Here is a 55,681-nt window from a genome sequence, read left to right as displayed (position 1 = left end):
TTCTGCAGGCCACCGATGTGGTGCAGGAACAGATCGCTCATGGTCCCGTCTTCATTGGAGAAGACGTTCTTGCCTGTTTCCTTGTCGATAATGCTCTGGTGCAGGTGCATGGCGCTGCCCGGCTCGCCGGTCATGGGCTTGGCCATGAACGTGGCGGCCACGTCGTGCTTGAGCGCGGCCTCGCGCATGGTGCGTTTGAACACCAGGATCTGGTCGGCCAGGGACAGCGCATCGCCGTGACGGAAATTGATTTCCATCTGCGCGGTGCCGTCCTCGTGGATCAGTGTGTCGAGGTCCAGCTCCTGCAATTCGCACCAGTCATAGACGTCTTCGAACAGCGGGTCGAATTCGTTGGCCGCTTCGATCGAGAACGACTGGCGACCGGTTTCCGGCCGACCGGAGCGGCCGATCGGTGGTTGCAGCGGAAAGTCCGGGTCGTCGCTGCGCTTGGTCAGGTAGAACTCCATCTCCGGCGCGACAATCGGCTGCCAGCCCTTGTCCGCGTAGAGCTTGAGCACCTTCTTCAATACGTTGCGGGGCGACAGCTCGATGGGGTTGCCCTGCTTGTCGTAGGAGTCATGGATCACTTGAGCGGTGGGCTCGATGGCCCAGGGCACCAGGAAGACTGCGTTTTCGTCCGGGCGGCACATCATGTCGATGTCGGCAGGGTCGAGCAGTTCGTAATAGATGTCGTCTTCGACATAGTCGCCCGTTACGGTCTGGAGCAGGACGCTCTCGGGCAGGCGCATGCCTTTTTCGGCAATGAACTTGTTGGTCGGCGAAATCTTGCCCCGGGTGATGCCGGTCAGGTCGCCAATCATGCATTCGACTTCTGTGATCTTGTGGTCTTTCAACCAATCGGTGAGCTGGTCGAGGTTGTTACTCATAAATGCCTCTAGGCGTGAGTTTCCTGGCTGCTATTAGTAGTCAGGCGTTGTTTGACGCATCGGCGTCGCGTTGTGTTGCCCTTGCTCGGCAGGCATCGCCAAATGCCTGGAAAATCGCAAGATAGTTCGGATTAGAGCCTACCGCCCATTCCGGGTGCCATTGCACACCTAAAGCAAAAGCCTTGCCTTGTACAACCGAGACGGCTTCGATCAGGCCATCCGGCGCCAGCGCTTCAACCCGCAGCCCCGGTGCCAGGCGCTCGATGCCCTGGCTGTGAATCGAGTTGACCTCAATGTTCGGCGGCAGGCCCAGGGCCGCGAGGACCCCGCCTGGCTGGACATGCACGGCATGGGCCGGGCCGTATTGAATGTCCACCGGCTGGGTGTCGTCTTCACGATGATCGATGAAGGTTCCGACTTCATGAACTTTCTGATGCAGGCTACCGCCAAAGGCTACGTTCATCTCCTGGAAACCCCGACAGATGCCCAGCACCGGAACGCCCGCATCGACGGCAGCGCGTATCAGTGGAAGGGTAATGGCATCCCGTGCAGGATCATGGGCAGTGCCTGGCGCGCTGGCCGGGCCTTGATAGTGAAAAGGTTCTACATTGGAAGGAGAGCCGGTAAAAAGAATACCGTCCAGGGCGTCCAGAATATCGGACGGTGCGAACAGATCCGCCAGGGAGGGAATCAGCACTGGCAAACCCTTGGCGGCTGTTGCGACAGCCCGGGCATATTTGTCGCCAGTGGTGTGATACGCATGCAAACCGATCTGCCTGGAGCAGGTGGTGACGCCGATTAACGGCAGGCGAGACATGAAGCACCCCGGTATTATTGCTGTTATGGGTTTGAATCGAGCTTAGCCTTGTTCATTTTTTTACACAACACCCCCGTAAAAAATACAACACGGCACGCTCAAGCCTGCGGGCGCGAAGGCCCTCAAAGGAAAAAAAACGCCCCAAACTGCCTCAAAAATGCCCCTCGGGTGCTTTTTTAGGGCACAAAAGGCCCAGCTTGACTTCGGCATGCCGTTCGGGTTGACTGGCTTTCGAAGAGATCAATGATTGATATTTTTAACAACAAAGGTGTTGCATCATGTCGGTACCCCCGCGTGCCGTTCAGCTTAACGAAGCGAACGCGTTCCTTAAGGAACATCCTGAGGTTCTGTACGTTGACCTTCTGATTGCGGATATGAATGGTGTGGTGCGCGGCAAGCGCATCGAACGCACCAGCCTCCACAAGGTTTACGAGAAAGGCATCAACCTGCCGGCCTCTCTATTTGCCCTGGATATCAACGGCTCGACGGTGGAAAGCACCGGCCTGGGCCTGGACATCGGCGATGCGGACCGCATCTGCTATCCCATCCCCGGCACCCTGAGCAATGAACCCTGGCAGAAGCGCCCGACCGCGCAACTGCTGATGACCATGCACGAACTCGAAGGCGACCCGTTCTTCGCCGACCCTCGGGAAGTCTTGCGCCAGGTCGTGACCAAGTTCGACGAATTGGGCCTGACCATTTGCGCGGCATTCGAGCTGGAGTTCTACCTGATCGACCAGGAGAACGTGAACGGCCGTCCGCAACCACCCCGCTCACCGATCTCCGGCAAACGCCCGCATTCGACCCAGGTCTACCTGATCGATGACCTGGACGAATACGTCGATTGCCTCCAGGACATCCTCGAAGGGGCCAAGGAGCAAGGCATTCCCGCCGACGCCATCGTCAAGGAAAGCGCCCCGGCGCAGTTCGAAGTGAACCTGCACCACGTGGCCGACCCGATCAAGGCCTGCGACTACGCGGTACTGCTCAAGCGCCTGATCAAGAACATTGCCTACGACCATGAAATGGACACCACCTTCATGGCCAAGCCGTATCCGGGCCAGGCGGGCAACGGCCTGCATGTCCACATCTCGATCCTGGACAAAGACGGCAAGAATATCTTTGCCAGCGAGGATCCCGAGCAGAACGCCGCGCTGCGTCACGCGATCGGCGGTGTGCTCGAGACCCTGCCCGCGCAGATGGCTTTCCTCTGCCCGAACGTCAACTCCTATCGTCGTTTCGGCGCGCAGTTCTACGTGCCGAACTCGCCGTCCTGGGGCCTGGACAACCGCACCGTGGCCTTGCGCGTGCCGACCGGCTCAGCCGATGCCGTGCGCCTGGAACACCGGGTTGCCGGCGCCGACGCCAACCCGTACCTGCTGATGGCCTCCGTGCTGGCGGGCGTTCACCACGGCCTGGTCAACAAGATCGAGCCCGGCGCGCCGGTCGAAGGCAACAGCTACGAGCAGAACGAGCAAAGCCTGCCGAACAACCTGCGCGATGCCTTGCGCGAACTGGACGACAGCGAAGTCATGGCCAAGTACATCGACCCGAAATACATCGATATCTTCGTGGCCTGCAAGGAAAGTGAGCTGGAAGAGTTCGAACATTCCATCTCCGACCTTGAATACAACTGGTACCTGCATACCGTGTAAGCGGTTGCGGTAAAAAAGAAACGCCGCAGGCCTTATGGCCTGCGGCGTTTTTTTATGTCTGGGCGGGTGGCCGCCTTCGGCCGATCGCGAGCAAGCTCGCTCCCACAGGGATTTTCAGCGCACATGATTCAAGGGGCACCGCACACTCAATGTGGGGGCGAGCTTGCTCGCGATGACGGCCCGGCAGACAACACAAGACCCGACTCGTACAATGCCCGGCAGCCCCGCAGGAGACATTCATGACGCGCATCGCCACCCCTCGCAAACCTCGCGCCCGCAGCCAGGCCCGGATCGACTCGATCCTCGATGCCGCCCGTACGCTGCTTGCCGCCGAAGGCGTGGCCAGCCTGTCGATCTACAGCGTCGCCGAACGCGCGGGGATCCCGCCCTCCTCCGTCTACCACTTCTTTGCCAGCGTCCCGGCACTGCTCGAAGCCCTGACCGCCGACGTTCACGCCGCCTTTCGCGCCTGCCTGCAAGCACCGATCGACCATGGCGCGCTGAACCATTGGCACGACCTGTCGCGGCTGGTGGAACAACGGATGCTAGTGATCTACAGCGAGGACGCCGCCGCTCGGCAACTGATCCTGGCCCAGCATGGCCTCACCGAAGTCACCCAGGCTGACCGCCAGCACGACCTGGAACTGGGCGCGTTGATGCACACCGTGTTCGCCCGGCATTTCGAGCTGCCGACGCTCCCCTCCGACGTCGACGTATTCGCCCTGGCCATGGAACTGGGCGACCGCGTCTACGCCCGCTCGGTCCAGCAACACGGCCAGATCACTCCGCGAATGGCTGAAGAAGGGATGCGTGTGTTTGACGCGTACCTGGGGCTGTATCTGCCACCGTATCTGCCCAAGCGCCCTGATTGATCGTGCCCACGCTCCGCGTGGGAACGATAAGCCCCGAAGGGCTCACGCCGTCCGGGGCCCGGGGTAAAACACGGATCACAACTTGGCGATCGACACCTCGGTGGATTTGACGAAGGCAATCACTTCGCTGCCGATCGCCAACTCCAACTCCTTGACCGAACGCGTGGTGATGACCGACGTGACGATGCCCGAAGCGGTCTGCACGTCGATTTCCGACAGCACGTCGCCCTCGACGATTTCCTTGATGGTGCCTTTGAACTGGTTGCGTACGTTGATGGCTTTGATGGTCATGGTGCCGATTCCTGTCTGGATGAAGTTATTGCGCCCAACGCAACTGCGTGGGCAAGGGTGAAACGGGTTCGGGTTCCGGCGGTTGGCCGGGCAAGGACAGCACACGGCTGAGAACTTCGGTTTCCAAGCTCGCCAGGCGATGCGAGCCGCGAGCACGGGGGCGTGGCAGGTCGATGGCCAGGTCGAGACCGATCTGGCCGTCCTCGATCAGGATGACCCGATCGGCAATCGCCACTGCTTCGCTGACGTCATGGGTCACCAGCAGCACGGTAAAGCCGTGTTGCTGCCACAGACGCTCGATCAGTTGCTGCATTTCTATCCGGGTCAAGGCATCGAGCGCGCCCAAGGGCTCGTCCAGCAACAGCAGGCGCGGTTGATGGATCAGCGCGCGAGCCAACGCCACCCGTTGCTTCTGGCCGCCGGACAACGCCGCCGGCCATTCATGGGCACGATCCGCCAGGCCTACGGCATCGAGCGCCTGCAAGGCTTGTGGCCGCCAGTTGCCCTTCAGGCCAAGGCCGACGTTGTCGATGATCTTCTTCCAAGGCAGCAGACGCGCTTCCTGGAACATCAGCCGAGTGTCTTCTCGCGCGGCGCTCAGCGCTGCCGAGCCGGCCAGCAACTGGCCGCCCGAGGGCTGATCCAACCCGGCCAACAAACGCAGCAAGGTGCTTTTACCACAGCCACTGCGCCCCACTACCGCGACGAACTGCCCAGCCGGGATATGCAGGTCGATGTCACGCAATACCTGTCGCGAGCCAAACGTCTTCTGAAGATTGCGCACCGCCAGCGGAATGCCTCGCAGCAGGCGCGGTGGTTGTTGGGCGGTCATGCGACACCTCCCTTGTTCACTTGGTAGGCCGGATGCCAACGCAGCCAGACCCGTTCAAGGCCACGGGCGGCGAGGTCAGCCAGCTTGCCAAGCACGGCGTACAGAAGAATCGCCAGCACCACCACATCGGTTTGCAAGAATTCCCGGGCATTCATCGCCAGGTAACCGATGCCGGAACTGGCCGAGATGGTTTCCGCCACGATCAGCGTCAACCACATGAAGCCCAGGGCAAAACGCACACCCACGAGGATCGAAGGCAAGGCACCCGGCAGGATCACCTGGCGAAACAGGCTGAAACCGGACAAGCCGTAGCTGCGGGACATTTCCACCAGCGCCGGGTCGACGTTACGGATCCCGTGGTAAGTGTTGAGGTAGATGGGAAACAGCGTGCCCAGCGCCACCAGGAAAATCTTCGCCGACTCGTCGATGCCGAACCACAGGATCACCAGCGGAATCAATGCCAGGTGCGGCACGTTCCGCACCATCTGCACAGAGCTGTCCAGCAGCCGCTCGCCCCACTTCGACAGGCCGGTGATAAAGCCCAGCGCGAGGCCGATGCCGCCGCCGATCAGGAAGCCGACCGCCGCGCGCCAACCGCTGATGGCCAGGTGAGTCCAGACCTCGCCGCTGCGCACCAGGCTCACGCCAGCCTCGATCACTGCCACTGGCGCCGGCAGGATCCGCGTGGAGAGCCAGCCGGCCGATACCGACAATTGCCACACCGCCAATAACAGCAGCGGCACCGCCCACGGCGCCAGGTTGTGGATAACTTTCTTCATGGCCGCCTCAACTCTGGGACGCGGCTTTGGGCAGAATGTCGTTGGCGACCATCTCACCGAACGGGCTCACGTAGCCCTGGCTTTTTGGCAATTGCGGGCGCTCCACGTCCAGGTGCGGAAACAGCAGCTCCGCCACCCGATACGACTCTTCCAGGTGTGGATAACCCGAGAAGATGAACGTGTCGATGCCCAAGTCGGCGTACTCCTTCACCCGCGCGGCCACGGTCGGGCCATCGCCCACCAGCGCCGTCCCGGCACCGCCGCGAACCAGGCCGACACCGGCCCACAGATTGGGGCTCACCTCCAGTTTGTCGCGGCGACCGCCGTGCAGCGCGGCCATCCGCTGCTGACCCACCGAGTCGAAGCGCGCGAGGGAGGCCTGGGCGCGAGCGATGGTTTCGTCGTCCAAATGGGAGATCAAGCGGTCGGCCGCTTGCCAGGCCTCGGCGTTGGTTTCCCGTACGATCACATGCAGGCGAATGCCGAAGCGCACAGTGCGTCCTTGCTTTGCGGCCTTGGCCCGCACCTGTTGGATTTTTTCGGCGACGGCTGCGGGCGGTTCGCCCCAGGTCAGCACCATTTCCACCTGCTCGGCGGCCAGGTCCTGGGCAGCTTCCGACGAGCCACCGAAGTACAGCGGCGGGCGCGGTTGCTGGATCGGCGGATAGAGCAGCTTGGCGCCCTTCACGCTGATGTGTTCGCCGTCGTAATCCACTGTCTCGCCTTCCAGCACCCGGCGCCAGATCCGGGTGAATTCCACCGAGGCCTGGTAGCGCTGTTCGTGATCGAGGAACAGCCCGTCGCCGGCCAGTTCGTCCGGGTCGCCGCCAGTGACCAGGTTGAACAGCGCGCGTCCTCCCGAGAGTCGATCCAACGTCGCGGCCTGACGCGCCGCCACCGTCGGGGAAATGATCCCGGGCCGCAGGGCTACCAGGAATTTCAAGCGCTGGGTCACCGGAATCAGGGAAGCGGCCACCAGCCAGGAGTCTTCGCAGGAACGCCCGGTAGGAATCAGCACGCCGCCGAAACCCAGTCGATCGGCCGCCTGGGCAATTTGTTGCAAGTAACCATGATCGACGGCGCGGGCGCCTTCAGCGGTGCCAAGGTAATGGCCGTCGCCGTGGGTGGGCAGGAACCAGAAAATATTAAGGCTCATGGAGTGGTCTCCTAAGGGATCGAATTACTGCGCGTTCGCAACGGCCGCCGGCGGCGTCCAGATCACGTCCTTGATGCTCAAGGGCTTGGGAATCAATTTGAGCTGGTAGAAGCTGTCGGCGATTTTCTGCTGCGCCGCGACGACTTCCGGCGTGAGGAACAACGCCCCGTAGCCTTGGCGCTTGACCGAGGTAAGCGTGATATCGGCAGGCAAGCCGAGCAGCGGCGAGACCTGCCGCGTCACGTCTTCAGGATTGGCCCTGGACCACTCCCCTACCGCCCGCACCTCTTCCACCAGAGCCGTAATCACCTGGGGATTTTTCTGCGCATAGGGTTTGGTGGCGAGGTAGAACTGGTGGTTGTCGACGATGCCTTTGCCGTCACGCAGGGTGCGCGCCTGCAATTGCTGCTCAGCGGCGGCCTGGTACGGATCCCAGATCACCCAGGCGTCCACGCTGCCTCGTTCGAACGCCGCGCGGGCATCGGCCGGTGGCAGGAAAACCGTCTGGACGTCGGTGTATTGCAGGCCCGCATCTTCCAGCGCCCGTACCAGCAGGTAATGGACGTTGGAGCCTTTGTTCAGCGCGATTTTCTTGCCCTTGAGATCCTGCACCGATTGGATCGGCGAGCCCTTGGGCACCAGGATCGCTTCACTGTTGGGCGCCGGCGGTTCATAGGCCACATAGAGCAGGTCCGCGCCGGCTGCCTGGGCAAACACCGGCGGGGTTTCGCCGGTCACGCCAAAATCGATGGAGCCGACGTTCAAGCCTTCAAGCAGTTGCGGGCCGCCAGGAAACTCGGTCCATTGAACGTCCACGCCTTGGGCGGCGAGGCGTTTTTCCAGGGTGCCCTTGGCCTTGAGCAGCACCAGGGTGCCGTACTTTTGATAACCGATCCGCAAGGTTTCGGCTTGAGCGTAGGTGATGACGCCGAAGGACACAGCCGCAGCAAACAGAGCGACCAGCCCGCGACGCAAAATGACAGTGCGCATGGCGCCTCTCCTTTTTGCTATGGGGTTTTGGCTGCACCTGCTGGGCCGTTGGCGGCTGAGTAAGGTGGAGTTGAATCAGGGATGTAGCGCGTCAAATGCTCCAGCGAGCACTCAACAGACGTTCGTTCAGTACGCTGGGGTCCAACGGTTTGGGCCGACGGGCCATGGCGCTGTAGAACTGCTCCAGCGCTTCATCCAGGCGCTGTTGCAAGGCAGGCGTCAACCGCGCTTGAGCGCTGCCTTCGCCGTAGGCTATCTGGTTGTCTTCAGCGAAGATCCCATGGAGCATCTCCTGGGCCTTGAGCGCCGACAGCACCGGCTTGAGGGCATAATCCACCGCCAGCATGTGGGCGATGCTGCCACCTGTCGCCATGGGCAACACCACCTTATGGGCCAGGGCCCGTTCCGGCAGCAGATCAAGGACGGTCTTCAACGCACCGGAAAAAGACGCCTTGTATACCGGCGTGGCGATCAACAGGCCATCGGCGTTTTCGATCTGTGCCAGCAGGTCTACCACCTTGGGACTGTCGAAGCGGGCATGGAGCAGATCCTCGGCCGGGAAGTCCCGTACCTGATAACTCACCACTTCCACACCTTGATGTTGCAACCAACGTTGCGAGCGCTCCAACAGCACACCTGAACGTGAGCGCTGGCTGGGACTGCCGCCGAGCGAGACAACCAACATGCCAACCATTCCTTAAGAGTCGTGCGCGATTCGCGGTGGGCGATCTCGCTGTATGGACCAAACCATAACAGCGCCAGCATATATCTTTAAATCATATTTATTCATTTGGTTATTCTTTTAGGAGATATATATCCATTTTTTCTCGGCGCAATAAAAAAGGCCGTCGAAACGGCCAAAACCCTTGGTGCACAGTGTTCTCATCTATCCTGTGGGAGCGAGCTTGCTCGCGATAGCGTCGGATCTGGCGGCATCCATGTCGGCTGATATACCGCCATCGCGAGCAAGCTCGCTCCCACAGATCAGTTCAGGTGTTGCGTCAACGGTTAGGCTGCGGTGTCAGGCGCAAGTACGGCTTCACGGCACGGTAGCCCTTGGGGAAGCGCTGCTTGAGTTCTTCTTCATCCTTGAGCGACGGCACGATCACCACTTCGTCACCGTCCTGCCAGTTGGCGGGCGTGGCGACTTTGTAGTTGTCGGTCAGTTGCAGGGAGTCGATGACCCGGAGGATCTCATTGAAGTTGCGTCCGGTGCTGGCCGGGTAGGTGATGGTCAGACGAACTTTTTTGTTCGGGTCGATCACGAACAATGAGCGCACGGTCAAGGTATCGCTGGCGTTGGGATGGATCAGGTCGTACAGGTCGGACACCTTGCGGTCGGCATCGGCCAGGATCGGGAAATTGACCACGGCGTTCTGGGTTTCGTTGATGTCGTCGATCCACTTGTGGTGCGAGTCCACCGGGTCCACCGACAGGGCGATGGCCTTGACGCCGCGTTTGGCGAACTCGTCCTTGAGCTTGGCAGTGAGACCCAACTCGGTGGTGCACACCGGGGTGAAGTCCGCCGGATGGGAGAACAACACGCCCCAGCTGTCGCCGAGCCATTCGTGGAAGCGAATCTTGCCGGCGCTGGAATCCTGTTCGAAATCGGGGGCGATGTCGCCGAGTCTGAGGCTCATGATGCGGCTCCTGAATGTTTTTGGAGCCCAACTGTGCACCGCTTTTCGTTGCTTTAAAAAGAATGAATACCCATTTATCTAGATCATTAAGAAATATAAAAAACTGTTCACTGGTGCCGCAGCGCATAGCGGCCCAAGATCATTCCCGAGGTTTCGAGAAGGCCTCGAGTGCTGAAAAGAGGAGAAGGTTCGGGAAAGGCTACAGGGGTGGGCCGGACCCGAAACGCAAAAGCCCCGCCGGGCGTGATGCCGGGCGGGGCTTTTTTGTTTTGTAGGTACATTTCGGAAATTGTTGACGCGATCTCCGGACGAGCGGCTAGGATAGGCAGCATGAACGCTCATGCCTTGTTGACTCACTTGCAAAATCATCTGCCTGACCTGTTGGCTGTTTACCTGTTCGGCAGCCACGCCCAGGAGACCGCCGGGCCTGACAGTGATGTGGATTTGGCTGTGCTGTTGTCAGGCAAGGTCGACCCAGTGTCGTTGTGGCAACTTTCAGGCGATTTGGCGGACATCGCTGGCAACCCGGTGGATCTGATTGATCTACGGGCGGCCTCCACCGTCATGCAGCACCAGATCGTGACCCGAGGCCGAAGACTCTGGGCCAAGGACGTACAGGCGGGGTTGTTCGAATGCTTCATTCTCAGCGAGAAGACTGCTCTCGATGAGGCTCGAGCGCGATTGCTCAAGGATATCCAGGAAGAAGGCAGGGTGTATGGTCGATGATGTACTGATCAATAAAGCAGCAAGCATCGAGCGTTGCGTTGCCAGGGTGCGGGAGGAATACGAGAAGGACCCCGCTACCTTTGCTACGGATTTCACTCGCCAGGACTCGGCCGTCCTGAACATTCAGCGTGCCTGTGAAGCCGCGCTGGACATGGGACAGCATCTGATTCGGCGTGAACGATTGGGGGTCCCGCAAAGCGCCCGCGATACGTTCGAGTTGCTTTTCCAAGGCGGTTGGCTCGAAGAAGGTCTGGTGAAAAACCTGAAGAACATGGTGGGGTTCAGGAATATCGCCGTGCATGACTACCAAGCCCTGCAATTGCCGATCATGGTCGCGATCATTACCGGCCATCTGGATGATTTCCTGGCGTTCAGCGCATTCATCCTGCGTAAGGACGCGATGGAACCCAGGGGATAAGGCGATAGCCGGCTCGTTGAGCCAAAAACGCAAAAGCCCCGCCGGGCGCGATGCCGGGCGGGGCTTTTTTACTTCGCTACGTCTTACATGAAGCTGTAAGTGTAGTTGAAGATTACGCGGGTCTGATCCTGGTCGTCGCCGACACCGCCGCTGCGGTAGCTACCGTGACGCACAGTAGTACCGAAGCCTTTCAACGCGCCTTGCTGGATCACGTAATCCACACGCATGTCGCGTTCCCACTCGGAGTAATCGCTTGTGCCGCTAGCGGTCTTGACGTCGTCGCCACGCAGGTAGGCAACCGAGGCTTTCAGGCCTGGAACGCCCATGGAAGCGAAGTCGTAGGAGTACTGGCCGAAGGTGGTGTTCTCACCGGCACGGACAAAACCGTTGATCATGCTGTCGGTGAACAGGTAGAAGCTCGCACCACCAGCACCTTCAGGACGGTTGTTGCCGTCAACCACGTTGCCCTGGTTCAGGTAGACGAAGCCACCGTCATCGCCGACTTGTTGATGACCCAACAGGAAGGCACTGCCGCCCAGGGTGTAAGTGAACATGGCGCTCCAGGTCTTGTTATCGACCTCGCCCGGGTTCTTGGCATAGCCACCGTTGTTGTTGAAGCGATAGCCCAGGTCGCCGTTGCGGCCATCCGAACTGCTGTCGAAGTAACGCAGGTCAGTCTTGAAGGATTGGCCTTCGCTGATCGGGAAAACATGAACCGCGCCCAGGAAGTGTTGCTTGTAGTAATCCTGCAGGTTCGCGTAGTAGTACTGCAGCGTCAGGTCTTTGGTGACCTTCCAATCAGCACCCGCGTAACGGAACTGGTTACTGTCCTGGGTACCGCCCGCCACGGCAAGGCCAGTGCTGTTGCTCGATGCACGGCCAGTAGCCTGCTCCAGCTGACCAGCGTTGAGCGTGACGTTGTCGATTTCCTTGGAGGTGATGGTGCCACCCTCGAAGGTCTGCGGCAGCAGGCGGCTGTCGTTGGCCACCAGGATCGGCAGGCTAGGCGCCAAGGCACCGCCCAGGTGAGCTTCGGTCTTGGAGAAAAGAGCCTTTACGTTACCGGACAAACGGCTCCACTCGTGGACCGCCGCACCATCGGTATCGGCTGGCATATAGGAACCAGCGTTACGACCCTTGCCGCCATCGAGGCGGACACCCACCAGAGCCTGGGCGTCGATACCGAAGCCAACGACACCTTGAGTGAAGCCAGACTTGTAGTCGAACTTAAGGCCAGTGCCCGTTTCGCGCAGGTCTTCACTGCCCGTCTCGTGGTTGTCGTTGTTGAAATACAGCGTACGGGAACTGACCGACGCCTTGCTGTCTTCGATAAAACCGGCGGCGCCTGCCTGCTGCGCCAATACCCCAAAGGCCACTGCCATGGCCAAGGTAGACTTCTTCATGCTTCGCTCCTCTCGTTTTCTAATTCTTGTGTGTCTTTGGTTCCGAATCGAACGCCCGGAATCCGCGGATGCGCGATTAGCGCCAGACCGTGACTGGCAAGTCAACCGTAACCCTTTCGGCCTACGACCATGGTCTAACCCCGCGACACCGGCCCGGAGAATAAAGGATTATTTATAAATCCAAAAAGAATTGTTTCGGCAGTTTTCAGCGTTTTTTGACATATAAGTGCCATCACTGCGTCATCAAGCCGTGAAACGTCTTATCGGCGGCGCAAAGGATTACTGAATGGTGTTTTGTCGCCAGCTTTGGAGACCCGCAAAAGTCTGGCGCAGAGATGTGTTTGCGCGCCTCCTGCGCCTTCGATCCTGTCAACAACCGCTAGCGTGTGCCGCGATCTTGACGGGATCCAGACTAGCTGCTCATTGTCTGAAATCAAGAAGACCGCGGTAACGCCAGTTTTCCGAATGGCTGCCTACAGGGTTTTTTCGAAGATTTTCGAATTGCGCTGGTAGTTGTAAAGCGAAGCCCGGGCCGCAGGCAGGCGCTCGACGCTGCTGGGTTCGAAGCCCCGCTCACGAAACCAATGGGCCGTGCGCGTCGTCAATACGAACAACGTCTTGAGCCCCTGGGCACGGGCCCGGGTTTCGATCCGTTCCAGCAATTCATCGCCCCGGCCACCGTGGCGATACTCCGGATTCACCGCCAGACAGGCCAGTTCACCGGCATCCGAATCGGCGATCTGGTAGAGCGCCGCGCAAGCGATGATCATTCCTTCGCGCTCTACCACGCTGAACTGTTCGATCTCACGCTCCAACACCTCACGGGAACGGCGCACCAGGATGCCCTGTTCTTCCAGAGGACTGATGAGGTCGAGCAATCCGCCGACGTCTTCGATGGCCGCTTCGCGCACCACCTCGAACTGCTCCTGGGCCACCAGTGTGCCGCTGCCATCGCGAGTGAACAATTCTGCCAGCAGCGCGCCGTTTTCGGCATAGCTGACGATATGGCTGCGGGCAACACCGCCGCGGCAGGCCTGGGCCGCCGCATCCAGCAGTTCGGCTTGGTAGTCGCTGCCCAAGCGCTGCATATGGGCCGGGACCTGTTGCGGGCGCAGCTCACGGACCAGTCGGCCATCTTCGCCAATCAGGCCTTGCTCGGCGCCGAACAGCAGCAGCTTGTCCGCCGCCAGGTCGATGGCGGCCCGAGTGGCGACGTCTTCGCAGGCGAGGTTGAAGATCTCCCCGGTGGGCGAATAGCCCAACGGCGACAGCAGCACGATGGAACGCTCGTCCAGCAGGCGATTGATGCCCTTGCGATCGACCCGGCGCACTTCGCCGGTGTGGTGATAATCCACGCCCTCGAGCACGCCGATCGGCCGGGCGGTGACCAGGTTCCCACTGGCGACCCGCAACCGCGAACCCTGCATCGGCGATGACGCCATGTCCATGGACAGGCGTGCCTCGATGGCGATGCGCAACTGGCCGACCGCGTCGATCACGCATTCCAGCGTCGCGGCATCGGTGATGCGCATGCCGTGATGGTAATGGGGCGTCAGGCCCCGTGCGGCCAGGCGGGTTTCAATCTGCGGGCGAGAACCATGGACCAGCACCAGGCGCACGCCGAGGCTGTGCAGCAGCACCAGGTCATGGACGATGTTGCCGAAGTTGGGGTGCTCGACCCCGTCGCCAGGCAGCATGACGATGAAGGTGCAATCGCGGTGGGCATTGATGTAAGGCGAAGCGTGACGAAGCCAATTGACGTATTCGGGCATGAACCTGGACCTGTAATAAATAACAGCCGAAAAAAGACGAAACAGAACGCACAGCGGGCTGGTGGTTATCGTCGGAACAGGCTTGGCGACACGCGCGCTCTCCTCATGTAATGGATACGGGCCCGCACGCGGGCAATTTAATCGGCCGTGGTCGGCGTCAGGCAGTAATGACCGATCAACTGACGGAGCAATTGCACGGTAGGTTGCAAACGTGACATTTCAAGGTACTCGCCCGGCTGATGAGCGCAGGCGATATCGCCAGGGCCCAACACCAGGGTTTCGCAGCCAAGGCGCTGAAGATAAGGCGCTTCGGTGCCGAACGCCACTGCTTCGGCGCGATAACCGGTCAGCCGCTCGGCTACGCGCACCAATGCGCAGTCTTCGGGCTGTTCGAACGGAGGGACTTCAGGGAACAACGGAGCGTAGTCGATCTTGACCTTATGCCGCTCGGCGATGGGGTCGAGCTTCTGCCGGATCGCCGCCCGCAGCACTTCAGGGTCCATGCCCGGAAGGGGGCGCAAGTCGAACTCCATGGAACATTGCGCACAAATTCGATTGGGATTGTCGCCGCCGTGGATGCAGCCGAAATTCAGCGTCGGTTGCGGCACGGTGAATTGTGGATTACGGAATTCACGCTGCCATTGCAGGCGCAAACCGCGCAGTTCGCCCATGGCGTCGTGCATGGCCTCGAGGGCGCTGTGGCCCAGGCTTGGGTCGGATGAATGGCCGCTGCGCCCGAGGATGTCGATGCGCTCCATCATCACGCCCTTGTGCAGGCGAATCGGTCGCAGGCCGGTGGGCTCGCCGATCACCGCAGCGCGGCCCAACGGACGACCGGCATCCGCCAGGGCCCGGGCGCCGGCCATGGAGCTCTCTTCATCGCAGGTGGCGAGGATCAGCAACGGTTGCTTGAACGGTTGGTCCAGCAGCGGCCTGACCGCCTCGATGGCCAGGGCGAAGAAGCCTTTCATGTCGCAACTGCCCAGGCCCACCCAACGCCCATCGACTTCGGTGAGCTTCAGCGGATCGGTCTGCCATAACGCGCCGTCGAACGGCACCGTGTCACTGTGGCCGGCCAGTACCAGCCCGCCAGGGCCCGTGCCGAAACTGGCCAAAAGGTTGAACTTGCCGGGGCTGACCTGTTGGATGTCGCAGCGAAACCCAAGCTCGGAGAGCCAGCCCGCCAGCAGTTCGATGACGGTGCCGTTGGACTGATCCAGCGCGGGCTGGGTGCAGCTGACCGACGGTGCAGCGATCAGGGCAGCGAATTGGTCTTTCATGGACGGCAAAGGCATCGCTGGCTCCGGACTTGCAAATTGAAGTCCATCATAGAGCCATCGAGCGCAAGGATGGAACCGTTCGGCGCGTAGGCTCGACGAGTCCTGTACACTGCACGGCCTTGGCAGCCACACCTTCCCCCGGCTGCGCACCCGATCCCTGGATTTTCCGGCCATGCAGAAAGAAACCGAAATCAAACTCCGCGTCAGCCGCGAGACCCTGGCAGCGTTGCGTGAGCATCCGCTGTTGAAAAAACGCAACAAGAGTGGCTGGGAACGCCACGAACTGATGAACCAGTACTTCGACACACCAGAACGCGACCTGGCTCGGGCCAAGGTCGCCCTGCGCCTGCGCCGTGATGGCGAAGCAGTGATCCAGACCCTCAAGACGCGGGGCCAGAGCATCGCTGGCCTGTCCGAGCGCAACGAATACGATTGGCACCTGCCCAAGGCCAAGCTCGACCTGAAGAAACTCGACGGCGAATGCTGGCCCGAGGCGCTGGCTGACCTGGACAAAAAAACCCTCAAAGCGATCTTCACCACCGACTTCGTTCGCGAACGCGCCGAAATCGCCTGGGGCCGTGGCAAGAGCAAAGTGGTCATCGAAGCCGCCCTGGACCTGGGCCACGTCGTGGTGGGCAAGCAGAAGGAAGAAATCTGCGAGCTGGAACTTGAACTGCGCGAAGGCGAACCCGCCGCCTTGCTGGAACTGGCCGCCGAACTGGCCGTGACCCTGCCCTTGATGCCGTGCGACATCAGCAAGGCCGAACGCGGCTATCGCCTGCATGATGCGAGCAGTTATGCCCTGAGCCTTCCGGCCCCGCAATTGACCGCTGAAACGCCGCTGGACGACGCCTTCGCCGCACTGAGCTGGCACCTCCTAGGGAGCAGCCAGCGCCTGGCCGAGCAGTACCGTTTCAACGGCCATTGGCGCCTGCTGCAAGACTGGGTGGAAAATCTCGCCGAACTGCGTGCCCTGCTCAGCAGCCTCGGCCAGGCCGCGCCGCGCCAGTCGACCCACGACCTGCGGGTGGCCCTGGACGCGCTGCTGGAGGACTGGCGTCCACTGGTTCAGGCCGGCATCGAAGACGAAGACGTGCGCAAGGCCGCGCCGGAGCAATTCCTCGAGGAGCTGCAGGACCCGCGTTGGGGCCTCTTCTCTCTCCAAGCGTCACGCTGGCTGCTGGCCCGCAGTTGGGCCGCCGACCGCAACACCCGGGGCAATCGCCAGGGCGCGGCGCAACTGGGCAGTTGGCTGCCACGGCTGCTGGGCGAAGAAGCTTCGTCGCTGCAACTGCAACGCTACCAACAGCAGCCGGAAGACCTCGCCGAACAACTGCCGCGCATCGAACGCATCCAGGCCTGGCTGCATCACGCCCGCCAGGTGCTGGAAATCCCTGAAATGGACCGACTCTACGGTGAGCTGAACAAGCTGGCGCAGCTGGCCAACGAACCGATCACCGACGAACTCCTGGACGCGCGCAAGCAACAGGCGATCGCGGTGTATCAGAATCGGGCCTGGAAGACTTTGTTGCGCCTGTAAGATCGCCATCGTCGGATCGCCGCCCGGAGCAAGCTCGCTCCCACAGGGGTCCAGCGTTGCACACAGATCTTGTGGCCGCTGAAGATCAACTGTGGGAGCGAGCTTGCTCGCGATGAGGCCAGCCCAAACATCGCAAAAACAAGCTCAGCGCCCCACCGGCAAACTCGTCGTCGACTTGATCTCCGACAGCGCCACGATCGAATTCACTTCCTGGATCCCCGGCACCATCGACAGCTTCTCGAAAAAGAAGCGCTCGTAGGCCTCGATGTCCGCCGTGACAATGCGCAGCAAGAAATCCACCGACCCCATCAGCACGTAGCATTCCAAGACCTCAGGGAAGCCGCGGATCGCCTCGGTGAACTCGGTAAAATTCGAGCGACCGTGGGCGTTGAGCTTGATTTCGGCGAAGATCTGCGTGTTCAGGCCGATTTTCTTACGATCCAGCAACGTCACCTGCCCGCGAATGATCCCTTCTTCCTTCATCCGCTGAATCCGCCGCCAGCATGGCGATTGGGACAAACCTACCCGTTCGGCGATCTGCGCGCTGGAGAGTGAAGCGTCTTCCTGCAACAAGGCCAATATCTTGCGATCAAACCCGTCCAGCTCGCTTTGCATAAAAAATCCCCGATAAGGCCATCACATGATTTATCCAATTCACCAAGTTGGCGAATAAGCCTATTTTAGATAAGAAATACCCCCAATCCCATGCAAAGATTTCTCTCCAATCTCAGGAGAAATGCCATGCCCTCTTTGCAAGCCCCCGGCACCGCCGCGCTCCGCGCCGACGTCTGGCACACCGCCAATCCCTATTGTCGCGCCCGCTTTCATTTGCTCGGGGAAGCCGAGGCGGACCTGCCCTGCCGGGTGCTCAACCTGTTCGCCTTGCAGGGCCTTGTTCTGGAAACCGCACGCATCGAACGTCTCGACGAATTGCTCTCGATGGAATGCCTCCTGACCGGGCTGAGCTGGCACCGCGCCCAAGTCATCGCTGAAAAATTGCGTAACCTGATAAGCGTCTGTTCAGTCGACTTGCAAGACGCTGATATCGCGCGGGCCGAGCCGGTGCTGGCGGCCGGTTGAGGGCCTCCAGGCAAGAATTGGAAACGCATTGGTCGGGTAGTGGCCCAACGGTCCGCAGGGTCGGGACTATTCTTTTGCAGAACGAGCCACGACGCCGAAGCGTCTGTATCGCGGCTTTGCTGCAATTGTCCAATAGGAACCCGAACGCCCATGTCCACCAAACACGCCACTCAGGACCGCTGGCTGGACCTCAACGACCTGCTGCGCCAACTGGTTGCCCAAGGCATCATCAGCCAGGACTCTGCCGAGACTGCGCTCAATGCCCGCCGGCGCCATAACGCCAACAGCCAGCTGCATCCACTGGAGTTCATCGCCAACCAGCATCTCGACGACCTCAGCCGTCCCGGCAAGCGCCTGGACCTGGAAAACCTGACGTTGTGGCTGGCCCAGCAGGCCGACCAGCCCTACATGCGCATCGACCCATTGAAGATCAACGTCGCGGCCGTTACGCCGCTGATGTCCTACGCCTTTGCGCAACGCCACAAGATTCTCGCGGTAGCGGTGGACCGGGACGCCGTGACGGTCGCCAGCGCCCAGCCCTATGTCAGCAGCTGGGAAGCGGACCTGACCCACGTACTGAAGTTGCCGGTCAAGCGCGTGGTGGCCAACCCTGTGGACATCCAGCGCCTGAGCGTGGAGTTCTATCGACTGGCCAAGTCGGTCAGCGGCGCGACCACGGTCGACCAGCAACCCAGCAATCTGACCAACTTCGAACAACTGCTCAACCTGGGCGCCAGCGATCAGGAGCCGGATGCCAACGACGCGCATATCGTCAATATCGTCGACTGGCTGTTCCAATACGCCTTCCAGCAACGGGCCAGCGATATCCATATCGAACCGCGCCGCGAGCAAGGCACCGTGCGCTTCCGCATCGACGGCGTGCTGCACACCGTCTATCAATTTCCGCCACAGGTGACGATGGCCATCATCAGCCGGCTCAAGAGCCTGGGCCGGATGAACGTTGCCGAAAAGCGCAAGCCCCAGGACGGCCGCGTGAAGACCAAGACCCCGGACGGCGGCGAGGTGGAGTTGCGACTGTCGACCTTGCCGACCGCGTTCGGCGAGAAAATGGTCATGCGGATCTTCGACCCGGAAGTGCTGCTCAAGGATTTCGACCAGCTCGGCTTCTCTGTCGACGACCTGCGCCGCTGGCAGGACATGACTCGCCAGCCCAACGGCATCATCCTGGTCACGGGCCCCACCGGGTCTGGCAAGACCACGACCCTGTACACCACGCTGAAGAAACTGGCGACGCCTGAAGTGAATCTCTGCACCATCGAAGATCCGATTGAAATGGTCGAGGCGTCCTTCAACCAGATGCAGGTCCAGCACAACATCGAGCTGTCGTTTGCCGCGGGGGTACGCGCATTGATGCGGCAAGACCCGGACATCATCATGATCGGCGAGATCCGCGACCTCGAAACCGCTGAAATGGCGATCCAGGCAGCGCTCACCGGGCACCTCGTGCTCTCGACCCTGCACACCAACGATGCACCGAGCGCCATCAGCCGGCTGCTGGAACTCGGCGTGCCGCATTACCTGATCAAAGCGACGGTGCTCGGCGTCATGGCCCAGCGCCTGGTGCGAACATTGTGCCCGCATTGCAAGGCTCCCCTGACCCTGGATGAAGACGACTGGCAAACCCTGACGCGTCCCTGGCAGGCGCCGTTGCCCAGCAATGCCCAGCAGGCCGTGGGTTGTTCGGAATGCCGTGACACCGGTTATCGCGGTCGCGCCGGGGTGTACGAGATCATGCAACTGAGCGACAGCGTCAGAGCCTTGATCCATCCCGACACCGACCTGCTTGCCGTGCGCCGCCAGGCGTTCAAGGAAGGCATGCGAAGCCTGCGGCTTTCAGGCGCGCAAAAGGTGGCGGCGGGCTTGACCACGGTCGAGGAAGTATTACGGGTGACACCACAGAGCGAGCAGAAGTAGGCACGGTCCGGCTCAGGGACCGGAAACGTCCCACAGACATACCGGAACGGACCGTAGCGAAGATAATGGCCGCTTGCCCTACACTCAGGGTTAGCAGGTCCATTCAATTCGTACAGGGAACCGTCATGCAGATCGGCAGCGTGCTTCTACTCTTCATCGGCCTCGTGGTCGCCATCCTGTTCATGGGGTTCAAGGTGGTGCCCCAGGGTTATCAATGGACGGTCGAGCGGTTCGGTCGCTATACCAATACGCTCAAGCCTGGCCTGAACATCATCATTCCCGTGATGGACCGCATCGGGCGCAAGATCAACGTCATGGAAAGCGTGCTGGACATCCCGCCCCAGGAAGTCATCACCGCCGACAACGCTACAGTGCAGATCGACGCCGTGTGCTTCTTCCAGGTGGTCAATACCGCCCAGGCCGCCTACGAGGTCAACAACCTCGAACACGCCATCCGCAACCTGTTGCAGACCAACATCCGCACGGTGCTGGGCTCCATGGAACTGGACGCCATGTTGAGCCAGCGCGACGGTATCAACGAGAAGTTGCTGCGCACGGTCGACGAAGCCACGGCGCCATGGGGCATCAAGATCACGCGGATCGAGATCAAGGACATCAGCCCGCCGGCCGACCTGATGGCCGCCATGTCGGGGCAGATGAAAGCCGAACGTATCAAGCGTGCACAGATCCTGGAAGCCGAGGGGCTGCGAGCGTCGGCGATTCTTACCGCCGAAGGCAAGAAACAGGCCCAGATCCTCGAAGCCGAGGGCAGCCGCCAGGCCGCGTTCCTTGAATCCGAGGCACGTGAACGCCAGGCGCAAGCCGAAGCCCTTGCCACCCAGGTGGTGTCCCAGGCAATCGCCGACGGTAACGTACAGGCCGTGAACTACTTCGTTGCGCAAAAATACATCGATGCGCTGGGGCAGTTGGCCTCGGCCAACAACAGCAAGGTGATTCTGATGCCGCTGGAAGCCAGCCAGGTCATCGGTGCGGTGGGCGGCATTGGCGAAATCGTCAAGGCCACCTTCGACAACAAGAAAGCCTGAGGCGCGTATGTGGCTGTTCCTGCAGCAATTGTCTTATTGGGACTGGCTGGCGCTGGGCGTCATCCTGTTGATACTGGAAGTGTTCGGCGCGGGCGGATACCTACTGTGGATTGGCATGGCCGCCGCAGCGGTCGGCGTGCTGACGTTCGTCCTGCCGCAATTGGTGTGGGAGATCCAGTTCCTGCTGTTCGGCCTGTTCGCTATCGCGACAGCCCTGTATTGGTGGCGACGCCAGCGCAGCGCCATCCGCCAAAGCGACCAGCCGCACCTGAACCTGCGCGGGCAGGAGCTGATCGGCAAGGTGTTCCAGGTCCACGAGGCGATTGTCGATGGGCGCGGCAAGATCAGGGTGGCCGACGGCGTCTGGTTGGCGAAGGGTCCCGACCTGTCCATTGGCACGCGGGTCAGGGTGGTGGCACAGGAAGGTACGGTATTGACAGTGGAAAGGGCTGACTGACGTGCCATGGAACTGAACCGGGGCAACCGTAATCCAACGTCATAGTTAACCCTGTGGAGTCACCTATCATGCGTCTCAAACTTGCTGTCGCGACCCTGGCCTTGCTTTCTCTCCCTGTGGGCTCGGCAATGGCCGACACGTTTTGGCGTAACGTCATTTCGTCCGGCGCAACCACCGGTTCCACCTACCTGACCTTCAAGGATAACAAGCTGATCGTCGCCGCCCAGGACGACGCCGGCAGCTTCGTCGCCAGTGACGGCGGCATTCGTGGCCCTTACCTGGAAGCGGCCATGCAGAAAGTCCGTGCCGACAACCCTGGCCTGCAAGCCACCGACATGGAACTGGCCAACGCGATCCTGGCGAAGAACGCCATCGCCCAGGAGTGATTCCCGCCCCATGAAAAATGCCGCTCGATCGAGCGGCATTTTTTTTATGGGCAAACAACTGCTGAGCTTCTTTCCTACATCGAACCGGCCAACAACCCCGCCGCTACGATGAAAGTTCACCTGCCCGCGGAGGAAGGCTCTGATACAAACGTGCGAGGCTGGCACCGCAAACTCTATCGATTCGAACATTCCCCACAATGCGAACCGATACTCATGAACAAGCCATGCCTTTCGTTGCTGCTGATCACCGCCACACTTAGCACCACGTCACATGCCGAGGGCCTATACGGCTCGATAAAAATCCTGAGCGTGCAGCAAGATCTTTCCGATGCCCTCCTTACCAGTCCCAGGGTCAACAATCGTGTTGTCAGCCCGACCAGCAACAAAGACGTTGGCGGATCTGTAGCGGTTGGCTATGGATTCGAAGGCAACTGGCGGCTGGAAACCGAGTATTCACTCAAACAGAATTCGGAGTTCAAGAGTCATTGGGCGCCGTTCGATGCCAACGTCAACAATATGCAAGTTTCGTCCAGCCGCTTGATGATCAACGGGTACAAAAACTTCCCGCTTAACCAACATTTTTCGCTGTACGCCATGGCTGGCCTGGGTGTGGCGTTTATCGATTCCGAGGGTTACCAGTCCAACCCTTCGCGACGATTCGCAAACAACAGCCAGAACAACTTCGCCTATGCACTGGGCGTAGGGGCGGATATCAAGCTCAGCCAGCAACTCACCCTTGGCACTGGTTATCGCTACGTTGACATGGGCGATATCGAAACCGGTTACAACACCTTTGCCAATCGCATCAACGCTCGGGACGAACAGCTCAAGGGCAAATTGCGCGAACAGAACCTCTACGTCGAGGCACGGATGGCGTTCTGATCTGAGACACAAATCAGAACTGCGGTGCACTCTCATAAAAAATGCCGCTCAGTTGAGCGGCATTTTTGGCCCGGTGAGCTCTAGCCAGGTCCGGGTTATTCGCCGATTGCAGCTTTGTAGCCGGCCGCATCAAGCAACTTGTCCAGCTCGGCCTCGTCGCTTGGCTTGAGCTTGAAAATCCAGGCGCCGTACGGATCAGAGTTCAGCAGCTCTGGTGAACCACCCAGCTCTTCGTTGATTGCAATCACTTCTCCCGAAACAGGGGCATAGATATCGGAAGCGGCCTTGACCGATTCCACCACGCCGGCTTGATCGCCTGCAGCAAAAACTTTACCGACTTCAGTCAGCTCGACAAACACCACGTCGCCCAACGCTTCCTGTGCATGGTCACTGATGCCCACGGTGACGGTACCGTCGGCTTCCAGGCGTGCCCACTCGTGGCTTTCGGCAAAACGCAGTTCGGCAGGGATATCGCTCATAATTCTGTGTCCTCAAGAAAAAGTGTCAGCGGCCGGCGGCCCGCCGTAAAAAATCAGATCAGGGTTTTGCCATGGCGGACGAAGGTCGGCTTGACCACTCGTACCGGGTACCACTTGCCACGAATTTCCACCTCGGCACGGTCGGCGGTAGCCATCGGAACGCGTGCCAGGGCAATCGACTTGCTAAGCGTAGGAGAAAAACTACCACTGGTGATCTCTCCTTCGCCAACATTGGCGATACGGACCACTTGGTGAGCGCGCAATACACCGCGCTCTTCCAGCACCAACCCCACCAGTTTGTGCTGCACGCCGGCGGCAAGTTCAGCCTCCAGCGCAGCGCGACCGATGAACTGACGGCTCGCCGGTTCCCAGGCAATGCTCCAGGCCATGTTCGAGGCCAACGGTGAAATATCCTGGTGGATGTCCTGGCCGTAGAGGTTCATGCCGGCTTCCAGGCGCAAGGTATCGCGGGCGCCGAGTCCGATGGGAGGAATACCGGCACCCACCAGGTCGTTGAAGAAACTCGGGGCCTCACGGGCCGGCAGGACAATTTCCAGGCCGTCTTCTCCGGTATAGCCGGTACGGGCAATGAACCAATCACCGTCGGCGCGACCTTCGAAGGGCTTGAGTTGCTGGATCAACTGGCCGCGTGGTTGCGTAACCAGCTCGGCAATCTTGTGCCGGGCCTGGGGGCCTTGGATAGCCAGCATCGCCAGTTCGGCACGCTCGTGCAGCTGCACTGCGTAATCGCCGAGTTGCGCTTGCATCCAGGCCAGGTCCTGGTCGCGTGTCGAGGCGTTGAACACCAACCGGTAACCGTCCTCGACACGATAGATGATCATGTCGTCGACAATGCCGCCGCGCTCGTTGAGCATCGCGCTGTACAACGCGCGACCAGTGTCCTGCAAGCGATCGACGTCGTTGGCCAGCAGGCGCTGCAGCCAGGCTTTGGCCTGGGGGCCGGCTACATCGATCACGGTCATGTGGGATACATCGAACACACCGCAGTCGCGACGCACCTGATGGTGCTCTTCAACTTGCGATCCATAGTGCAAGGGCATATCCCAACCGCCAAAATCGACCATTTTCGCGCCGAGGGCGAGATGAAGGTCATACAGAGGCGTACGCTGTCCCATGGGTTTCTCCTTCCGGGCTTGGCGAAGGTGCGGATGGGTACTGCCACAGCCCGAACGCCTGAAAAAAGAATTTTCCGACGCTCCTAGCTACCCGGTCCGACAGACGGACCGCACCGAATGCCGCGCATTGTATCCGCATGATCCAAGGCTGGCACCTAGGCGTGTGCTCTATTCACTCAGAACGCGTCGATGGGCCGAACGCCGTATCAATCCGATGACTGGCAGCAGCCCCACCAGCACCAGGCTCAGCGCCGGTAGGGCGGCCCGCGCCCACTCCCCTTCGCTGGTCATTTCAAAGATCCGTACCGCCAGCGTGTCCCAGCCAAACGGGCGCATCAGCAAAGTCGCCGGCATTTCCTTGAGCACATCGACGAATACCAGCAGCGCGGCGCTCAGGGTGCCAGGGAGCAGCAACGGCAGATACACTTTGAAAAACAGTCGCGGCCCACTCACCCCGAGACTTCGTGCGGCTTCGGGCAACGACGGGCGAATACGCGCCAGGCTGCTTTCCAACGGGCCGTAGGCCACGGCCAGGAAACGCACCAGGTACGCCAGCAACAGCGCCGACAAACTGCCCAGCAGCAACGGCTTGCCCGCGCCTCCGAGCAGTGTCGACAGCGGGATGACCAGCTCGCGATCCAGATAACTGAACGCAAGCATGATCGATACCGCCAGCACCGAACCGGGCAAGGCGTAGCCCAGGTTCGCCAGACCGACACCGGCGCGGATCGACCGGGTCGGCGCCAGACGTCGAGCGAAGGCAAGCAGCAAGGCGACGCAAACCGTGACAAGTGCCGCGAGTCCGCCCAGGTAGAGGGTATGGAGAATCAACCCGGCGTAACGCTCATCCAGGTCGAAACGACCGCGCTGCCAAAACCAGACCACCAATTGCATGAGCGGAATGACAAACGCACAGGCGAAAACCAGCAGGCACCAGCCGCTGGCCGCCACCGCCTTGAGTCCTCGCAGGTGGTATAGCGCCTGGGCTCGCGGTCGCTCGTTGCCGGCCCGCTGGGCGCCCCGGGCGCGGCGTTCGCCGTAGAGGACCACCATTACCGTCAACAACAGGAGACTGGCCAGCTGGGCTGCGCTGGAAAGGCTGAAAAACCCGTACCAGGTCTTGTAGATGGCCGTGGTGAAGGTGTCGAAGTTGAACACTGATACCGCACCGAAGTCCGCCAGGGTTTCCATCAGCGCCAGCGCCACGCCGGCGCCGATTGCCGGCCTGGCCATCGGCAGCGCCACACGCCAGAACGCCTGCCAAGGCGATTGCCCGAGCACCCGCGCCGCTTCCATCAGGCCCTTGCCTTGCGCCAGGAAAGCGCTTCGCGCCAGCAGGTAGACATAGGGGTAGAACACCAGGACCAGCACCAGGATCACACCGCCAGTGGAACGCACCCGAGGCAGGCGCAGGCCACTGCCAAACCATTCGCGCAGCAACGTTTGCACCGGACCGGCAAAGTCCAGCAGGCCTACGAAGACAAATGCCAATACATAGGCAGGCACCGCGAACGGCAGCATCAGCGCCCAGTCGAGCCATCGACGGCCGGGAAATTCGCAAAGGCTCGTGAGCCAGGCCAGGCTCACGCCCAGCAGCGTCACCCCGACACCCACACCAAAGATCAGCGTGAGGGTGTTACCCAACAGGCGTGGCATCTGGGTGTCCCACAAATGGGACCAGATTTGTAGATCAATGCTCTGCCAGGACAGCAGCAGCACGCTCAAGGGCAACAAGACTAGCGCAGCGACGGCGAAGACCAGGGGATACCAGCGGCGTTGGGCGGGGTGGGTCAAGGAAAGTTCTCGTTCGCGTCATTACTGACAAAGGGCTCATGTGGCAAGGGAGCTTGCTCCCGCTGGGCTACGAAGTAGCCCTAACGATCCGGATCATGCCCCGTCAGATAGACCCGGTCGATAGTTGGGGAGGGCTTTGCCCTGGAGCGCCAGCCCGATCCCGCGGGAGCAAGCTCCCTCGCCACACTTCATCGATGGACTGAGCGATCCCGTCTCAATTCCAGCCAGCACGGTCCATCATGCGGATGGCTTCGGCCTGGCGCTTACCGGCCACTTCCACTGGCAAGGTATCGGCCTTGAACTTGCCCCAGGCAGCGACTTCCTTGGAGGGTGCCACTTTTGGATTCGCCGGAAACTCCTGGTTCACGTCAGCAAAGATACTTTGCGCTTCAGGCGTGGTCATCCATTCCACCAGCTTCTTCGCGGCTTCCGGGTGCGGTGCGTGCTTGGTCAGGCCGATGCCCGAGAGGTTGATGTGCACGCCCCGATCGGCCTGGTTCGGCCAGAACAACTTGACCTTCAGGTCCGGCTTCTGCTGGTGCAGGCGACCGTAGTAATAGGTGTTGACGATGCCGACATCACACTGGCCGGCATTGATCGCTTCAAGCAGCGCAGTGTCGTCGGAGAACACGTCGGTGGAGAGGTTCTTGACCCAACCCTTGAGGATTTCCTCGGTTTTTTCCGCGCCGTGGGTTTCGATCAGCGTCGCGGTCAGGGACTGGTTGTAGACTTTCTTCGACGTCCGCAGGCACAGGCGGCCTTCCCACTCCTTGCCCGCCAGCGCCTCATAAGTGGTCAACTCACCCGGTTTGACCCGGTCAGTGGAATAGGCGATTGTCCGCGCCCGCAGGCTCAGGCCAGTCCAGGCATGGGAGGACGCGCGATATTGAGGCGGGATGTTGGCGTCGATGACCGTCGAGGTGAAGGGCTGCAGGATCCCCATCTGCTCGGCCTGCCAGAGGTTCCCGGCGTCCACGGTGAGCAACAGGTCGGCGGTGGCGTTTTCACCTTCGGCCTTGATCCGCTGCATCAACGGCGCTTCCTTGTCGGTAATGAACTTCACCGCTACGCCGGTCTTCTTGGTATACGCGTCGAAAACCGGTTTGATCAATTCATCGATGCGCGAGGAATAGACCACCACCTCATCGGCGGCCTGGGCCGTGGTAGTGCCAATCAGGGCCAAGGCGAGGGCGGACAGCAGGCGTTTTGTGGCCGACATGGTGGCGATCTCTCGATTGTGAACGAAGCGCAAATGATAAGGACTCACATTTAGCACCACAATCGAACAGTGGGCAGACACGTTTCCAAATGTTGCAACGGTGGGGTCGAGGTAGCGGTTCCGGCCTCATCGCGAGCAGGCTCGCTCCCACATTGACTCGCTTTCACATAACCCTGTGGGAGCGAGCCTGCTCGCGATGAGGTCATGAGCCCCGACACACCTCTCAGGCCCTGGCCAGCTCCGGCAAATCCCCGGTCAACCCCAGCGCCTCGCGCACGAACAACGCCTTGGCTTCAGGCAGGCGGTCCACCAACTTCAGACCGGCGTTGCGCAACCAGCGAACCGGCAACGGATCAGCCTGGAACAACCGCTCGAAACCTTCCATCGCCGCCATCAACGCCAGGTTGTGGGGCATGCGGCGGCGCTCGTAGCGGCTCAATACCTTCATGTCAGCCAAACGTTCGCCACGCCCGGCCGCTTGCAGCAGCACTTCGGCCAGCACGGCGGCATCCAGCAAGCCCAGGTTCACGCCCTGCCCGGCCAGCGGATGGATGGTGTGGGCCGCATCACCGATCAGTGCCAGCCCTTCGGCCACATAGCGCTTGGCATGGCGCTGGCGCAGTGGCACGCACAAGCGCGGGTCGGCGCTCAGTACCGTGCCGAGCTGGCCTTCGAAGGCACGCTCCAGCTCGTTGCAAAACGCAGTGTCATCAAGAGCCATCAAGCGCTGCGCTTCATCGGGAGTGGTGGACCAGACGATCGAACACCAGTCTTCCTGACCCTCGCGGGCCAGTGGCAGAAACGCCAGCGGGCCGTTGTCGGTGAAACGCTGCCAAGCCGTCGTCCGATGAGGACGGGCGCTACGCACGCTGGTGACAATAGCGTGGTGCAGGTAATCCCACTCCCGCGTGGCCACCCCGGTCAGGCGACGCACGGCTGAATTCGCGCCGTCGGCGGCAATCACCAGCGGCGCGCGCAAGGTACGGCCGTCGGCCAGCGTCAGCAGCCAGTCATCACCTGAGCGGCGCATCTGCTCCAGGCGCGCGTTGGCAAGCAGGCCTAAATCACAATCGTGCAGTCGGTCCAGCAGCGCGTCCTGGACGACGCGGTTTTCAACGATATGCCCCAGCACGTCGGCATGCAGACTGGCGGCGGAAAAGTGAATCTGCCCAGTGCCGCTGCCATCCCAGACGTGCATGTCGGTGTATGGGCTGGCCCGTCGGCCGGTGATCCCGTCCCAGACACCCAGGCGTTCGAGGATCCGTTGGCTGGCTGCCGACAGAGCACTGACCCGTGGCTCGAATGCGGCCTGGGCATCAAAGGGCTTGACGCTCATCGGGCTGCCGTCGAGCAGCAGCACTTGCAGGCCACTGCCCTGCAACGCCAGCGCCAGGGCGCTGCCGACCATGCCGGCACCGACAATCAACAGATCTGCACGCAATTCCATGCTTTAAGCCTGTGTTGCTGGCGACATCAGCCGCCGGTGAAAGGAATGATCGGTATCAAGCATCAGGGCGTGTTCCCAAACCCATGGCCTGACGGGCGAACCAGCGCTTGGCGGGCGGCAGCAGGTCCAGGCCCAGCAGGCCGAGATTACGGCCCAGGGACACCAGCGGCAGATCGCTGCTGAACAGCCGCGTCACCCGGTCGGAGAAGCCCACGGTCAAGGCCTGATCCATCCGCTGACGCTCGCGATAGGCTTGCAATACGGTGAAGTCGCCGGGCGTGCTGTCGCTCTCAAGCAAGGTATCGGCCAAGGCCTGGGCGTCACGCAGGGACAGGTTGAAGCCTTGCCCGGCAATCGGATGCAAGCTGTGGGCAGCATTGCCCAGGATGGCCAGGTGCGGACGCACCTGTTCCTCGGCTTCCACCAGCGCCAATGGATAAAGATGACGCGCGCCTACTTGCTTCAGCGTGCCCAGGCGATAGCCGAACACATTCTGCAATTCACTGAGGAAGCTGCGCTCGTCAAGGGCCGCGAGTCGTTGCGCATCCATGCCCTGGCGAGTCCAGACCAATGCACAGCGATTTTCCGGCAGCGGCAACAACGCCATCGGGCCGTCATCGGTGAAGCGCTCGAAAGCCATGCCGTTGTGCGCTTCGCTGGGCGTGATGTTGGCAATCAAGGCGCTCTGGTCGTAGGGACGATTGCGCACCCCGACCCCCATCTGCTCCCGCAGGCCGGAGCGACCGCCGTCGGCCAATACCGCGAGGTTGCATTCCACAACAGTTTCGTCGTCCAGCGTCAGGCGATAGCCCGCGATTTGCGGCTCCATCCGAGCGACCTGCGCGGGGCAGCGCCAACTGACGACATCCTTGTCCAAGCCTTGCCACAGGCATTGGCCGAGCCAGGCATTCTCCACGACGTAGCCAAGGGCCGGCACGCCCTCCTCCATTGCCGACAACCGCGCCGTCGAAAACCGCCCGCGGTCGGACACGTGGATCTGCTTGATCGGCTCGGCCCGGCGGGAAACTTCCTGCCACAGGCCCAAGCGTTGATAAATTTGCCGCGCGCCGAACGAAAGCGCCGACGAGCGCGCATCGTAGCTCGGCTGCCAGGCGTCACCGGGAGCGAAGGGCTCGATCAGCATGATCTTCCAACCCCGTGCCTTGGCACCGGCTTGCAGCGCCAGCGCCAGGCTCGCGCCGACCAGGCCGCCACCGATGATTGCAACGTTGACCCGGTTCATGCCGCTTGAGTCCGTGCGGCGGCCATCAAGGCCTCGATTTCGGCGACCGTCTTCGGTACGCCGCGGGTCAGGATTTCACAACCGGTCTTGGTCACTACCACGTCATCCTCGATGCGCACGCCAATGCCGCGCCATTTCTTCGCTACGCCGCGATTGTCCGGGGCAATGTAGATGCCCGGCTCGACGGTCAAAGTCATTCCGACCTCCAGCACTCGCCACTCGCCACCCACGCGGTATTCGCCCACATCGTGTACATCCATTCCCAGCCAGTGGCCGGCGCGGTGCATGTAGAACGCCCGGTGGGCTTCGCTTGCGATCAGTTCGTCCACTTCGCCTTCCAGCAGCCCCAGGCGGACCAGCCCCTCGGTAATTACCCTGACGGTCGCCTCGTGGGCCTGGTTCCAATGTTTGTTCGGCGCGATTTGCGCAAATGCGGCTTCCTGGGCCGCCAGCACCACTTCGTAGATCGCCTTCTGCTCGGCAGAAAACTTCCCGCTGACCGGCCAGGTGCGGGTGATATCGCTGGCATAACAATCGATTTCGCACCCGGCATCGATCAACACCAGGTCGCCATCCTTGAGCACGGCATCATTTTGCTGGTAATGCAAAATGCAGCTGTTGCGCCCCGCCGCGACGATGGAACCGTACGCCGGCATCTTTGCCCCGCCCTTGCGAAACTCATAATCGAGCTCGGCTTCCAGGCTGTACTCATACAGCCCAGGCCGCGCCGCCTGCATCGCCCGGATATGTGCCTGGGCGGAGATCCGCGCCGCTTCGCGCATCACCTTCACTTCCGCCGCCGATTTATACAGGCGCATGTCGTGCAGCAGATGATCCAGGGCAACGAATTCGTTCGGCGGCTGGGCACCGAGGTGGGCCTTGGAGCGGATCACGTTGATCCACTCCATCAGGTGCCGGTCGAACTCCGGGTTGCTGCCCATGGCCGAGTACACCCGGTCGCGGCCTTCGATCAGCCCCGGCAGGATGTCGTCGATGTCGGTGATGGGGAACGCGTCGTCGGCGCCATAGTCACGGATCGCTCCCTCCTGGCCGGCACGCAGGCCATCCCACATTTCCCGCTCGGCATTGCGCTCGCGGCAGAAGAGGATGTATTCGCCATGGGCCCGGCCGGGCATCAACACGATGACGGCCTGCGGCTCGGGAAAGCCGCTCAGGTATTGGAAATCACTGTCCTGGCGATAGACATGCTCGACGTCGCGGTTGCGGATCGCAACGGCGGCGGCGGGCAGGATTGCGATACTGTTGGGCTCCATCTGCGCCATCAGGGCCTTGCGGCGACGGCTGTATTCCGACTTCGGGATATGAATCATGGGCAGACGGTGTTCCCTTTCAAGCGATCAGTGCAAGGACGGTTTGGCGGCCGGTTCAGCGGTCTTCTTGGTCTCGGTGAACAGGAGCAGAGGCGCGACCCGCAGGTACTCCATCACTTCCATATAGTCGCTTTCGCCGTCGTCGGACTCTTCCAGGGCATCCTGTACCTGGGAAATCGCCGCCAGGTCTTGCAGGACTTCCTTCGCTTCATCGCTCAGGGCGTATTCGCGGCGGGTCAGGCCGAAACCGGCGAGAAAGCCCTGGCACCACTGGCCCAGCGCAGCGGCGCGCTCGCTCAGCGGCGCATCGTCAGTCGGCAGCAGCAGGACGACGGTCATGTCATCGCTGGTCAGCTCGCCCTTGACCATTTCCTGCAGGCCGATGAGCGCATTACGCACGTTGTCCGCCGGCTCGCCTTCGAGCAGCTCGGCGGCGTCGGCCAACCAGCCGTCGGCCTCGAAGCCGGCGCCGGCGCAGCTGCGGCCAAGCAACAGGCCGTGGAGTTCGGCGGGCGAGACAGGATGACCGCTGGTGCTCAGCAGGGTGGCGAACGCTTGATACGGGGAATTCTGAATGGGCATGGGCAGCTAGGCGCCAGACGGCGCTATGTCTAGAATGGAGGCCTTGTATCCTACATCGACAGACTCGCCAAGACCATTAAAGGCTGTGCGACCTTTATCCCCCATCAGACACAATCTTCAGTGGACACAATGGAAGACACCGACCTGCAAGCGCTGATGGCCAGACTCGAGCTGCTAATTGAACGGGTCGAGCAACTTAAGAGCCAAAACGGACTCCTATTAGCTCAGGAAAAAACCTGGCGCGAGGAACGCGCGCACCTCATTGAAAAAAACGAAATCGCCCGGCGTAAGGTCGAATCGATGATTTCGCGCCTCAAGGCCCTGGAGCAAGACTCATGAGTTCAAGCAATAGCGTTACCGTGCAGATCCTCGATAAAGAATATTCGATCATCTGCCCCCAGGAAGAGCGTAGCAACCTGGTGAGTGCCGCCCGTTACCTGGACGGCAAGATGCGCGAGATCCGCAGCAGCGGCAAAGTCATCGGCGCCGATCGCATCGCCGTGATGGCTGCCTTGAACATCACCCACGACCTGCTGCACCGCCAGGATACGCCGGACGTACAGGTCAGCGGCTCGACCCGCGAACAAGTCCGCGACCTGCTGGATCGAGTGGATTTGGTACTGGCCACCGATCCGGACGTCAGCAAGGGCTGATTCGCGAGGCTGCCTGGGGTATACTTGCGTCACTCCCTGGGGTGCTTGCCAGTTGGTGATGTCCCTGAGCCGATACGCACAACCACGGGGGTTGCACGTTGGGGCCGGTGTGCATGTCCGCTTGACGGAAAGCCTTAACGCCTCCTGCAACTTCCACCTTGAACTTTCGGGTTCAAGGGCTAAGCCGACAGCGGTTCATCCGGGGAGCCTGATTCTCGAAACAATGCCAGTCATCATGACTGGCATTGTCGTTTCTGGCGTTTGGCATTTCTGGCGCCGTTGTTTGCGGTTACGCTGTTTCGATGCCACCGCCTCGGAAACCTCGATATGACCGAACCTGCGTTGCCGACCCGCCCGCAACTTCGCCGCCTGCTGCGCCAGGCGCGTCGCTCCCTGACCCCGGCCCAGCAACGGGACGCCGCCCAAGGCCTCTACAGGCAACTGGCCCAGCACCCGCTGTTTCGCCGCGCGCGACACATCGCCCTGTACCTGCCCAACGACGGCGAGATCGATCCACGCCTGCTACTGCGCGCGGCCCAGCGTCGGGGCAAGGCGACGTACCTGCCGGTGCTCAGCCCATGGCCGCAGACGAAAATGGTTTTCCAGCGAATCCATCCCGGCGAGAAGATGCAGCCCAATCGCTTTCGCATCCCGGAACCACGCAAGAATATAGCCCGGCAACGCAAGGTCTGGACGTTGGACCTGGTGCTGTTGCCGCTGGTCGGGTTTGACGATGCCGGGGGTCGGCTGGGCATGGGCGGGGGATTCTACGATCGCAGCCTGGCGTATCTGTCGCGCCGCAAACAATGGCGCAAGCCGACCTTGCTGGGGCTGGCCCACGAATGCCAACGGGTCGAGCGATTGGTACAGGCAAGCTGGGACGTGCCGCTGCAAGGAACAGTCAGCGACAGGCGTTGGTACATCGCATGATAGGCGCCACCGGAATCAGCGGCGCCTGAAAGAAAGCGCTCAGCGCTTGAGCGATGGGGCAGGCTGGGCGATGTTCATCGGAACATCGTTCTTGCTGCTCCACAAGCTCTGGGCGTAACCCGTGGTCACGACACCCAGGCCGAACAGAATGACCAGTATCCACAACAAATCCGGTTTGCGTTTCATCGATTGCCCCCCTCAAGGCATATCACACACGATGACAGCAGCGGTTTTCTTATTGGCCGTGCAGCAGCGTCAAGCTTGGAAGGCCGGCATTTTGCGATAACCCGGACCCACACGCAAACTCTGGCGTCAACCGACTGTCGGTTTGTCATAAAATCGCTGAACTATTTTTAACTATATCGCCCAGGAGTAGAAATCATGGCTTATTGGCTGATGAAATCCGAGCCCGACGAATTGTCCATCCAGGGCTTGGAAAAGCTCGGCCAAGCTCGCTGGGACGGAGTTCGCAACTATCAGGCACGCAATTTCCTGCGCGCCATGGCAGAAGGCGATTTATTTTTTTTCTATCACTCCAGCTGCCCGGAGCCTGGCATCGCGGGCACCGGAAAAATCATCAAGGCCGCCTACCCCGATCCCACGGCGCTGGAGCCTGACAGCCACTACTTCGACGCCAAGGCCAGCCCGGAGAAAAACCCCTGGACCGCGATCGACGTGGCCCATGTCGAAACGTTTCGCCACGTCCTGAAGCTCGACCACCTCAAGCAACAGACCGCCCTGGCAGAAATGCCGCTGGTGCAGAAAGGCTCGCGACTGTCAGTGATGCCGGTGACGGCGGAGCAATGGGCGGCGGTGATTGCTCTGAAGCCTTGAGTGATTCGCTGTCCGGTAGGCCACCATCGCGAGCAAGCCCGCTCCCACAGGGAATCTCGGTTGCTCACTGTTCATTGGAGATCCTGTGGGAGCGAGCCTGCTCGCGAAAGGGCCCGCCTGGTTACCACAAGACTTATTGAATGATCAGGTTGTTGAACAACAGATCCTCAACCATCGGCTTGCCGGTCTCGTCGTTCATCACTTGCTGGGTCTGCTTCAACGCTTCCTGACGCAGCTTTTCCTTGGCTTCAAGGTTGTTCATGGTCTCGGTCGTCTGCTGAGCGAACAGCGCCACCAACTGGTTGCGAATCAACGGCTCGTTCGCTTTCACCGCCGCAGCGGCAGCATCGCCGGTCACGCGCAAGGCGACGTCAGCCTTGTAGACCTTCAGCTTGGTCGTACCATCCAGCCCATAGTTGCCCACGAACGGCGGGCTCAACGTGATGTAACTGACCTTGGGTGCCTCGCCTTCCTTGCTCTCTTCGGCCATCGCCGCCACAGGCAGCGACAGGGCCAGCATCAACATCATCCACGCTTTCACATTCCACTCCTCATCCGGTTTGCGGCCCAGCATACCGACCCGCCGTCCAAGCACAAGCTTATGGCTGGCTATCAGGGCGGGGCATGCTCGTTGACCCGTTGACTCTCACACCTACACTTATCGGCCATCACTCCCAAAGGAATAGCCCTGATGAAAGCCGTGCTGTGCAAAGAATTCGGTCCCGCCGAATCGCTGGTGCTGGAAGACGTCGCCAGCCCTGTCGCAAAGAAGAATGAAGTGTTGCTGGATGTGCACGCCGCCGGGGTGAATTTTCCTGACACGCTGATCATCGAGGGCAAATATCAGTTCAAGCCGCCCTTCCCGTTTTCCCCGGGTGGCGAAGCGGCCGGGGTCATCAGCGAAGTAGGGGAAAAGGTCAGCCACCTGAAAGTCGGTGATCGGGTCATGGCCCTGACCGGCTGGGGCAGCTTCGCCGAGCAAGTAGCGGTACCGGGCTACAACGTGCTGCCGATTCCCTCCGCCATGGATTTCAACACCGCGGCCGCGTTCAGCATGACCTACGGCACGTCAATGCACGCCCTCAAGCAGCGCGCCAACCTGAAGCCCGGAGAAACCCTGCTGGTGCTCGGTGCCTCCGGCGGGGTCGGCCTGGCGGCGGTGGAAATCGGCAAGGCCATGGGTGCGCGAGTCATCGCGGCCGCCAGCAGCGCGGAAAAACTCGCCGTGGCAAAGGCCGCCGGTGCTGACGAGTTGATCAACTACAACGAAACCAGCCTGAAGGACGAAATCAAGCGCCTCACCGACGGCCAGGGCGCCGATGTCATCTACGACCCGGTGGGCGGCGACCTGTTCGACCAGGCCGTGCGCGCCATCGCCTGGAACGGCCGGTTGTTGGTGGTTGGCTTTGCCAGCGGGCGCATTCCCGAATTGCCGGTGAACCTGGCCTTGCTCAAGGGCGCCTCGGTGGTCGGTGTGTTCTGGGGCTCCTTCGCCCAGCGCCAGCCCCAGGACAACGCCGCCAACTTCCAGCAGCTGTTCGGCTGGTTCGCCGAAGGCAAGCTCAAGCCGCTGGTGTCGCAGGTCTACCCGCTGGACGATGCCGCCCAGGCGATCAATGACTTGGGGCAGCGCAAGGCGGTCGGCAAGGTGGTGGTGCAGGTTCGCTGATTGGCTGCGATTCTCTTTCTTCTGTACCGGGTCGAAGCCCTACGACCCGGCTTCGCCATTCCCGCAACGCCCTTCATTTATATCTGAGCGACATGTTCATAAAAGAACATGCCAAATCCAGCATTTCCACTGTTTTGCTGATTCGAACCAATGCTATTTTCGGTAACGAAACTGTAACATTCGCATCCGCAGTCAAAACAAGAATTCTGGAGCACTTGAATGTTTGCTTTCTTTCGACCCGCCGCACATCAGGCAACCCTGCCTGAAGAAAAAATAGACAGCACCTACCGACGCCTTCGCTGGCAGATCTTCGCGGGGATTTTCATCGGCTATGCCGGTTACTACCTGCTGCGCAAGAACTTCTCCCTGGCCATGCCCTACCTCATCGACGAGGGCTACACCCGTGGTCAACTCGGCCTGGCCATGTCGGCCATCGCGATTGCCTATGGCTTGTCGAAGTTCTTGATGGGCCTGGTGTCCGACCGCTCGAACCCCCGCTATTTCCTGCCATTCGGCTTGCTGGTATCAGCCGGCGTGATGTTCATTTTCGGTTTTGCGCCCTGGGCGACGTCCAGCGTGACGATCATGTTCATCCTGCTGTTCATCAACGGCTGGGCACAAGGCATGGGCTGGCCGCCGAGCGGACGGACCATGGTGCACTGGTGGTCGCAGAAGGAACGCGGCGGCGTGGTGTCGGTGTGGAACGTGGCGCACAACGTCGGCGGCGGCCTTATCGGCCCGTTGTTCCTGCTGGGCATGGGCTGGTTCAATGACTGGCATGCGGCATTTTATGTGCCCGCTACCGTAGCACTTGCCGTAGCGGTGTTTGCCTTCGCGACCATGCGCGACACCCCGCAATCGGTGGGCCTGCCGCCGATCGAGAAGTACAAGGACGATTATCCGGAAGGCTACGACGACAGCCACGAAAAGGAATTCAGCGCCAAGGAAATTTTCGTCAAGTACGTGCTGCGCAACAAGATGCTCTGGTACATCGCCATGGCTAACGTCTTCGTCTACCTGCTGCGCTACGGGGTGCTGGACTGGGCGCCGACCTACCTGAAGGAAGCCAAGGGCTTCACGGTGGACAAGAGCTCCTGGGCCTATTTCTTCTACGAGTGGGCCGGTATTCCCGGCACGCTGCTGTGTGGCTGGATGTCGGACAAGATCTTCCGTGGCAATCGTGGCCTGACCGGCATGGTATTCATGGCCCTGGTGACCGTGGCCACCCTGGTGTACTGGCTGAACCCGGCCGGCAACCCGACCGTCGATATGATTGCCCTGGTATCCATCGGCTTCCTGATCTATGGCCCAGTCATGCTGATCGGCTTGCAGGCATTGGAACTGGCGCCGAAAAAAGCCGCCGGCACCGCCGCCGGTTTCACCGGCCTGTTCGGGTACCTGGGTGGTTCGGTCGCGGCCAGCGCCGCCATGGGCTATACCGTCGACCATTTCGGCTGGGACGGCGGTTTTGTACTGCTGGTCGGCGCTTGTCTGCTGGCGATGGCGTTCCTTGCGCCAACCTTGTGGCACAAGCAGATCGCCAGTCAGAGCCGCGAAGCGGTCGCCTGATCCCACATTGATTGGCAGCGCTTGAGCCGCGCCTCCAGGTTCCGGTCTGGCATGGCGTGGCTGCGCAGGGCGTGGACGGTCTGCTCGACATAATCGCGAGTGGTGCCGTAACGCCCACAGGCGCTTTCAAAGACCTGGCTCAGCACATGGTCCGGCAAGTTGCCGGCATAGCTCGGCAGGTGTCGCTCCAACACAAAACCCAAGGCTTGCACCCGGCTGCCATCCTCGAGACGGCAACTGAGCCAGTGCGGGCGATAGGACGGCACCGGCATTTCCCGCTGCCACAACGCGAACAGCGAATCCTCGAGGTTTTCCTCCGGCAGCCGGTAGGCGAAACCGCTGCACGAACCGCCGCGATCCAGTCCGAACACCAACCCTGGCAACTCCGGAGTGCCGCGATGTTCGTGGGACCACAGGTATAAACCGCGATGGTAGCCATGGACCCGACCGCGCACGCGCTCCACCGCCGTGCATTCCGGCCGCCAGATCAATGAACCGTACGCGAACAACCAGACCGGACCGCCCTGGTGGAGACTCATGGTCAATCGCATCGAGGCGAGTAGTTGTTCATGGGTCAGCTGCGCACCCAGCTCGAGTCGTGGCGGGTACAGGGCGCAGGTAATGGCGGATTCGATAGCGGTCATGGCCGTTAGCGGTTGGCTTCTCAGAAAATAAAGGGACGCCAGTGTGTTGACGTTCGTGAGGAGCGAGGCAAGTTAAATGCCAGCCCGACGCTATATACGTTATCGGTATCTGGCCGGCCAACTAAATACCGAAACGCAATATATGAAGTTATATCGAGGGCGATCAGGGCTTTTGTGGCGAGGGAGCTTGCTCCCGCTCGGTTGCGCAGCGACCGCCTCTTTTGGGACTGCTTCGCCCGAGGCGTCGGACCGGTCCAGCGGGAGCAAGCTCCCTCGCCACAACGGCACAGCTCAAGGCTCGGTTGGGTCAAGCCCTTGGCGCATACGCAAACACATCGGCGCGCATCTGGTGAGCGTCCATGCCGGCTTCCACCAGGGCGTCGAGGGTGGCATAGATCATGGCCGGCGAGCCGCTGGCGTAGACGTGCACACCAGAAAGGTCGCTGATGTCCTCACACACCGCCTCATGGAGCATCCCGCAGCGCCCTTCCCAGCCACACAAGTCGCTGACGACTTTATGCAGGAACAGGTTCGGCAGTTTTTTCCATTCGTCCCAATGCTCGATTTCGTAGAAATCTTCCGGTCGCCGTACGCCCCAATACAGATGCACCGGGTGCTTGAAGCCCGCCGCGCGGCAGTGCTCGATCAAGCTGTGCATCTGCGCCATGCCGGTCCCGGCAGCGATCAGCACGAGCGGACCGTCAGGAAGCTCGGACAGGTGGGTGTCGCCAAACGGCATCTCGATGCGCACATTGGGGTTGCGCTGCAGTTGCTCCAGGAGCTTTTGCGCACTGCTTTCGCGCACCAGCACGTGTAGTTGCAGGTCGCGCCCCGAGTGCGGCGCCGAAGCGAGGGAGAAGGCTGATTTTTCACCGTTGTCGCGCTCGATCAACAGGTATTGCCCGGCGTGGTAGCGCGGCGGTTTGCCCGCTGGCGCGCGCAAGCGTACCCGCCAGACGTCGCCGCCCACTTCAACGCATTCGCTGACCTGGCACGCCAGGTTGCGCACCGGCAGCTCGCCCGGTGCCAACACGCCATCCCACAACACCACGCAGTCCTCCAGCGGCTCGGCGATGCACGTGAAGATCTCGCCATGGTCACGCACTTCACCGGCCTGCTCCACGCGACCTTCCACCAACAATGCGCCACAGACATGGCAGTTGCCATTACGACAGCTTTGGGGGCAGTCGTAGCCCAGACGCCGCGCGCCGTCGAGAATCCGCTCGGCCGGCTGTATCTCCAGCACCGCGCCGGAAGGCTGCAAGGTTACACGCATCAATCTATTCCTAACTGATTCCAAATGGCATCGATCCGTTGGGTAACGGCTTCATCCTTGACGATAACCCGACCCCACTCGCGGGTGGTTTCACCGGGCCATTTATGCGTGGCATCGAGCCCCATCTTCGACCCGAGGCCGGATACCGGCGAGGCGAAGTCGAGGTAGTCGATCGGCGTGTTCTCGATCATCACCGTGTCGCGCTTGGGGTCCATGCGCGTCGTGATGGCCCAGATCACGTCGTTCCAATCCCGTGCGTTGATATCGTCGTCGGTGACGATAACGAACTTGGTGTACATGAACTGTCGTAAAAACGACCAGACGCCCAGCATCACTCGCTTGGCGTGCCCAGGATACGACTTCTTCATCGTCACCACGGCCATGCGATAGGAACAACCTTCGGGCGGCAAGTAGAAATCGGTGATTTCCGGAAACTGCTTCTGCAGGATCGGCACGAACACTTCGTTCAGCGCCACGCCAAGAATCGCCGGCTCATCAGGCGGACGACCGGTGTAGGTGCTGTGGTAGATCGGCTTGATCCGGTGAGTGATGCGCTCGACAGTGAACACCGGGAAGCTGTCTACCTCGTTGTAATAACCGGTGTGATCGCCGTAGGGACCTTCATCGGCCATTTCGCCGGGGTGGATCACGCCTTCAAGGATGATTTCTGCGGTGGCCGGCACTTGCAAATCGTTGCCCCGGCACTTCACCAGCTCCGTACGGTTGCCGCGCAGCAGGCCGGCAAACGCATATTCGGAGAGGCTGTCGGGCACGGGCGTGACAGCGCCGAGGATGGTCGCCGGATCGGCGCCCAACGCGACCGACACCGGGAATGGCTGGCCGGGATGCTTTTCGCACCACTCCCGATAATCCAGCGCGCCGCCCCGATGGCTCAGCCAGCGCATGATGACCTTGTTGCGGCCAATCACCTGCTGACGGTAGATACCCAGGTTCTGACGGTCCTTGTTCGGGCCTTTGGTGACGGTCAGGCCCCAGGTGATCAGCGGCCCGACGTCGCCCGGCCAGCAGGTCTGCACCGGAAGCATGGCCAGGTCGACATCGTCACCCTCGACCACCACTTCCTGGCAGACCGCGTCCTTGACCACCTTCGGCGCCATGGAAATGATCTTGCGGAAAATCGGCAGCTTGGACCAAGCGTCCTTCAGCCCTTTCGGCGGCTCGGGCTCCTTGAGGAACGCCAGCAGCTTGCCAATCTCGCGCAGCTCGCTGACCGCCTCGGCGCCCATGCCCAGGGCCACGCGCTCCGGCGTGCCAAACAGGTTGCCCAGCACCGGAATGTCATAACCCGTGGGGTTTTCAAACAGCAGCGCCGGGCCTTTTGCGCGCAGGGTGCGGTCGCAGACCTCGGTCATTTCCAGGACGGGTGACACCGGCACCTGGATGCGCTTGAGTTCGCCGCGCTGTTCCAGACCGCTGATAAAGTCGCGCAAGTCGCGATACTGCATGCAAAAGCCTCATGGTGTCCGTGGCGTTCGGGGGCCCGAGTTTAACGCCGCCCGTCCAGAATAGTGAATGCACGGACAGCAAAAAGCCGGGTTTCCCCGGCTCTTGCTGGCCTGCTCGATTTACTTGCGTTTCATCGACAGGAAGAACTCATCGTTGGTCTTGGTCGTTTTCAGCTTGTCGACCAGGAACTCGATGGCCGCGACTTCATCCATCGGATGCAGCAGCTTGCGCAGGATCCACATGCGCTGCAACTCGTCATCGGCCGTCAGCAATTCTTCGCGACGGGTACCGGAACGGTTGATGTTGATGGCCGGGAATACACGTTTCTCGGCGATGCGACGGTCCAGGGGCAGTTCCATGTTACCGGTACCCTTGAACTCTTCGTAGATCACTTCGTCCATCTTCGAGCCGGTTTCGACCAGCGCGGTGGCGATGATGGTCAGCGAGCCGCCTTCTTCGATGTTCCGCGCGGCGCCAAAGAAACGCTTCGGCTTTTCCAGGGCATGGGCATCGACACCACCGGTCAGTACCTTGCCGGAACTCGGGATGACGGTGTTGTAGGCACGGGCCAGACGGGTGATGGAGTCGAGCAGAATCACCACGTCCTTCTTGTGCTCGACCAGGCGCTTGGCCTTCTCGATCACCATTTCGGCAACCTGCACGTGACGGGTCGGCGGCTCGTCGAACGTCGAGGCAACCACTTCGCCGCGCACGGTGCGCTGCATCTCGGTCACTTCTTCCGGACGCTCATCGATCAGCAACACGATCAGGTGGACTTCAGGGTTGTTACGGGCGATGTTGGCCGCGATGTTCTGCAGCATGATCGTCTTGCCCGCCTTCGGCGGCGCCACGATCAGGCCACGCTGGCCCTTGCCGATAGGTGCGCACAGGTCGATGACACGACCGGTGAGGTCTTCGGTGGAACCGTTGCCGGCTTCCATCTTCATGCGCACGGTCGGGAACAGCGGAGTCAGGTTCTCGAAGAGAATCTTGTTCTTCGCGTTTTCCGGACGGTCGAAGTTGATGGTGTCGACCTTGAGCAGTGCGAAGTAACGCTCGCCTTCCTTAGGAGGGCGGATCTTGCCAACGATGGTGTCACCGGTGCGCAAGTTGAAGCGACGGATCTGGCTCGGCGAGACGTAGATATCGTCCGGGCCGGCGAGATAGGAAGCGTCTGCGGAGCGGAGGAAGCCGAAGCCGTCCTGGAGAATCTCCAGCACGCCATCACCGGAGATTTCCTCGCCGCTTTTCGCGTGCTTCTTGAGCAGGGAGAAAATCACGTCCTGCTTGCGCGAACGGGCCATATTTTCTATGCCCATCTGTTCGGCCAATTCGAGCAGTTCGGTAATCGGCTTTTGCTTGAGTTCAGTCAGATTCATATAGGAATGACGTAATCATTTATGGAGGGGAAAATTAAGCTTTTGGCTTAATGAGGCCGCGCCGCGGAGAAGGCGACAGGATCGCGTACTTATTCGAAAGGAGAGCGTCGGCGACGGCTTGCAGGGGGCAATGGAGAAACCAGTGCGGGGCCGAATGTAACACCTGGATTTGCGAGCGTCTAGCCCCGGATAACGAAAAAGCCCCGCGATTTGCGGGGCTTTTGGCAAGGCATTCGACGCTTAGATGTTGGCGTCGAGGAACGCGGCCAGTTGCGACTTCGACAGCGCGCCGACCTTGGTGGCTTCGACGTTGCCGTTCTTGAACAGCATCAGGGTCGGAATACCACGCACGCCATGCTTGGCCGGGGTTTCCTGGTTTTCGTCGATGTTCAGCTTGGCAACGGTCAGCTTGCCCTTGTAGGTCTCGGCAATTTCGTCCAGGACCGGAGCGATCATTTTGCAAGGACCGCACCACTCAGCCCAATAGTCGACCAGCACTGCGCCTTCGGCTTTGAGTACGTCAGCTTCGAAGCTAGCGTCGCTAACGTGTTTGATCAGATCGCTGCTCATGGAAATCTCCGGGGTAATCAGCAAAAAAACGTGGCCCATCATAGCTGCCCTTCCCAGGTTCAGGAAGCCGCAGTTGATTGAGTCTCCCTATGGTGACCGATGGGTTTACGTATGGCCCACGTCAGGAAGCGGTCGGGGCGATAAAGGAAATACCGGTGCGCAACGCAGCATTACGTACATGTTCTTGCATGGTTTTGTGCGCCGAAACCGATGCGCGACGGGCCAGGGCGCGAAGGATCTTGCGGTGTTCCTGCCACGTTTCCATCGCCCGCTCCGCCCTGATGAACGGTAGCTTCTGACTCTCAAGGAAGATATCGGCGCTGGCGGTGAGAATGCTCAACATCGCCTGGTTGCCGCTGGCCAGCAGAATGCGCCGGTGAAATTCGAAATCCAGTTGTGCCGCTGCGTCGAACTCCCCGGCCTTCAATTCGCGGCGCATGGCCTCGACGTTGTCATCCAGTGCGTCGAGTTCATCGGCGCTCAACGTCACGGCCGCCAATCCGGCCGCGAAACCTTCAAGGGCATAGCGCAGCTGGAAGATATCCACCGGCGAGGCCTGGGCGGCGAACGGCCAGCGCGCTGTCGAGTCGTCGCGCGCGACCTGCGCTGCCCCCTGGACGAAAACGCCCCTACCCGGTTGGACGCTGATCAACCCCAGGGCGCTCAACGATGACAGCGCCTCGCGCAGAGACGCCCGGCTGACCCCCAGTTGCAAGGCCAGGTCCCGTTGAGAGGGCAGCGCATCGCCCGGGCCGAAGCCTTCGTCGACGATGAGTTTGCGGATGGCTTGCAGCGCCACTTCAGGCACGGCACGAGCGATGGAATTCATGGTTTTCCAGACAACCCGGACGAATGAGCGGCTAGTTGTAAAGCTATTCGAAGCCCCCGGCAAGTCGTGCCCCAGCGGGGTTCGGCCGCCCGAAGCGACGCTCGATAACGGTGCGAAAAACCACCCAACTGTTCAGACCAGTCAGACCGACCGGTGCCTGCAAAACCGTGGCTTTGGCGGACAGACGCCCGGTTTGGCATGCCCTGTGCTGTGTCCGATCGGAGAAATCACACCATCGACCGCGGAGATTCACCATGATCCAGCGTTGCAGCGTCCTGCTCACTGCCCTGTTTGCCAGCCTGATGCTTTGCCAATTGCCCGCCCACGCCGATGGCCTGGAAGACGTGGTAAAACGCGGCACGCTCAAGGTCGCGGTGCCCCAGGATTTTCCACCGTTCGGTTCGGTCGGCCCGGACATGAAGCCGCGCGGCCTGGATATCGACACGGCGAAACTGCTGGCCGACCAGCTCAAGGTCAAACTGGAATTGACGCCGGTCAACAGCACCAACCGCATCCCTTTCCTGACCACAGGCAAGGTCGACCTGGTGATTTCCAGCCTGGGCAAGAATCCGGAGCGTGAAAAGGTCATCGATTTCTCCAGCGCCTATGCGCCCTTCTACCTCGCCGTGTTCGGCCCGCCCGATGCCGCAATCACCGGCCTGGACGACCTCAAGGGCAAGACCATCAGCGTCACCCGTGGCGCTATCGAGGACATCGAGTTGACCAAGGTCGCCCCCGAAGGCGCCACCATCAAGCGTTTCGAAGACAACAACTCGACGATCGCCGCCTACCTGGCCGGTCAGGTGGACCTGATCGCCAGCGGTAACGTGGTGATGGTCGCCATCAGCGAGCGCAACCCCAAGCGCGTCCCGGCGCTGAAAGTGAAACTCAAGGATTCTCCGGTCTACGTGGGCGTGAACAAGAACGAGCCGGCGTTGCTGGACAAGGTCAACCAGATTCTCGCCACCGCCAAGACGGACGGAAGCCTGGAAAAGAACGCGCAGACCTGGCTCAAGCAACCGCTGCCGGCCGACCTCTGATCGTCCTTTGAGAGGCTGAGCATGGCTTACCAGTTCGATTTTCTGCCGGTGGTGCAAAACACCGAGCTGCTGTTGCGCGGTGCGCTGTTCACCGTGGAACTGACAGCCATCGGCGCGTTGCTCGGGGTTGGCCTGGGCATCGTCGGCGCGGTGGTGCGGGCGTGGAATATCCGTCCGTTCGCGGCGGTCTTTGGCGTGTACGTGGAGCTGATCCGCAACACGCCGTTCCTGGTCCAACTGTTTTTCATCTTCTTCGGCTTGCCGTCCCTTGGCTTGCAGATTTCCGAGTGGCAAGCGGCGGTGCTGGCGATGGTGCTCAACCTGGGGGCGTATTCCACCGAGATCATCCGGGCCGGTATCCAGGCCATTGCACGAGGGCAACTGGAAGCCGCCGCGGCGTTGGCGATGAGCCGCTTCGAAGCGTTCCGCCACGTGGTGCTGCTGCCGGCGCTGGGCAAGGTCTGGCCGGCCTTGAGCAGCCAGATCATCATCGTGATGCTCGGCTCGGCGGTCTGTTCGCAGATCGCCACCGAAGAGCTGAGTTTCGCCGCCAACTTCATCCAATCGCGCAATTTCCGCGCCTTTGAAACCTACGCACTGACGACGCTGATCTACCTGTGCATGGCACTGCTGATCCGCCAGTTCCTGAATTGGGTCGGGCGTCGCTACATCGCCAGGAGCAGCCAATGAGCGATTTCACGTTCTGGGACGTGGTGCGCAACCTGCTCACCGGCCTGCAATGGACTCTGGCGCTTTCGCTGGTGGCGTTTATCGGCGGTGGTGTGGTCGGCTTGTTGGTGATGGTGCTGCGCATCTCCAAACGCGCCCTGCCCCGCAACATTGCGCGCACGTATATCGAGCTGTTCCAAGGCACGCCGCTGTTGATGCAGCTGTTTTTGGTGTTCTTCGGCGTGGCCCTGGCCGGGGTGGAGATTTCGCCGTGGATGGCGGCGGCGATTGCCCTGACGCTGTTCACCAGCGCTTACCTGGCGGAGATCTGGCGCGGTTGTGTCGACTCGATTGCCAACGGCCAATGGGAAGCCTCCGCGAGCCTGGCCCTCAACCCGTTGGAGCAGTTGCGCTACGTGATCCTGCCCCAGGCCCTGCGCATCGCCGTGGCGCCGACCGTGGGCTTTTCCGTGCAGGTGGTCAAGGGCACGGCCGTGACGTCGATCATCGGTTTTACCGAACTGACCAAGACCGGCGGCATGCTCGCCAACGCCACGTTCGAGCCGTTCATGGTGTATGGCCTGGTCGCCCTCGGTTATTTCCTCCTTTGCTACCCCCTGTCCCTCAGCGCGCGCTACCTGGAAAGGAGACTGCATGCCTCTGCTTAGAATTTCCGCCCTGCATAAATACTACGGCGATCACCATGTGCTCAAAGGCATCGACCTGAGTATCGAAGAAGGCCAGGTGGTGGCGATCATCGGTCGCAGCGGCTCGGGCAAATCCACCCTGCTGCGCACCCTCAATGGCCTGGAATCGATCAACGATGGCGTGATCGAAGTGGACGGCGAATACCTCGACGCGGCCCGCGCCGACCTGCGCAGCCTGCGGCAGAAAGTCGGGATGGTGTTCCAGCAGTTCAATCTGTTCCCGCACCTGACCGTCGGCGAAAACGTCATGCTCGCGCCGCAGGTTGTACAAAAAGTGCCCAAGGCCAAGGCGGTGGAACTGGCCCGCCAGATGCTCGAACGGGTCGGGCTCGGCGAAAAATTCGACGCCTTCCCCGACCGCTTGTCTGGCGGGCAGCAGCAACGGGTGGCGATCGCCCGTGCCTTGGCGATGTCGCCGAAAGTCTTGCTTTGCGATGAAATCACCTCGGCGCTGGACCCAGAGCTGGTCAACGAAGTGCTCAGCGTAGTGCGGCAACTGGCCAAGGAAGGCATGACACTGATCATGGTCACCCATGAAATGCGTTTCGCCCGGGAAGTGGGCGACAAACTGGTGTTCATGCACCAGGGCAAGGTGCGCGAGGTGGGTGATCCCAAGCTGCTGTTCGCCGATCCGCAGACGGCGGAGCTGGCGAACTTCATCGGGACGGTGGAGCCTGCCTGATTTTTGCTGCCAAAGAACACTCTGTGAACGGCTCTGGATCAAGGGTTTGGATCAGGTGCGTTGGCGTAGGCGGTCGATCGTGGCAGGATGGCAAGGTTATCGACCGAGACTCTCTGACCATGCCGCCATCCCAAGCCAAGAATCTGTCCCTGATCGCCGCTATCGACCTGGGCTCCAACAGCTTCCATATGGTCGTCGCGAAGGCCCAGAACGGGGAAATCCGCATTCTTGAGCGGCTCGGTGAAAAGGTTCAGCTGGCCGCCGGGATCGACGAAGAACGCAGGTTGAGCGAGGAGTCCATCCAACGCGGGCTCGATTGCCTCAAGCGATTCGCCCAGTTGATCAACGGCATGCCCTTGGGCGCGGTGCGGATCGTGGGCACCAACGCCCTGCGCGAGGCGCGCAACCGTGGCGAGTTCATCCATCGCGCCGAAGCGATCCTCGGCCATCCGGTGGAAGTCATTTCCGGCCGTGAAGAGGCCCGCCTGATCTACCTCGGCGTTTCCCACACCCTGGCTGACACCCCCGGCAAACGCCTGGTGGCGGACATTGGCGGTGGCAGCACCGAGTTCATCATCGGCCAGCGCTTCGAACCGCTGTTGCGCGAAAGCCTCCAGATGGGTTGCGTCAGCTACACCCAGCGTTATTTCCGCGACGGCAAGATCACCCCGGCCCGCTATGCCCAGGCGTACACCGCAGCTCGCCTGGAAATCATGAGCATCGAACATGCCTTGCACCGGTTGACCTGGGACGAAGCCATCGGCTCCTCGGGGACCATCCGCGCCATCGGCCTGGCACTCAAGGCTGGCGGCCACGGCACCGGTGAAGTCAACGCCGAGGGCCTGGCCTGGCTCAAGCGCAAGGTGTTCAAGCTCGGCGATTCGGACAAGATCGACTTCGAGGGCATCAAGCCTGATCGCCGGGCGATTTTCCCGGCGGGACTGGCGATCCTCGAGGCGATCTTCGATGCGCTCGAATTGCAGCGCATGGACCATTGCGAAGGCGCCCTGCGTGAGGGCGTGCTCTACGACTTGCTCGGGCGGCATCATCACGAAGACGTGCGCGAACGCACCCTGGGCTCGCTCATGGAGCGTTATCACGTCGACCAGGAGCAGGCGGCGCGGGTCGAGCGCAAGGCGCTGCATGCCTTCGACCAGGTGGCCGACGATTGGGACCTGAACAACGGCGTTTGGCGCGAACTGCTGGGTTGGGCCGCCAAGGTGCATGAAGTGGGCCTGGACATCGCCCACTACCATTACCACAAGCACGGCGCCTACCTGATCGAGCACTCGGACCTGGCGGGTTTCTCACGCGAAGACCAGCAAATGCTGGCGCTATTGGTACGTGGTCATCGACGCAATATTCCCAAGGACAAATTTGCCGAATTTGGCGGTGACGGCATCAAGCTGATTCGCCTGTGCGTGCTGTTGCGCTTCGCGATCCTGTTCCACCACATCCGTGGCACCCAGCAAATGCCCCAGGTTACCCTGCACGCCGACGGCGATCAGTTGGATGTGATATTCCCCGAAGGCTGGCTGGACGAGAACCAACTGACCCAGGCGGACTTTGCCCAGGAAGCCGAATGGCTGACGCGGGTGGGGATTTTGCTGAACATTCACTGAGTCCAGCAACAACACAAATCTCTTGTGGCGAGGGGATTTATCCCCGCTGGGCTGCAAAGCAGCCCCTGTAAATCCGGGCTCAGTGGATCTGACAAACCGCGCTGCAGGCTTTAGGGCTGCTGCGCAGCCCAACGGGGATAAATCCCCTCGCCACAGCAAGCTCCCTCGCCACAGGGGGAGCCGTCCCTCGCCGCAGACCTTAACTAACCGCCAACACCGGGCTGCTCAAGCGCTCCAGCAAAGTCGCCTGGGCGCTGCGCGGGTTCTGGTTGCCGGTCGGTGTGTTGCGGATGTAGCGACCGTCCGACTGCAAGCTCCAGCTGTGAGTGTTGTCGGTGAGGTAACTCTCCAGCTCTTTCTTGACCCGCAGGATCAGCTTCTTGCCCTCCACCGGGAAGCAGGTCTCGACGCGCTTGTCGAGGTTGCGCTCCATCCAGTCGGCACTGGAAAGAAACATCTGCTCTTCGCCACCATTGAGGAAATAGAACACCCGCGTGTGCTCCAGGAAACGCCCGATGATCGAGCGCACGTGGATGTTATGGGACACCCCCGGGATACCCGGGCGCAGGCAGCACATGCCACGCACCACCAGGTCGATGCGCACGCCCGACTGGCTGGCCTTGTACAACGCACGGATGACTTTCGGATCGGTCAACGAGTTGAACTTGGCGATGATGTGCGCAGGCTTGCCGTCCAGGGCGAACTGGGTTTCCCGGGCGATCATGTCGAGCATGCCCTTCTTGAGGGTGAACGGTGCATGCAGCAGCTTCTTCATCCGCAACGTCTTGCCCATGCCGATCAACTGGCTGAACAACTTGCCGACGTCTTCACACAAGGCGTCGTCGGACGTCAGCAAGCTGTAGTCGGTGTACAGGCGGGCGTTGGCCGCGTGGTAGTTGCCGGTGCCCAAGTGAGCGTAGCGCACGATCTCGCCAGCCTCGCGCCGCAGGATGAGCATCATCTTGGCGTGGGTCTTGAAGCCCACCACGCCGTAAATCACCACCGCACCGGCCGCTTGCAGACGGCTGGCCAGTTGCAGGTTGGACTCTTCATCGAAGCGCGCGCGCAATTCGATCACCGCCGTGACCTCCTTGCCGTTTCGCGCCGCGTCCACCAGGGCATCGACGATCTCGGAGTTGGCGCCACTGCGGTACAGCGTCTGGCGCACCGCCAGGACATGTGGATCCTTGGCGGCCTGGCGCAGCAAGTCGACCACCGGGGTGAACGACTCGAAGGGGTGCAACAGCAGGATGTCCTGCTTGCTGACGACACTGAAAATGTTTTCGCTGTTTTGCAGCAGTTTCGGGATCTGCGGTGTAAACGGCGAATATTGCAGCTCCGGATGGCTGTCCAGGCCGGTGATGCTGAACAGCCGCGTCAGGTTCACCGGACCATTGACCTGGTACAGCTCGGTCTCATGCAGGTTGAACTGCTTGAGCAGGTAGTCGGACAGGTGTTTCGGACAGGTATCGGCCACTTCCAGGCGCACCGCATCGCCATAGCGACGGGAGAACAACTCGCCGCGCAGGGCGCGGGCCAGGTCTTCTACATCCTCGGTGTCCACCGACAGGTCGGCGTTGCGGGTCAGGCGGAATTGGTAGCAGCCCTTCACCTTCATGCCCTGGAACAGGTCATCGGCGTGGGCGTGGATCATCGACGACAGGAACACATAGTTGTCGCCCGGGCCGCCGACGTCTTCCGGGACGCGGATGATCCGCGGCAGCAGGCGTGGCGCCGGGATGATCGCCAGGCCGGAATCACGGCCAAAGGCGTCGATGCCTTCCAGCTCGACGATGAAGTTCAGGCTCTTGTTCACCAGCAATGGGAACGGGTGAGTCGGGTCGAGGCCGATCGGGGTGATGATCGGAGCGATTTCGTCACGGAAGTAACGGCGTACCCAGGTCTTGAGCTTGGTGGTCCAGTAGCGGCGACGGATGAAGCGCACCTGGTGCTTTTCCAGCTCCGGCAACAGGATGTCGTTGAGGATCGCGTACTGGCGATCGACATGACCGTGCACCAGTTCGCTGATGCGTGCCAGGGCCTGGTGCGGTTGCAGGCCGTCGGCACCGGCCTGCTCGCGGGCGAAGGTGATCTGCTTTTTCAGCCCGGCGACGCGAATCTCGAAGAACTCGTCCAGGTTGCTGGAGAAGATCAGCAGGAATTTCAGCCGCTCCAGCAGTGGGTAGGACTCATCCAGCGCCTGTTCAAGGACGCGGATGTTGAATTGCAGTTGCGACAGCTCACGATGGATGTACAGACTGCTGTCATCCAGGTTGGGCACCGCAATCGCCGGCGCTGGGGCCGGCTCGGGCGCCGCAGCGGGGGCCGGTTCCAGCTCCGGTGGCGTTTCGGCGACTGGCTCGACCACGGGCTGAGCGTCTTTTACGGCAACTTCTGTGAGTCCTTCGGTATTCATCGTAAGTTCCTGGGAGGCTATTTCTGCTCTCGTAACAATTGGGCGGCGCGCACGGCAAAGTACGTCAGGATGCCATCAGCACCCGCGCGCTTGAAAGCGGTCAGGGATTCGAGAATCACCCCTTCGCTCAGCCAGCCGTTCTGGATCGCCGCCATGTGCATCGCATACTCGCCGCTGACCTGATAAACAAAGGTCGGCACTTTGAATTCATCCTTTACCCGACAGAGAATGTCGAGGTAAGGCATCCCAGGCTTGACCATGACCATGTCTGCCCCTTCTGACAAGTCGGCAGCCACTTCGTGCAGGGCTTCGTGGGCATTGGCCGGGTCCATCTGATAGGAGGCCTTGTTGGCCTTGCCCAGGTTCAGGGCCGAGCCGACCGCGTCGCGGAACGGGCCGTAATAGGCGCTGGCGTACTTGGCCGAGTAGGCCATGATGCGCACATTGACATGCCCGGCCACTTCCAAGGCTTCGCGAATTGCCTGGATCCGGCCGTCCATCATGTCCGACGGCGCCACCACCTGGGCACCGGCCTCGGCGTGGGACAGCGCCTGCCTGACCAGCGCATCGACGGTGATGTCGTTCTGCACATAGCCTTCTTCGTCGAGAATGCCGTCCTGCCCGTGGGTGGTGAACGGGTCCAGCGCCACGTCGGTAATCACCCCCAGCTCCGGGAAACGTGCGCGCAGGGCACGGGTCGCGCGCTGTGCGATGCCCTCGGGGTTCCACGCTTCGGCGGCATCCAGGGATTTCAGGCCCGGCGGCGTGACAGGAAACAGTGCCAACGCCGGGATACCCAGCTCGACCCACTCGGCCGCCGCTTCCAGCAACAGGTCGATAGTCAGGCGCTCCACGCCTGGCATCGAGGCCACCGCCTCACGGCGATTCTCGCCGTCCAGCACGAACACCGGCAGGATCAGGTCGTCGGTGGTCAGCACGTTTTCGCGCACGAGCCGACGAGAGAACTCATCCCGGCGATTGCGACGCAGGCGAGTGGCGGGAAACAGACGGTTGGCGGGGGTAAAGCTCACGGCAGACTCCTGAGCCCGCAAAAACGGGCGAGCGTGACAGTTATAAGCGGACATTATGACGAACACATGACAGTTGTGCTAAAGCGTGACCGGTAGTCGCAGTCATTGTCTTCTGTAGGAAATGTTCACGTCGAGACACATTTCGATACTTTCCTGAATGTGCCTGAAGGGTTAGGCTGCGCGTTCATTTCGCCAGCACCCAGACAATGCTCCAACAATTTCTCCACGACTTCGGCTACCTGGCCTTGTTCATCGGCACGTTCTTCGAAGGTGAAACCATCCTCGTGCTCGCAGGTTTCCTGGCGTTCCGTGGCTACATGGACATCAACCTGGTGGTCGTCGTGGCGTTTTGCGGCAGCTACGCCGGTGACCAGCTGTGGTATTTCCTGGGGCGCAAGCACGGTCGCAAGCTGCTGGCGCGCAAACCGCGTTGGCAGTTGATGGGTGATCGGGCGCTGGAGCACATCCGCCGGCATCCGGACATCTGGGTCCTGAGCTTCCGCTTCGTCTATGGCCTGCGCACCGTGATGCCAGTGGCGATTGGCTTGTCAGGCTATCCACCGGGCCGCTATCTGTTGCTCAACGGTATCGGTGCGGCGATCTGGGCCACGGCACTGGCTGCCGCCGCGTATCACTTTGGCGCGGTGCTCGAAGGCATGCTGGGCAGTATCAAGAAATACGAACTGTGGGTACTCGGCGCCCTGCTGTTGCTGGGCTTGGGCCTGTGGCTGCGCCGTCGCATCAAAAATGCCCGGCTGGCCAGGAAAAATCTCGAGACCGAGCGACAGGAACAAGCCAGGGCCAGCGAATCTACGCCAGGCGAGTGAGTCGGTTGCGACAGCAGTAAAGCCCGATGCCACTGACCAGGCTGTAGGTCAACAACCCCACCCAAGCCACCGGGCTCGCTGGCCACAACCCTGCCACCGGCGCCAACCCTACCAGCGGCAGGTTCGTCGCCAGCCGCAGCAACTCCAGCTTCAGCGCCCAAGGGCGATTCTCAAGGGCCACGCCCAAGGCAAACAGCCCCAACGCAATCGCCCCCCAGCCCAATACCAGGGCGGCAACCGGCAGGCTGTTTTCAAGGTTCATCAGATAGCTGCCCAAGGCGATGTAGATACAGAACTGCAGCGCCACATACCACCGCTGGCGTGCGTCCAGCGGCACTTCGAATTTGCGGAATTGGGACAGGTCAGGCTTGTTCAGCGGGTATCTGGCGGCCACATCGGCCGGGCGCCAACCGGTGGGCATGAACCAGATCCGCAGCTTGTCCCACCAGCGCTCGGCCCGCCGGGCATCAGCCCAGAGCTGCCCATAGAACTGCACGTTCGCCCACAACGGATTCCAGCTCGCCAGCGGCGTAGTCACGCCAAACACCACCGGCTCATCCTCGTCCTCTTCCTGGAAGGTGCCAAACAGACGGTCCCAAATAATGAACACGCCGCCGTAGTTGCGATCCATGTAGAGAGGGTTCTGCGCATGGTGGGCACGATGATTGGACGGCGTGACGAAGCACCATTCCAGCCAGCCGAGCTTTGGAATGTGTTGGGTGTGGACCCAGAACTGATACAGCAGGTTCAGCGCCGCGACACTGACGAACACCACCAGCGGCACGCCCAGGATCGCCAGCGGCAGATAGAAAATCCAGCTCAGCAGAAAGCCTGTGCTGGTCTGGCGCAAGGCGGTGGAGAGGTTGTAATCCTCGCTCTGGTGATGCACCGAATGAGCGGCCCAGAGGATATTGCGCTCATGGCCCATGCGGTGCAGCCAGTAGTAGCAGAAATCATAGAAGACGAAGGCAGCCACCCAGGTCCAGGCCTGATCAGCCGGCAGTTGGAAGATTGCCAGGTGCTCCAGTGCAAAGGCATAGGTGACCAAGCCGGCACCTTTGGTCAGCAGCCCGGTTGTGGTCGACAGCACGCCGGTACTCAGGCTGTTGATGGCGTCCGCCAGCCGATAATGGCTCACGCCGCGCCAACGATCGGCGAGCAACTCGACGGCGATCAACACGAAGAAAAACGGCACGGCATACAGAATGAAATTCATGATGCGACCCGGGCAGGCAAGGCAAGGAAGATAGTCGGCAGATTAGGTGTAGCTGCCCGAGACCCCTATGGCAACGAGTGACAAATTAGTAGACATTTAACGCCATGAATCTGGAGAAAAAGCCCATGAGCAAAAAAGTTGCAGTGATCCTTTCCGGCTGTGGCGTGTACGACGGCGCGGAGATTCACGAAAGCGTGATTACCTTGCTGCGTCTCGACCAGCGTGGCGCACAGGTCCAATGCTTCGCCCCCAACATTGCCCAGCTGCATGTCATCAACCATCTGACTGGCGAGGAAATGCCCGAAAGCCGCAACGTGCTGGTGGAGTCGGCGCGCATCGCCCGAGGCGATGTGAAAGACCTGCGCGAAGCCAAGGCCGAGGACTTTGACGCGCTGATCGTGCCCGGTGGTTTCGGCTCGGCGAAAAACCTGTCCAACTTCGCTGTCGAAGGGGCCGGTTGCGTCGTGCAGCCGGACGTCCTGGCGCTCACCGAGGCTTTCGCCGAAGCGGGGAAACCCGTGGGGCTGATGTGCATCTCACCGGCCCTGGCGGCGAAGATCTACGGCCCCGGCGTGACGTGCACCATCGGCACGGATGCCGATACCGCCGCTGCCGTGACCAAGATGGGCGGCACCCATGAAGAATGCCTGGTCACCGATATCGTCGAGGACACTGCGCGCAAACTCGTCAGCACACCCGCCTATATGCTGGCGAAGAACATCAGCGAGGCGGCTTCGGGGATCAACAAGCTGGTGGACCGGGTGTTGGAATTGACCCACGAGAATGACGCCTGACCCCATTTCCTCTTTCCTGTGGGAGGGGGCCAGCATCAGGACAAGCGAGCCAACCGCGTCAATATCCGATCCAGCGCATTGGCGAAACCCTGCTTGTCCCGCTCGCTGTACGCCGCCGGGCCGCCGCCCACATGGCCCTGCTCACGCAAGTCGGTAAACAGGTTGCGCACCGCCAGTCGATCGCCCATGTTCTGCGCGTCGAATTCCTTGCCCCTCGGATCGAGGGCGGCGACGCCCTTCTTGACCAGGCGGTCCGCCAGCGGCACGTCGCTGCAGATGACCAACTCACCCGGGACGGCGTGCTCCACCAGGTAGTCATCCGCCGCATCAGGACCGCTTGGCACTACGATCAGCTTGACCAGGGCCAGGCCCGGCTTTATTTGCGGCTGCCCAGCGACCAGCACCACTTCGAACTGGCGCTTCAAGGCGAACTTGACCACCAGTTCCTTCGCGGCCTTGGGGCAGGCGTCAGCGTCGATCCATACGCGCATAAGTGGTTTCCTCTATCTAAAAAGCATCGCGAGCAAGCTCGCTCCCACAGAGACAGCCTACATCCTGTGGGAGCGAGCTTGCTCGCGATTATGAGCGCAGCGAATGCGGCCGTTAAGGAAACCTGGACCCGACGCTTCTCCGCCACCCAACTGCGCCCGTACAGTACGACGATCGCCAGGATCGCCACCACCTGGGCGGTCAGCGAATAAGCATCGGCATGAATGCCCAGCCAGTCGAACTCGAAGAATGCCACCGGCCGCGTGCCGAATATCCCGGCTTCCTGCAGCGCC

General features: G+C 61.0%; 57 protein-coding genes, 1 other RNA gene and 1 pseudogene (2 of these 59 only partly in view). 25 read left to right on the top strand and 34 right to left on the bottom strand.

The genetic code is table 11. The features are described 5' to 3' along the window. Together DOCECA_RS23745 and DOCECA_RS23740 are read right to left on the bottom strand one after the other, a co-directional pair. Window positions 1–887, bottom strand: partial view of a glutamine synthetase family protein gene (locus tag DOCECA_RS23745; RefSeq protein WP_030138097.1) — the 5' portion only. The gene continues 472 nt to the left of window position 1, outside the view; the window shows 887 of its 1,359 coding nt (coding positions 1–887); the start codon lies at window positions 885–887; its stop codon lies beyond the left edge, outside the window. A 40-nt stretch (window positions 888–927) separates the two neighbouring features. Continuing rightward, entirely contained in the window at window positions 928–1,704 is a 777-nt protein-coding gene (locus DOCECA_RS23740) for a gamma-glutamyl-gamma-aminobutyrate hydrolase family protein (RefSeq protein ID WP_434608980.1), read from the bottom strand. Window positions 1,705–1,982: 278 nt separating this feature from the next. On the opposite strand from DOCECA_RS23740, the gene DOCECA_RS23735 reads away from it, so the two are divergent. Together DOCECA_RS23735 and DOCECA_RS23730 are read left to right on the top strand one after the other, a co-directional pair. Then, entirely contained in the window at window positions 1,983–3,359 is a 1,377-nt protein-coding gene (locus tag DOCECA_RS23735; RefSeq protein ID WP_420765081.1) for a glutamine synthetase family protein, read from the top strand. Window positions 3,360–3,598: 239 nt separating this feature from the next. Then, window positions 3,599–4,231 (top strand): TetR/AcrR family transcriptional regulator, encoded by a 633-nt coding sequence (locus DOCECA_RS23730; protein ID WP_434561735.1) that lies wholly within the window; start codon window positions 3,599–3,601, stop codon window positions 4,229–4,231. 75 nt (window positions 4,232–4,306) lie between these two features. Here DOCECA_RS23730 and DOCECA_RS23725 read toward each other — a convergent pair whose 3' ends face one another. The 7 genes from DOCECA_RS23725 to DOCECA_RS23695 all read right to left on the bottom strand — a co-directional run bounded on the left by DOCECA_RS23725 (window position 4,307) and on the right by DOCECA_RS23695 (window position 9,919). After that, the gene (locus DOCECA_RS23725; RefSeq protein WP_003177394.1) at window positions 4,307–4,522 is read right to left on the bottom strand and encodes a TOBE domain-containing protein; all 216 of its coding nucleotides are present in this window, start codon (window positions 4,520–4,522) and stop codon (window positions 4,307–4,309) included. Between the two features lie 25 nt (window positions 4,523–4,547). Further along, on the bottom strand, window positions 4,548–5,354 hold the full coding sequence (ssuB, locus tag DOCECA_RS23720) for an aliphatic sulfonates ABC transporter ATP-binding protein (protein WP_434675529.1): 807 nt from the start codon (window positions 5,352–5,354) through the stop codon (window positions 4,548–4,550). Then, entirely contained in the window at window positions 5,351–6,133 is a 783-nt protein-coding gene (ssuC, locus tag DOCECA_RS23715) for an aliphatic sulfonate ABC transporter permease SsuC (RefSeq protein WP_445571175.1), read from the bottom strand. The genes ssuB and ssuC overlap by 4 nt, the downstream gene beginning before the upstream one ends. 7 nt (window positions 6,134–6,140) lie before the next feature. Further along, complete coding sequence (gene ssuD / locus DOCECA_RS23710) at window positions 6,141–7,289, bottom strand: FMNH2-dependent alkanesulfonate monooxygenase (protein WP_420765085.1); 1,149 nt, start codon at window positions 7,287–7,289, stop codon at window positions 6,141–6,143. 24 nt (window positions 7,290–7,313) lie between these two features. Further along, a complete protein-coding gene (locus DOCECA_RS23705) occupies window positions 7,314–8,279 on the bottom strand; it encodes a sulfonate ABC transporter substrate-binding protein (RefSeq protein WP_445571174.1) in 966 nt (321 codons plus the stop codon). Between the two features lie 91 nt (window positions 8,280–8,370). Next, window positions 8,371–8,964: an NADPH-dependent FMN reductase gene (ssuE, locus tag DOCECA_RS23700; protein ID WP_434561727.1), complete on the bottom strand. Its 594-nt coding sequence runs from the start codon at window positions 8,962–8,964 to the stop codon at window positions 8,371–8,373. A 316-nt stretch (window positions 8,965–9,280) separates the two neighbouring features. After that, window positions 9,281–9,919 (bottom strand): peroxiredoxin, encoded by a 639-nt coding sequence (locus tag DOCECA_RS23695; RefSeq protein ID WP_434649728.1) that lies wholly within the window; start codon window positions 9,917–9,919, stop codon window positions 9,281–9,283. A gap of 330 nt (window positions 9,920–10,249) precedes the next feature. Here DOCECA_RS23695 and mntA point away from each other — a divergent pair, with 330 nt between their 5' ends. Both mntA and hepT read left to right on the top strand, forming a co-directional pair. Then, window positions 10,250–10,645 carry a type VII toxin-antitoxin system MntA family adenylyltransferase antitoxin gene (gene mntA, locus DOCECA_RS23690; protein WP_420765088.1) on the top strand — a complete coding sequence of 132 codons (396 nt, stop codon included), beginning with the start codon at window positions 10,250–10,252 and terminating at the stop codon, window positions 10,643–10,645. Beyond that, on the top strand, window positions 10,635–11,063 hold the full coding sequence (hepT, locus tag DOCECA_RS23685; protein ID WP_445571173.1) for a type VII toxin-antitoxin system HepT family RNase toxin: 429 nt from the start codon (window positions 10,635–10,637) through the stop codon (window positions 11,061–11,063). The genes mntA and hepT overlap by 11 nt, the downstream gene beginning before the upstream one ends. An 83-nt stretch (window positions 11,064–11,146) precedes the next feature. Here the strand turns inward: hepT and DOCECA_RS23680 are convergent, their stop codons facing one another. The 3 genes from DOCECA_RS23680 to argE all read right to left on the bottom strand — a co-directional run bounded on the left by DOCECA_RS23680 (window position 11,147) and on the right by argE (window position 15,533). Then, window positions 11,147–12,466 carry an OprD family outer membrane porin gene (locus tag DOCECA_RS23680; protein WP_445571172.1) on the bottom strand — a complete coding sequence of 440 codons (1,320 nt, stop codon included), beginning with the start codon at window positions 12,464–12,466 and terminating at the stop codon, window positions 11,147–11,149. Window positions 12,467–12,939: 473 nt separating this feature from the next. Next, entirely contained in the window at window positions 12,940–14,238 is a 1,299-nt protein-coding gene (gene argA, locus DOCECA_RS23675; RefSeq protein ID WP_420765091.1) for an amino-acid N-acetyltransferase, read from the bottom strand. 137 nt (window positions 14,239–14,375) lie between these two features. Next, entirely contained in the window at window positions 14,376–15,533 is a 1,158-nt protein-coding gene (gene argE, locus DOCECA_RS23670) for an acetylornithine deacetylase (RefSeq protein ID WP_445571171.1), read from the bottom strand. A gap of 157 nt (window positions 15,534–15,690) precedes the next feature. Here argE and DOCECA_RS23665 point away from each other — a divergent pair, with 157 nt between their 5' ends. Then, window positions 15,691–17,058, top strand: a complete 1,368-nt coding sequence (locus DOCECA_RS23665) for an inorganic triphosphatase (protein ID WP_434608963.1) — start codon at window positions 15,691–15,693, stop codon at window positions 17,056–17,058. Between the two features lie 144 nt (window positions 17,059–17,202). On the opposite strand, the gene DOCECA_RS23660 is transcribed toward DOCECA_RS23665, so the two are convergent. Further along, entirely contained in the window at window positions 17,203–17,673 is a 471-nt protein-coding gene (locus DOCECA_RS23660) for an Lrp/AsnC family transcriptional regulator (RefSeq protein WP_445571170.1), read from the bottom strand. Window positions 17,674–17,799: 126 nt separating this feature from the next. Here DOCECA_RS23660 and DOCECA_RS23655 point away from each other — a divergent pair, with 126 nt between their 5' ends. The 6 genes from DOCECA_RS23655 (at window position 17,800) to DOCECA_RS23630 (ending at window position 22,844) form a co-directional block, all read left to right on the top strand. Next, window positions 17,800–18,138 carry a hypothetical protein gene (locus DOCECA_RS23655; RefSeq protein ID WP_420765095.1) on the top strand — a complete coding sequence of 113 codons (339 nt, stop codon included), beginning with the start codon at window positions 17,800–17,802 and terminating at the stop codon, window positions 18,136–18,138. A gap of 150 nt (window positions 18,139–18,288) precedes the next feature. Further along, a complete protein-coding gene (locus DOCECA_RS23650; RefSeq protein ID WP_445571169.1) occupies window positions 18,289–20,073 on the top strand; it encodes a GspE/PulE family protein in 1,785 nt (594 codons plus the stop codon). 125 nt (window positions 20,074–20,198) lie between these two features. After that, window positions 20,199–21,119 (top strand): SPFH domain-containing protein, encoded by a 921-nt coding sequence (locus tag DOCECA_RS23645; protein WP_434561715.1) that lies wholly within the window; start codon window positions 20,199–20,201, stop codon window positions 21,117–21,119. Between the two features lie 7 nt (window positions 21,120–21,126). After that, window positions 21,127–21,576 (top strand): NfeD family protein, encoded by a 450-nt coding sequence (locus DOCECA_RS23640; RefSeq protein ID WP_434561713.1) that lies wholly within the window; start codon window positions 21,127–21,129, stop codon window positions 21,574–21,576. Between the two features lie 68 nt (window positions 21,577–21,644). Next, window positions 21,645–21,962, top strand: coding sequence for a DUF2388 domain-containing protein (locus DOCECA_RS23635; protein WP_186633889.1), 318 nt, complete (start codon window positions 21,645–21,647; stop codon window positions 21,960–21,962). Between the two features lie 213 nt (window positions 21,963–22,175). Next, a complete protein-coding gene (locus DOCECA_RS23630; RefSeq protein ID WP_434608952.1) occupies window positions 22,176–22,844 on the top strand; it encodes an outer membrane protein in 669 nt (222 codons plus the stop codon). 95 nt (window positions 22,845–22,939) lie between these two features. Here the strand turns inward: DOCECA_RS23630 and gcvH are convergent, their stop codons facing one another. From gcvH to DOCECA_RS23590, 8 genes are all read right to left on the bottom strand, one after another. Then, window positions 22,940–23,323, bottom strand: coding sequence for a glycine cleavage system protein GcvH (gene gcvH, locus DOCECA_RS23625; RefSeq protein ID WP_434561707.1), 384 nt, complete (start codon window positions 23,321–23,323; stop codon window positions 22,940–22,942). A gap of 53 nt (window positions 23,324–23,376) precedes the next feature. Continuing rightward, window positions 23,377–24,459 carry a glycine cleavage system aminomethyltransferase GcvT gene (gcvT, locus tag DOCECA_RS23620; protein ID WP_434608950.1) on the bottom strand — a complete coding sequence of 361 codons (1,083 nt, stop codon included), beginning with the start codon at window positions 24,457–24,459 and terminating at the stop codon, window positions 23,377–23,379. 168 nt (window positions 24,460–24,627) lie between these two features. After that, on the bottom strand, window positions 24,628–26,253 hold the full coding sequence (locus tag DOCECA_RS23615; protein WP_420765101.1) for an ABC transporter permease: 1,626 nt from the start codon (window positions 26,251–26,253) through the stop codon (window positions 24,628–24,630). Between the two features lie 214 nt (window positions 26,254–26,467). Continuing rightward, a complete protein-coding gene (locus DOCECA_RS23610; protein ID WP_434561705.1) occupies window positions 26,468–27,472 on the bottom strand; it encodes an extracellular solute-binding protein in 1,005 nt (334 codons plus the stop codon). A gap of 223 nt (window positions 27,473–27,695) precedes the next feature. Then, window positions 27,696–28,913 (bottom strand): 2-octaprenyl-3-methyl-6-methoxy-1,4-benzoquinol hydroxylase, encoded by a 1,218-nt coding sequence (locus DOCECA_RS23605; RefSeq protein WP_445572186.1) that lies wholly within the window; start codon window positions 28,911–28,913, stop codon window positions 27,696–27,698. Between the two features lie 61 nt (window positions 28,914–28,974). Next, on the bottom strand, window positions 28,975–30,162 hold the full coding sequence (gene ubiH / locus DOCECA_RS23600; protein WP_445571168.1) for a 2-octaprenyl-6-methoxyphenyl hydroxylase: 1,188 nt from the start codon (window positions 30,160–30,162) through the stop codon (window positions 28,975–28,977). Next, on the bottom strand, window positions 30,159–31,493 hold the full coding sequence (gene pepP / locus DOCECA_RS23595) for a Xaa-Pro aminopeptidase (protein ID WP_434649717.1): 1,335 nt from the start codon (window positions 31,491–31,493) through the stop codon (window positions 30,159–30,161). The genes ubiH and pepP overlap by 4 nt, the downstream gene beginning before the upstream one ends. 27 nt (window positions 31,494–31,520) lie before the next feature. Continuing rightward, window positions 31,521–32,075 carry a YecA/YgfB family protein gene (locus DOCECA_RS23590; RefSeq protein ID WP_420765105.1) on the bottom strand — a complete coding sequence of 185 codons (555 nt, stop codon included), beginning with the start codon at window positions 32,073–32,075 and terminating at the stop codon, window positions 31,521–31,523. A 129-nt stretch (window positions 32,076–32,204) separates the two neighbouring features. Between DOCECA_RS23590 and DOCECA_RS23585 the strand changes: the two genes are divergently transcribed. The 4 genes from DOCECA_RS23585 (at window position 32,205) to DOCECA_RS23570 (ending at window position 33,658) form a co-directional block, all read left to right on the top strand. Beyond that, a complete protein-coding gene (locus tag DOCECA_RS23585; protein WP_030138125.1) occupies window positions 32,205–32,414 on the top strand; it encodes a TIGR02449 family protein in 210 nt (69 codons plus the stop codon). Then, window positions 32,411–32,728 carry a cell division protein ZapA gene (locus DOCECA_RS23580; RefSeq protein ID WP_039590276.1) on the top strand — a complete coding sequence of 106 codons (318 nt, stop codon included), beginning with the start codon at window positions 32,411–32,413 and terminating at the stop codon, window positions 32,726–32,728. The genes DOCECA_RS23585 and DOCECA_RS23580 overlap by 4 nt, the downstream gene beginning before the upstream one ends. Before the next feature lie 30 nt (window positions 32,729–32,758). Continuing rightward, window positions 32,759–32,938: non-coding RNA, 6S RNA (ssrS, locus tag DOCECA_RS23575), on the top strand. A gap of 117 nt (window positions 32,939–33,055) precedes the next feature. Then, window positions 33,056–33,658, top strand: coding sequence for a 5-formyltetrahydrofolate cyclo-ligase (locus DOCECA_RS23570; protein WP_420765106.1), 603 nt, complete (start codon window positions 33,056–33,058; stop codon window positions 33,656–33,658). Between the two features lie 39 nt (window positions 33,659–33,697). Here DOCECA_RS23570 and DOCECA_RS23565 read toward each other — a convergent pair whose 3' ends face one another. Next, window positions 33,698–33,844 carry a hypothetical protein gene (locus DOCECA_RS23565; RefSeq protein WP_420765107.1) on the bottom strand — a complete coding sequence of 49 codons (147 nt, stop codon included), beginning with the start codon at window positions 33,842–33,844 and terminating at the stop codon, window positions 33,698–33,700. A gap of 195 nt (window positions 33,845–34,039) precedes the next feature. Here DOCECA_RS23565 and DOCECA_RS23560 point away from each other — a divergent pair, with 195 nt between their 5' ends. Next, window positions 34,040–34,492: an EVE domain-containing protein gene (locus tag DOCECA_RS23560; RefSeq protein WP_434649713.1), complete on the top strand. Its 453-nt coding sequence runs from the start codon at window positions 34,040–34,042 to the stop codon at window positions 34,490–34,492. A 133-nt stretch (window positions 34,493–34,625) separates the two neighbouring features. Here the strand turns inward: DOCECA_RS23560 and DOCECA_RS23555 are convergent, their stop codons facing one another. Next, window positions 34,626–35,033 carry a flagellar basal body-associated protein FliL gene (locus DOCECA_RS23555; protein WP_420765109.1) on the bottom strand — a complete coding sequence of 136 codons (408 nt, stop codon included), beginning with the start codon at window positions 35,031–35,033 and terminating at the stop codon, window positions 34,626–34,628. Between the two features lie 150 nt (window positions 35,034–35,183). On the opposite strand from DOCECA_RS23555, the gene DOCECA_RS23550 reads away from it, so the two are divergent. Both DOCECA_RS23550 and glpT read left to right on the top strand, forming a co-directional pair. After that, window positions 35,184–36,161, top strand: coding sequence for an NADPH:quinone oxidoreductase family protein (locus DOCECA_RS23550; protein ID WP_420765110.1), 978 nt, complete (start codon window positions 35,184–35,186; stop codon window positions 36,159–36,161). Window positions 36,162–36,380: 219 nt separating this feature from the next. Then, complete coding sequence (glpT, locus tag DOCECA_RS23545; protein WP_434561697.1) at window positions 36,381–37,730, top strand: glycerol-3-phosphate transporter; 1,350 nt, start codon at window positions 36,381–36,383, stop codon at window positions 37,728–37,730. Here the strand turns inward: glpT and DOCECA_RS23540 are convergent. From DOCECA_RS23540 to DOCECA_RS23515, 6 genes are all read right to left on the bottom strand, one after another. Next, entirely contained in the window at window positions 37,706–38,374 is a 669-nt protein-coding gene (locus DOCECA_RS23540) for a gamma-glutamylcyclotransferase (protein WP_420765112.1), read from the bottom strand. The two genes, glpT and DOCECA_RS23540, sit on opposite strands and share 25 nt — an antisense overlap. A 307-nt stretch (window positions 38,375–38,681) precedes the next feature. After that, complete coding sequence (locus DOCECA_RS23535) at window positions 38,682–39,650, bottom strand: CDP-6-deoxy-delta-3,4-glucoseen reductase (RefSeq protein ID WP_434561693.1); 969 nt, start codon at window positions 39,648–39,650, stop codon at window positions 38,682–38,684. Beyond that, window positions 39,650–41,116 (bottom strand): 4-hydroxy-3-polyprenylbenzoate decarboxylase, encoded by a 1,467-nt coding sequence (ubiD, locus tag DOCECA_RS23530; RefSeq protein WP_445571167.1) that lies wholly within the window; start codon window positions 41,114–41,116, stop codon window positions 39,650–39,652. Before ubiD ends, DOCECA_RS23535 begins: the two co-directional genes overlap by 1 nt. Window positions 41,117–41,236: 120 nt before the next feature. Then, on the bottom strand, window positions 41,237–42,496 hold the full coding sequence (gene rho, locus DOCECA_RS23525) for a transcription termination factor Rho (RefSeq protein ID WP_003206716.1): 1,260 nt from the start codon (window positions 42,494–42,496) through the stop codon (window positions 41,237–41,239). Window positions 42,497–42,736: 240 nt separating this feature from the next. Next, window positions 42,737–43,066: a thioredoxin TrxA gene (gene trxA / locus DOCECA_RS23520; protein WP_003206727.1), complete on the bottom strand. Its 330-nt coding sequence runs from the start codon at window positions 43,064–43,066 to the stop codon at window positions 42,737–42,739. 121 nt (window positions 43,067–43,187) lie between these two features. Continuing rightward, complete coding sequence (locus DOCECA_RS23515; protein ID WP_420765115.1) at window positions 43,188–43,895, bottom strand: FadR/GntR family transcriptional regulator; 708 nt, start codon at window positions 43,893–43,895, stop codon at window positions 43,188–43,190. Window positions 43,896–44,149: 254 nt separating this feature from the next. Here DOCECA_RS23515 and DOCECA_RS23510 point away from each other — a divergent pair, with 254 nt between their 5' ends. The 5 genes from DOCECA_RS23510 to ppx all read left to right on the top strand — a co-directional run bounded on the left by DOCECA_RS23510 (window position 44,150) and on the right by ppx (window position 48,615). Next, entirely contained in the window at window positions 44,150–44,935 is a 786-nt protein-coding gene (locus DOCECA_RS23510; protein ID WP_434561687.1) for a transporter substrate-binding domain-containing protein, read from the top strand. Window positions 44,936–44,956: 21 nt separating this feature from the next. Continuing rightward, on the top strand, window positions 44,957–45,625 hold the full coding sequence (locus DOCECA_RS23505; protein ID WP_445571166.1) for an amino acid ABC transporter permease: 669 nt from the start codon (window positions 44,957–44,959) through the stop codon (window positions 45,623–45,625). Continuing rightward, window positions 45,622–46,272, top strand: a complete 651-nt coding sequence (locus DOCECA_RS23500; protein ID WP_420765118.1) for an amino acid ABC transporter permease — start codon at window positions 45,622–45,624, stop codon at window positions 46,270–46,272. Before DOCECA_RS23505 ends, DOCECA_RS23500 begins: the two co-directional genes overlap by 4 nt. Then, a complete protein-coding gene (locus DOCECA_RS23495; protein ID WP_445571165.1) occupies window positions 46,259–46,993 on the top strand; it encodes an amino acid ABC transporter ATP-binding protein in 735 nt (244 codons plus the stop codon). Before DOCECA_RS23500 ends, DOCECA_RS23495 begins: the two co-directional genes overlap by 14 nt. A gap of 119 nt (window positions 46,994–47,112) precedes the next feature. Beyond that, the gene (gene ppx, locus DOCECA_RS23490; protein ID WP_445571164.1) at window positions 47,113–48,615 is read left to right on the top strand and encodes an exopolyphosphatase; all 1,503 of its coding nucleotides are present in this window, start codon (window positions 47,113–47,115) and stop codon (window positions 48,613–48,615) included. A gap of 199 nt (window positions 48,616–48,814) precedes the next feature. Here the strand turns inward: ppx and ppk1 are convergent, their stop codons facing one another. Next, a complete protein-coding gene (gene ppk1, locus DOCECA_RS23485; RefSeq protein ID WP_434649709.1) occupies window positions 48,815–51,031 on the bottom strand; it encodes a polyphosphate kinase 1 in 2,217 nt (738 codons plus the stop codon). A gap of 17 nt (window positions 51,032–51,048) precedes the next feature. Continuing rightward, entirely contained in the window at window positions 51,049–52,062 is a 1,014-nt protein-coding gene (gene hemB, locus DOCECA_RS23480; protein WP_420765122.1) for a porphobilinogen synthase, read from the bottom strand. A gap of 206 nt (window positions 52,063–52,268) precedes the next feature. Between hemB and DOCECA_RS23475 the strand changes: the two genes are divergently transcribed. Next, on the top strand, window positions 52,269–52,889 hold the full coding sequence (locus tag DOCECA_RS23475; RefSeq protein ID WP_420765123.1) for a DedA family protein: 621 nt from the start codon (window positions 52,269–52,271) through the stop codon (window positions 52,887–52,889). Here the strand turns inward: DOCECA_RS23475 and DOCECA_RS23470 are convergent. Then, entirely contained in the window at window positions 52,873–54,105 is a 1,233-nt protein-coding gene (locus DOCECA_RS23470; protein WP_445571163.1) for a sterol desaturase family protein, read from the bottom strand. The genes DOCECA_RS23475 and DOCECA_RS23470 overlap by 17 nt on opposite strands. 125 nt (window positions 54,106–54,230) lie before the next feature. Between DOCECA_RS23470 and elbB the strand changes: the two genes are divergently transcribed. Further along, the gene (elbB, locus tag DOCECA_RS23465) at window positions 54,231–54,899 is read left to right on the top strand and encodes an isoprenoid biosynthesis glyoxalase ElbB (RefSeq protein ID WP_434561681.1); all 669 of its coding nucleotides are present in this window, start codon (window positions 54,231–54,233) and stop codon (window positions 54,897–54,899) included. A gap of 35 nt (window positions 54,900–54,934) precedes the next feature. Here elbB and DOCECA_RS23460 read toward each other — a convergent pair whose 3' ends face one another. Together DOCECA_RS23460 and DOCECA_RS23455 are read right to left on the bottom strand one after the other, a co-directional pair. Further along, window positions 54,935–55,390: a YaiI/YqxD family protein gene (locus DOCECA_RS23460; protein WP_420765126.1), complete on the bottom strand. Its 456-nt coding sequence runs from the start codon at window positions 55,388–55,390 to the stop codon at window positions 54,935–54,937. Window positions 55,391–55,506: 116 nt separating this feature from the next. Further along, window positions 55,507–55,681 (bottom strand): annotated as a pseudogene (locus DOCECA_RS23455) (FTR1 family protein); its annotated part runs 1,721 nt beyond the window's last position; the annotation flags it as partial.

It is taken from the genome of Pseudomonas sp. E102 (assembly GCF_052660185.1).
The sequence above is the reverse complement of the archived record's forward strand: the minus strand, read 5'-3'. Positions and strand labels throughout refer to the sequence as shown.

Coding starts and splice junctions, on each gene's coding strand:
- DOCECA_RS23740 (WP_434608980.1), bottom strand. CDS start 1,704: ATGTCTCGCCTGCCGTTAATCGGCGTCACCACCTGCTCCAGGCAGATC.
- DOCECA_RS23735 (WP_420765081.1), top strand. CDS start 1,983: ATGTCGGTACCCCCGCGTGCCGTTCAGCTTAACGAAGCGAACGCGTTC.
- DOCECA_RS23730 (WP_434561735.1), top strand. CDS start 3,599: ATGACGCGCATCGCCACCCCTCGCAAACCTCGCGCCCGCAGCCAGGCC.
- DOCECA_RS23725 (WP_003177394.1), bottom strand. CDS start 4,522: ATGACCATCAAAGCCATCAACGTACGCAACCAGTTCAAAGGCACCATC.
- ssuB (WP_434675529.1), bottom strand. CDS start 5,354: ATGACCGCCCAACAACCACCGCGCCTGCTGCGAGGCATTCCGCTGGCG.
- ssuC (WP_445571175.1), bottom strand. CDS start 6,133: ATGAAGAAAGTTATCCACAACCTGGCGCCGTGGGCGGTGCCGCTGCTG.
- ssuD (WP_420765085.1), bottom strand. CDS start 7,289: ATGAGCCTTAATATTTTCTGGTTCCTGCCCACCCACGGCGACGGCCAT.
- DOCECA_RS23705 (WP_445571174.1), bottom strand. CDS start 8,279: ATGCGCACTGTCATTTTGCGTCGCGGGCTGGTCGCTCTGTTTGCTGCG.
- ssuE (WP_434561727.1), bottom strand. CDS start 8,964: ATGTTGGTTGTCTCGCTCGGCGGCAGTCCCAGCCAGCGCTCACGTTCA.
- DOCECA_RS23695 (WP_434649728.1), bottom strand. CDS start 9,919: ATGAGCCTCAGACTCGGCGACATCGCCCCCGATTTCGAACAGGATTCC.
- mntA (WP_420765088.1), top strand. CDS start 10,250: ATGAACGCTCATGCCTTGTTGACTCACTTGCAAAATCATCTGCCTGAC.
- hepT (WP_445571173.1), top strand. CDS start 10,635: ATGGTCGATGATGTACTGATCAATAAAGCAGCAAGCATCGAGCGTTGC.
- DOCECA_RS23680 (WP_445571172.1), bottom strand. CDS start 12,466: ATGAAGAAGTCTACCTTGGCCATGGCAGTGGCCTTTGGGGTATTGGCG.
- argA (WP_420765091.1), bottom strand. CDS start 14,238: ATGCCCGAATACGTCAATTGGCTTCGTCACGCTTCGCCTTACATCAAT.
- argE (WP_445571171.1), bottom strand. CDS start 15,533: ATGCCTTTGCCGTCCATGAAAGACCAATTCGCTGCCCTGATCGCTGCA.
- DOCECA_RS23665 (WP_434608963.1), top strand. CDS start 15,691: ATGCAGAAAGAAACCGAAATCAAACTCCGCGTCAGCCGCGAGACCCTG.
- DOCECA_RS23660 (WP_445571170.1), bottom strand. CDS start 17,673: ATGCAAAGCGAGCTGGACGGGTTTGATCGCAAGATATTGGCCTTGTTG.
- DOCECA_RS23655 (WP_420765095.1), top strand. CDS start 17,800: ATGCCCTCTTTGCAAGCCCCCGGCACCGCCGCGCTCCGCGCCGACGTC.
- DOCECA_RS23650 (WP_445571169.1), top strand. CDS start 18,289: ATGTCCACCAAACACGCCACTCAGGACCGCTGGCTGGACCTCAACGAC.
- DOCECA_RS23645 (WP_434561715.1), top strand. CDS start 20,199: ATGCAGATCGGCAGCGTGCTTCTACTCTTCATCGGCCTCGTGGTCGCC.
- DOCECA_RS23640 (WP_434561713.1), top strand. CDS start 21,127: ATGTGGCTGTTCCTGCAGCAATTGTCTTATTGGGACTGGCTGGCGCTG.
- DOCECA_RS23635 (WP_186633889.1), top strand. CDS start 21,645: ATGCGTCTCAAACTTGCTGTCGCGACCCTGGCCTTGCTTTCTCTCCCT.
- DOCECA_RS23630 (WP_434608952.1), top strand. CDS start 22,176: ATGAACAAGCCATGCCTTTCGTTGCTGCTGATCACCGCCACACTTAGC.
- gcvH (WP_434561707.1), bottom strand. CDS start 23,323: ATGAGCGATATCCCTGCCGAACTGCGTTTTGCCGAAAGCCACGAGTGG.
- gcvT (WP_434608950.1), bottom strand. CDS start 24,459: ATGGGACAGCGTACGCCTCTGTATGACCTTCATCTCGCCCTCGGCGCG.
- DOCECA_RS23610 (WP_434561705.1), bottom strand. CDS start 27,472: ATGTCGGCCACAAAACGCCTGCTGTCCGCCCTCGCCTTGGCCCTGATT.
- ubiH (WP_445571168.1), bottom strand. CDS start 30,162: ATGAACCGGGTCAACGTTGCAATCATCGGTGGCGGCCTGGTCGGCGCG.
- pepP (WP_434649717.1), bottom strand. CDS start 31,493: ATGATTCATATCCCGAAGTCGGAATACAGCCGTCGCCGCAAGGCCCTG.
- DOCECA_RS23590 (WP_420765105.1), bottom strand. CDS start 32,075: ATGCCCATTCAGAATTCCCCGTATCAAGCGTTCGCCACCCTGCTGAGC.
- DOCECA_RS23585 (WP_030138125.1), top strand. CDS start 32,205: ATGGAAGACACCGACCTGCAAGCGCTGATGGCCAGACTCGAGCTGCTA.
- DOCECA_RS23580 (WP_039590276.1), top strand. CDS start 32,411: ATGAGTTCAAGCAATAGCGTTACCGTGCAGATCCTCGATAAAGAATAT.
- DOCECA_RS23570 (WP_420765106.1), top strand. CDS start 33,056: ATGACCGAACCTGCGTTGCCGACCCGCCCGCAACTTCGCCGCCTGCTG.
- DOCECA_RS23565 (WP_420765107.1), bottom strand. CDS start 33,844: ATGAAACGCAAACCGGATTTGTTGTGGATACTGGTCATTCTGTTCGGC.
- DOCECA_RS23560 (WP_434649713.1), top strand. CDS start 34,040: ATGGCTTATTGGCTGATGAAATCCGAGCCCGACGAATTGTCCATCCAG.
- DOCECA_RS23550 (WP_420765110.1), top strand. CDS start 35,184: ATGAAAGCCGTGCTGTGCAAAGAATTCGGTCCCGCCGAATCGCTGGTG.
- glpT (WP_434561697.1), top strand. CDS start 36,381: ATGTTTGCTTTCTTTCGACCCGCCGCACATCAGGCAACCCTGCCTGAA.
- DOCECA_RS23540 (WP_420765112.1), bottom strand. CDS start 38,374: ATGACCGCTATCGAATCCGCCATTACCTGCGCCCTGTACCCGCCACGA.
- DOCECA_RS23535 (WP_434561693.1), bottom strand. CDS start 39,650: ATGCGTGTAACCTTGCAGCCTTCCGGCGCGGTGCTGGAGATACAGCCG.
- ubiD (WP_445571167.1), bottom strand. CDS start 41,116: ATGCAGTATCGCGACTTGCGCGACTTTATCAGCGGTCTGGAACAGCGC.
- rho (WP_003206716.1), bottom strand. CDS start 42,496: ATGAATCTGACTGAACTCAAGCAAAAGCCGATTACCGAACTGCTCGAA.
- trxA (WP_003206727.1), bottom strand. CDS start 43,066: ATGAGCAGCGATCTGATCAAACACGTTAGCGACGCTAGCTTCGAAGCT.
- DOCECA_RS23515 (WP_420765115.1), bottom strand. CDS start 43,895: ATGAATTCCATCGCTCGTGCCGTGCCTGAAGTGGCGCTGCAAGCCATC.
- DOCECA_RS23510 (WP_434561687.1), top strand. CDS start 44,150: ATGATCCAGCGTTGCAGCGTCCTGCTCACTGCCCTGTTTGCCAGCCTG.
- DOCECA_RS23505 (WP_445571166.1), top strand. CDS start 44,957: ATGGCTTACCAGTTCGATTTTCTGCCGGTGGTGCAAAACACCGAGCTG.
- DOCECA_RS23500 (WP_420765118.1), top strand. CDS start 45,622: ATGAGCGATTTCACGTTCTGGGACGTGGTGCGCAACCTGCTCACCGGC.
- DOCECA_RS23495 (WP_445571165.1), top strand. CDS start 46,259: ATGCCTCTGCTTAGAATTTCCGCCCTGCATAAATACTACGGCGATCAC.
- ppx (WP_445571164.1), top strand. CDS start 47,113: ATGCCGCCATCCCAAGCCAAGAATCTGTCCCTGATCGCCGCTATCGAC.
- ppk1 (WP_434649709.1), bottom strand. CDS start 51,031: ATGAATACCGAAGGACTCACAGAAGTTGCCGTAAAAGACGCTCAGCCC.
- DOCECA_RS23475 (WP_420765123.1), top strand. CDS start 52,269: ATGCTCCAACAATTTCTCCACGACTTCGGCTACCTGGCCTTGTTCATC.
- DOCECA_RS23470 (WP_445571163.1), bottom strand. CDS start 54,105: ATGAATTTCATTCTGTATGCCGTGCCGTTTTTCTTCGTGTTGATCGCC.
- elbB (WP_434561681.1), top strand. CDS start 54,231: ATGAGCAAAAAAGTTGCAGTGATCCTTTCCGGCTGTGGCGTGTACGAC.
- DOCECA_RS23460 (WP_420765126.1), bottom strand. CDS start 55,390: ATGCGCGTATGGATCGACGCTGACGCCTGCCCCAAGGCCGCGAAGGAA.